The 54,889-nt window shown below is 42.0% G+C and carries 62 protein-coding genes, 3 tRNA genes and 2 pseudogenes (1 of these 67 only partly in view); 34 read left to right on the top strand and 33 right to left on the bottom strand.

The genetic code is table 11. The annotated features are described in order from the left end of the window. The 3 genes in view from V7P40_RS04965 to V7P40_RS04955 are tightly spaced (at most 11 nt apart) and all read right to left on the bottom strand, a layout consistent with a single transcriptional unit that may run on beyond the window. A protein-coding gene (locus V7P40_RS04965; RefSeq protein ID WP_333784867.1) for a DJ-1 family glyoxalase III crosses the window boundary here: on the bottom strand, positions 1–433 show its 5' portion. Its footprint begins 122 nt before the window's first position; only the first 433 of its 555 coding nucleotides appear in the window; it begins with the start codon at positions 431–433; its stop codon lies off the left edge, out of view. Positions 434–444: 11 nt separating this feature from the next. Continuing rightward, entirely contained in the window at positions 445–1,365 is a 921-nt protein-coding gene (locus tag V7P40_RS04960; RefSeq protein WP_333784866.1) for an ABC transporter permease, read from the bottom strand. Further along, positions 1,365–1,727 carry a YkvA family protein gene (locus tag V7P40_RS04955; protein WP_333784865.1) on the bottom strand — a complete coding sequence of 121 codons (363 nt, stop codon included), beginning with the start codon at positions 1,725–1,727 and terminating at the stop codon, positions 1,365–1,367. The genes V7P40_RS04960 and V7P40_RS04955 overlap by 1 nt, the downstream gene beginning before the upstream one ends. Positions 1,728–1,746: 19 nt before the next feature. On the opposite strand from V7P40_RS04955, the gene efp reads away from it, so the two are divergent. The 3 genes from efp to V7P40_RS04940 are packed head-to-tail and all read left to right on the top strand — an operon-like array spanning position 1,747 to position 3,535. Next, positions 1,747–2,316, top strand: coding sequence for an elongation factor P (gene efp, locus V7P40_RS04950; protein ID WP_333784864.1), 570 nt, complete (start codon positions 1,747–1,749; stop codon positions 2,314–2,316). Continuing rightward, entirely contained in the window at positions 2,316–2,753 is a 438-nt protein-coding gene (accB, locus tag V7P40_RS04945; protein WP_333784863.1) for an acetyl-CoA carboxylase biotin carboxyl carrier protein, read from the top strand. Before efp ends, accB begins: the two co-directional genes overlap by 1 nt. A 29-nt stretch (positions 2,754–2,782) precedes the next feature. Beyond that, positions 2,783–3,535 carry a glycosyltransferase family 9 protein gene (locus V7P40_RS04940; RefSeq protein WP_333784862.1) on the top strand — a complete coding sequence of 251 codons (753 nt, stop codon included), beginning with the start codon at positions 2,783–2,785 and terminating at the stop codon, positions 3,533–3,535. Here the strand turns inward: V7P40_RS04940 and truB are convergent. The 7 genes from truB to V7P40_RS04905 form a co-directional block, all read right to left on the bottom strand. Then, a complete protein-coding gene (truB, locus tag V7P40_RS04935; protein ID WP_333784861.1) occupies positions 3,503–4,366 on the bottom strand; it encodes a tRNA pseudouridine(55) synthase TruB in 864 nt (287 codons plus the stop codon). The genes V7P40_RS04940 and truB overlap by 33 nt on opposite strands. After that, complete coding sequence (locus V7P40_RS04930) at positions 4,366–5,298, bottom strand: RNA polymerase sigma factor RpoD/SigA (protein ID WP_333784860.1); 933 nt, start codon at positions 5,296–5,298, stop codon at positions 4,366–4,368. The genes truB and V7P40_RS04930 overlap by 1 nt, the downstream gene beginning before the upstream one ends. 4 nt (positions 5,299–5,302) lie before the next feature. After that, positions 5,303–6,712 carry a Do family serine endopeptidase gene (locus tag V7P40_RS04925; RefSeq protein ID WP_333784859.1) on the bottom strand — a complete coding sequence of 470 codons (1,410 nt, stop codon included), beginning with the start codon at positions 6,710–6,712 and terminating at the stop codon, positions 5,303–5,305. Further along, positions 6,709–7,353, bottom strand: a complete 645-nt coding sequence (locus V7P40_RS04920; RefSeq protein ID WP_333784858.1) for a methyltransferase domain-containing protein — start codon at positions 7,351–7,353, stop codon at positions 6,709–6,711. Before V7P40_RS04920 ends, V7P40_RS04925 begins: the two co-directional genes overlap by 4 nt. Then, positions 7,331–7,939, bottom strand: coding sequence for an alpha/beta fold hydrolase (locus V7P40_RS04915; RefSeq protein ID WP_333784882.1), 609 nt, complete (start codon positions 7,937–7,939; stop codon positions 7,331–7,333). Before V7P40_RS04915 ends, V7P40_RS04920 begins: the two co-directional genes overlap by 23 nt. A gap of 9 nt (positions 7,940–7,948) precedes the next feature. Next, positions 7,949–8,022 (bottom strand) — tRNA-Arg (locus tag V7P40_RS04910). Further along, positions 8,023–8,095, bottom strand: a tRNA-Pro gene (locus V7P40_RS04905). Between the two features lie 19 nt (positions 8,096–8,114). On the opposite strand from V7P40_RS04905, the gene rdgB reads away from it, so the two are divergent. The 6 genes from rdgB to argC all read left to right on the top strand — a co-directional run bounded on the left by rdgB (position 8,115) and on the right by argC (position 13,377). Next, on the top strand, positions 8,115–8,750 hold the full coding sequence (rdgB, locus tag V7P40_RS04900; protein WP_333784857.1) for an RdgB/HAM1 family non-canonical purine NTP pyrophosphatase: 636 nt from the start codon (positions 8,115–8,117) through the stop codon (positions 8,748–8,750). Next, positions 8,708–10,924 (top strand): DEAD/DEAH box helicase, encoded by a 2,217-nt coding sequence (locus V7P40_RS04895; RefSeq protein WP_333784856.1) that lies wholly within the window; start codon positions 8,708–8,710, stop codon positions 10,922–10,924. Before rdgB ends, V7P40_RS04895 begins: the two co-directional genes overlap by 43 nt. Positions 10,925–10,948: 24 nt before the next feature. Then, a complete protein-coding gene (locus V7P40_RS04890; RefSeq protein WP_333784855.1) occupies positions 10,949–11,434 on the top strand; it encodes a thioredoxin fold domain-containing protein in 486 nt (161 codons plus the stop codon). A gap of 67 nt (positions 11,435–11,501) precedes the next feature. Beyond that, positions 11,502–11,936, top strand: coding sequence for a 50S ribosomal protein L13 (gene rplM, locus V7P40_RS04885; RefSeq protein ID WP_333784881.1), 435 nt, complete (start codon positions 11,502–11,504; stop codon positions 11,934–11,936). After that, positions 11,933–12,373, top strand: coding sequence for a 30S ribosomal protein S9 (rpsI, locus tag V7P40_RS04880; RefSeq protein WP_333784854.1), 441 nt, complete (start codon positions 11,933–11,935; stop codon positions 12,371–12,373). Before rplM ends, rpsI begins: the two co-directional genes overlap by 4 nt. Continuing rightward, positions 12,358–13,377: an N-acetyl-gamma-glutamyl-phosphate reductase gene (gene argC, locus V7P40_RS04875; protein ID WP_333784853.1), complete on the top strand. Its 1,020-nt coding sequence runs from the start codon at positions 12,358–12,360 to the stop codon at positions 13,375–13,377. Before rpsI ends, argC begins: the two co-directional genes overlap by 16 nt. On the opposite strand, the gene V7P40_RS04870 is transcribed toward argC, so the two are convergent. Genes V7P40_RS04870 through V7P40_RS04850 form a run of 5 tightly spaced genes read right to left on the bottom strand, consistent with a single transcriptional unit; the run spans position 13,378 to position 17,901 of the window. After that, positions 13,378–13,926 (bottom strand): ATP/GTP-binding protein, encoded by a 549-nt coding sequence (locus V7P40_RS04870; RefSeq protein WP_333784852.1) that lies wholly within the window; start codon positions 13,924–13,926, stop codon positions 13,378–13,380. Beyond that, positions 13,926–14,621 (bottom strand): DUF4388 domain-containing protein, encoded by a 696-nt coding sequence (locus V7P40_RS04865; protein ID WP_333784851.1) that lies wholly within the window; start codon positions 14,619–14,621, stop codon positions 13,926–13,928. Before V7P40_RS04865 ends, V7P40_RS04870 begins: the two co-directional genes overlap by 1 nt. A gap of 12 nt (positions 14,622–14,633) precedes the next feature. Then, a complete protein-coding gene (locus V7P40_RS04860; RefSeq protein ID WP_333784850.1) occupies positions 14,634–14,987 on the bottom strand; it encodes a roadblock/LC7 domain-containing protein in 354 nt (117 codons plus the stop codon). 50 nt (positions 14,988–15,037) lie between these two features. Then, positions 15,038–15,883 carry a permease gene (locus V7P40_RS04855; RefSeq protein ID WP_333784849.1) on the bottom strand — a complete coding sequence of 282 codons (846 nt, stop codon included), beginning with the start codon at positions 15,881–15,883 and terminating at the stop codon, positions 15,038–15,040. Positions 15,884–15,900: 17 nt separating this feature from the next. Then, positions 15,901–17,901, bottom strand: coding sequence for a cation-translocating P-type ATPase (locus tag V7P40_RS04850; protein WP_333784848.1), 2,001 nt, complete (start codon positions 17,899–17,901; stop codon positions 15,901–15,903). 79 nt (positions 17,902–17,980) lie between these two features. Here V7P40_RS04850 and V7P40_RS04845 point away from each other — a divergent pair, with 79 nt between their 5' ends. Continuing rightward, positions 17,981–18,673 carry a FliA/WhiG family RNA polymerase sigma factor gene (locus V7P40_RS04845; protein ID WP_333784847.1) on the top strand — a complete coding sequence of 231 codons (693 nt, stop codon included), beginning with the start codon at positions 17,981–17,983 and terminating at the stop codon, positions 18,671–18,673. Positions 18,674–18,697: 24 nt separating this feature from the next. Further along, entirely contained in the window at positions 18,698–18,901 is a 204-nt protein-coding gene (gene rpmI / locus V7P40_RS04840) for a 50S ribosomal protein L35 (RefSeq protein WP_333784846.1), read from the top strand. On the opposite strand, the gene V7P40_RS04835 is transcribed toward rpmI, so the two are convergent. From V7P40_RS04835 to V7P40_RS04820, 4 genes are all read right to left on the bottom strand, one after another. Further along, positions 18,902–20,164, bottom strand: coding sequence for an FAD/NAD(P)-binding oxidoreductase (locus V7P40_RS04835; RefSeq protein ID WP_333784845.1), 1,263 nt, complete (start codon positions 20,162–20,164; stop codon positions 18,902–18,904). Then, complete coding sequence (locus tag V7P40_RS04830; protein ID WP_333784844.1) at positions 20,139–20,855, bottom strand: (2Fe-2S)-binding protein; 717 nt, start codon at positions 20,853–20,855, stop codon at positions 20,139–20,141. The genes V7P40_RS04835 and V7P40_RS04830 overlap by 26 nt, the downstream gene beginning before the upstream one ends. A 45-nt stretch (positions 20,856–20,900) precedes the next feature. After that, the gene (locus tag V7P40_RS04825) at positions 20,901–22,244 is read right to left on the bottom strand and encodes an FAD/NAD(P)-binding oxidoreductase (protein WP_333784843.1); all 1,344 of its coding nucleotides are present in this window, start codon (positions 22,242–22,244) and stop codon (positions 20,901–20,903) included. Between the two features lie 99 nt (positions 22,245–22,343). Then, complete coding sequence (locus tag V7P40_RS04820; protein WP_333784842.1) at positions 22,344–22,607, bottom strand: cupin domain-containing protein; 264 nt, start codon at positions 22,605–22,607, stop codon at positions 22,344–22,346. A gap of 20 nt (positions 22,608–22,627) precedes the next feature. On the opposite strand from V7P40_RS04820, the gene V7P40_RS04815 reads away from it, so the two are divergent. From V7P40_RS04815 to V7P40_RS04805, 3 genes are read left to right on the top strand one after another with little or no spacing between them, the layout of a single operon-like run. Then, the gene (locus tag V7P40_RS04815) at positions 22,628–22,840 is read left to right on the top strand and encodes an AtpZ/AtpI family protein (protein ID WP_333784841.1); all 213 of its coding nucleotides are present in this window, start codon (positions 22,628–22,630) and stop codon (positions 22,838–22,840) included. Positions 22,841–22,874: 34 nt separating this feature from the next. Beyond that, positions 22,875–23,879 carry a biotin synthase BioB gene (bioB, locus tag V7P40_RS04810; RefSeq protein ID WP_333784840.1) on the top strand — a complete coding sequence of 335 codons (1,005 nt, stop codon included), beginning with the start codon at positions 22,875–22,877 and terminating at the stop codon, positions 23,877–23,879. Further along, positions 23,876–24,514 (top strand): lipoate--protein ligase, encoded by a 639-nt coding sequence (locus V7P40_RS04805; RefSeq protein WP_333784839.1) that lies wholly within the window; start codon positions 23,876–23,878, stop codon positions 24,512–24,514. Before bioB ends, V7P40_RS04805 begins: the two co-directional genes overlap by 4 nt. Here the strand turns inward: V7P40_RS04805 and murG are convergent. The 8 genes from murG to V7P40_RS04765 are packed head-to-tail and all read right to left on the bottom strand — an operon-like array spanning position 24,428 to position 32,587. After that, positions 24,428–25,498 carry an undecaprenyldiphospho-muramoylpentapeptide beta-N-acetylglucosaminyltransferase gene (gene murG, locus V7P40_RS04800; RefSeq protein ID WP_333784838.1) on the bottom strand — a complete coding sequence of 357 codons (1,071 nt, stop codon included), beginning with the start codon at positions 25,496–25,498 and terminating at the stop codon, positions 24,428–24,430. The genes V7P40_RS04805 and murG overlap by 87 nt on opposite strands. Further along, a complete protein-coding gene (locus V7P40_RS04795; RefSeq protein WP_333784837.1) occupies positions 25,491–26,216 on the bottom strand; it encodes a YdcF family protein in 726 nt (241 codons plus the stop codon). The genes murG and V7P40_RS04795 overlap by 8 nt, the downstream gene beginning before the upstream one ends. Further along, on the bottom strand, positions 26,216–26,611 hold the full coding sequence (locus tag V7P40_RS04790; RefSeq protein ID WP_333784836.1) for a biopolymer transporter ExbD: 396 nt from the start codon (positions 26,609–26,611) through the stop codon (positions 26,216–26,218). Before V7P40_RS04790 ends, V7P40_RS04795 begins: the two co-directional genes overlap by 1 nt. Continuing rightward, the gene (locus V7P40_RS04785) at positions 26,608–27,213 is read right to left on the bottom strand and encodes a MotA/TolQ/ExbB proton channel family protein (RefSeq protein ID WP_333784835.1); all 606 of its coding nucleotides are present in this window, start codon (positions 27,211–27,213) and stop codon (positions 26,608–26,610) included. The genes V7P40_RS04790 and V7P40_RS04785 overlap by 4 nt, the downstream gene beginning before the upstream one ends. A gap of 8 nt (positions 27,214–27,221) precedes the next feature. Beyond that, a complete protein-coding gene (locus V7P40_RS04780) occupies positions 27,222–29,759 on the bottom strand; it encodes a tetratricopeptide repeat protein (protein WP_333784834.1) in 2,538 nt (845 codons plus the stop codon). Then, positions 29,734–30,369 (bottom strand): phosphoserine phosphatase PspA, encoded by a 636-nt coding sequence (pspA, locus tag V7P40_RS04775; protein ID WP_333784833.1) that lies wholly within the window; start codon positions 30,367–30,369, stop codon positions 29,734–29,736. Before pspA ends, V7P40_RS04780 begins: the two co-directional genes overlap by 26 nt. Further along, the gene (locus tag V7P40_RS04770; RefSeq protein ID WP_333784832.1) at positions 30,363–31,484 is read right to left on the bottom strand and encodes an alanine--glyoxylate aminotransferase family protein; all 1,122 of its coding nucleotides are present in this window, start codon (positions 31,482–31,484) and stop codon (positions 30,363–30,365) included. The genes pspA and V7P40_RS04770 overlap by 7 nt, the downstream gene beginning before the upstream one ends. Continuing rightward, positions 31,481–32,587: an inositol-3-phosphate synthase gene (locus V7P40_RS04765; RefSeq protein ID WP_333784831.1), complete on the bottom strand. Its 1,107-nt coding sequence runs from the start codon at positions 32,585–32,587 to the stop codon at positions 31,481–31,483. Before V7P40_RS04765 ends, V7P40_RS04770 begins: the two co-directional genes overlap by 4 nt. Positions 32,588–32,664: 77 nt before the next feature. Between V7P40_RS04765 and V7P40_RS04760 the strand changes: the two genes are divergently transcribed. From V7P40_RS04760 to V7P40_RS04735, 6 genes are read left to right on the top strand one after another with little or no spacing between them, the layout of a single operon-like run. After that, the gene (locus V7P40_RS04760; protein WP_333784830.1) at positions 32,665–33,129 is read left to right on the top strand and encodes a hypothetical protein; all 465 of its coding nucleotides are present in this window, start codon (positions 32,665–32,667) and stop codon (positions 33,127–33,129) included. 13 nt (positions 33,130–33,142) lie between these two features. Beyond that, a complete protein-coding gene (gcvH, locus tag V7P40_RS04755) occupies positions 33,143–33,670 on the top strand; it encodes a glycine cleavage system protein GcvH (protein ID WP_333784829.1) in 528 nt (175 codons plus the stop codon). Next, positions 33,671–34,993: an aminomethyl-transferring glycine dehydrogenase subunit GcvPA gene (gene gcvPA, locus V7P40_RS04750; protein WP_333784828.1), complete on the top strand. Its 1,323-nt coding sequence runs from the start codon at positions 33,671–33,673 to the stop codon at positions 34,991–34,993. It abuts the gene before it with no gap. An 8-nt stretch (positions 34,994–35,001) separates the two neighbouring features. Then, a complete protein-coding gene (locus tag V7P40_RS04745; RefSeq protein WP_333784827.1) occupies positions 35,002–35,421 on the top strand; it encodes a CoA-binding protein in 420 nt (139 codons plus the stop codon). Beyond that, a complete protein-coding gene (gene thiE / locus V7P40_RS04740; RefSeq protein WP_333784826.1) occupies positions 35,382–36,068 on the top strand; it encodes a thiamine phosphate synthase in 687 nt (228 codons plus the stop codon). Before V7P40_RS04745 ends, thiE begins: the two co-directional genes overlap by 40 nt. Next, a complete protein-coding gene (locus V7P40_RS04735; RefSeq protein WP_333784825.1) occupies positions 36,065–36,928 on the top strand; it encodes a 5'-3' exonuclease H3TH domain-containing protein in 864 nt (287 codons plus the stop codon). The genes thiE and V7P40_RS04735 overlap by 4 nt, the downstream gene beginning before the upstream one ends. Here V7P40_RS04735 and V7P40_RS04730 read toward each other — a convergent pair. After that, positions 36,925–37,650 (bottom strand): flagellar hook-basal body protein, encoded by a 726-nt coding sequence (locus V7P40_RS04730; RefSeq protein ID WP_333784824.1) that lies wholly within the window; start codon positions 37,648–37,650, stop codon positions 36,925–36,927. The two genes, V7P40_RS04735 and V7P40_RS04730, sit on opposite strands and share 4 nt — an antisense overlap. 123 nt (positions 37,651–37,773) lie before the next feature. Here V7P40_RS04730 and rpsO point away from each other — a divergent pair, with 123 nt between their 5' ends. The 8 genes from rpsO to V7P40_RS04690 all read left to right on the top strand — a co-directional run bounded on the left by rpsO (position 37,774) and on the right by V7P40_RS04690 (position 45,599). After that, positions 37,774–38,046: a 30S ribosomal protein S15 gene (gene rpsO, locus V7P40_RS04725; protein WP_333784823.1), complete on the top strand. Its 273-nt coding sequence runs from the start codon at positions 37,774–37,776 to the stop codon at positions 38,044–38,046. Continuing rightward, on the top strand, positions 38,046–40,124 hold the full coding sequence (locus V7P40_RS04720) for a polyribonucleotide nucleotidyltransferase (protein ID WP_333784822.1): 2,079 nt from the start codon (positions 38,046–38,048) through the stop codon (positions 40,122–40,124). The genes rpsO and V7P40_RS04720 overlap by 1 nt, the downstream gene beginning before the upstream one ends. Beyond that, positions 40,115–40,186 (top strand) — tRNA-Thr (locus V7P40_RS04715). Before V7P40_RS04720 ends, V7P40_RS04715 begins: the two co-directional genes overlap by 10 nt. 13 nt (positions 40,187–40,199) lie before the next feature. After that, on the top strand, positions 40,200–40,643 hold the full coding sequence (dut, locus tag V7P40_RS04710; protein ID WP_345786304.1) for a dUTP diphosphatase: 444 nt from the start codon (positions 40,200–40,202) through the stop codon (positions 40,641–40,643). A gap of 3 nt (positions 40,644–40,646) precedes the next feature. Beyond that, on the top strand, positions 40,647–41,834 hold the full coding sequence (locus V7P40_RS04705) for a cation:proton antiporter (RefSeq protein ID WP_333784821.1): 1,188 nt from the start codon (positions 40,647–40,649) through the stop codon (positions 41,832–41,834). A gap of 3 nt (positions 41,835–41,837) precedes the next feature. Next, entirely contained in the window at positions 41,838–43,235 is a 1,398-nt protein-coding gene (gene gltX / locus V7P40_RS04700; RefSeq protein ID WP_333784820.1) for a glutamate--tRNA ligase, read from the top strand. 49 nt (positions 43,236–43,284) lie between these two features. Beyond that, a complete protein-coding gene (locus tag V7P40_RS04695) occupies positions 43,285–45,174 on the top strand; it encodes a PhoX family phosphatase (RefSeq protein WP_333784819.1) in 1,890 nt (629 codons plus the stop codon). Positions 45,175–45,407: 233 nt separating this feature from the next. Then, positions 45,408–45,599 (top strand): hypothetical protein, encoded by a 192-nt coding sequence (locus V7P40_RS04690; RefSeq protein ID WP_333784818.1) that lies wholly within the window; start codon positions 45,408–45,410, stop codon positions 45,597–45,599. 38 nt (positions 45,600–45,637) lie between these two features. Here V7P40_RS04690 and V7P40_RS04685 read toward each other — a convergent pair whose 3' ends face one another. The 5 genes from V7P40_RS04685 to V7P40_RS04665 form a co-directional block, all read right to left on the bottom strand. Beyond that, positions 45,638–46,657: an OmpA family protein gene (locus V7P40_RS04685; protein ID WP_333784817.1), complete on the bottom strand. Its 1,020-nt coding sequence runs from the start codon at positions 46,655–46,657 to the stop codon at positions 45,638–45,640. A gap of 430 nt (positions 46,658–47,087) precedes the next feature. Beyond that, positions 47,088–48,617, bottom strand: coding sequence for a YifB family Mg chelatase-like AAA ATPase (locus V7P40_RS04680; protein ID WP_333784816.1), 1,530 nt, complete (start codon positions 48,615–48,617; stop codon positions 47,088–47,090). A gap of 4 nt (positions 48,618–48,621) precedes the next feature. Further along, positions 48,622–49,623 (bottom strand): type I glyceraldehyde-3-phosphate dehydrogenase, encoded by a 1,002-nt coding sequence (gap, locus tag V7P40_RS04675; RefSeq protein ID WP_333784815.1) that lies wholly within the window; start codon positions 49,621–49,623, stop codon positions 48,622–48,624. A gap of 18 nt (positions 49,624–49,641) precedes the next feature. Beyond that, entirely contained in the window at positions 49,642–50,304 is a 663-nt protein-coding gene (locus V7P40_RS04670) for a bacterio-opsin activator (RefSeq protein ID WP_333784814.1), read from the bottom strand. Between the two features lie 3 nt (positions 50,305–50,307). Then, entirely contained in the window at positions 50,308–51,204 is an 897-nt protein-coding gene (locus V7P40_RS04665; protein ID WP_333784813.1) for a KaiC domain-containing protein, read from the bottom strand. 259 nt (positions 51,205–51,463) lie between these two features. Between V7P40_RS04665 and V7P40_RS04660 the strand changes: the two genes are divergently transcribed. The 6 genes and pseudogenes from V7P40_RS04660 to V7P40_RS04635 form a co-directional block, all read left to right on the top strand. Continuing rightward, on the top strand, positions 51,464–51,757 hold the full coding sequence (locus V7P40_RS04660; RefSeq protein ID WP_333784812.1) for a hypothetical protein: 294 nt from the start codon (positions 51,464–51,466) through the stop codon (positions 51,755–51,757). A 75-nt stretch (positions 51,758–51,832) separates the two neighbouring features. Next, the gene (locus V7P40_RS04655; RefSeq protein WP_333784811.1) at positions 51,833–53,059 is read left to right on the top strand and encodes a folylpolyglutamate synthase/dihydrofolate synthase family protein; all 1,227 of its coding nucleotides are present in this window, start codon (positions 51,833–51,835) and stop codon (positions 53,057–53,059) included. After that, positions 53,035–53,607, top strand: coding sequence for a ribosome biogenesis GTP-binding protein YihA/YsxC (gene yihA, locus V7P40_RS04650; protein WP_333784810.1), 573 nt, complete (start codon positions 53,035–53,037; stop codon positions 53,605–53,607). The genes V7P40_RS04655 and yihA overlap by 25 nt, the downstream gene beginning before the upstream one ends. Before the next feature lie 2 nt (positions 53,608–53,609). Continuing rightward, a pseudogene (locus V7P40_RS04645) lies at positions 53,610–53,993 on the top strand (phosphoketolase); the annotation flags it as partial. After that, a complete protein-coding gene (locus V7P40_RS04640; RefSeq protein WP_333784809.1) occupies positions 53,941–54,240 on the top strand; it encodes a hypothetical protein in 300 nt (99 codons plus the stop codon). The pseudogene V7P40_RS04645 and the gene V7P40_RS04640, both read left to right, overlap by 53 nt. Next, positions 54,240–54,889 (top strand): annotated as a pseudogene (locus V7P40_RS04635) (phosphoketolase); the annotation flags it as partial. The gene V7P40_RS04640 and the pseudogene V7P40_RS04635, both read left to right, overlap by 1 nt.

Raw genomic sequence — 54,889 nt, 5'->3', positions numbered from 1 at the left:
TTTGGTCTTCTACTACAGCCTTGTCTTCAAAGATGGCAGGTTTAAGCTCTTCCACTAAGCTTGGGTATACGGTGGCTCTTTTGCCCTCCAAAACACCAAACTTTACCAAAGCTGTAGGTGCGGCGCATATGGCAGATATGTACTTACCCTTCTGTTCCATAGCCTTTACCAATTTTTCTACCCTTGGATCCTGCTTTAGCTTTTCCACTCCTCCAGCCCCACCTGGAAGTATGACCATATCAAGTTCGTCAGGGTTTAACTCATCCACACTAACATCGGGGACTATTCTTACATTTCTTGCACTGGCTACAGGTTCTTTGGTCAGTCCTGCAATGAGGACCTCCACTCCGCCCCTTCTTAGGACGTCAATAGGAGCCACCGCTTCTACTTCTTCAAAGCCCTCTGCAAGTATTATTGCCACCTTTTTAGCCATTTTTAAACCTCCTACTTAAGTATTTCTTTTTCCCTTACTCTTGGGTCAATGTATGCCAAAAGTAAATCGGCGACAAGGTTTCCAATGAGTAGCATTATGGTGCCTATGTATAGCCCACCCATAACTAAAAATAAATCTGTTGCCAACACTGCGTCAAGCATTAGAGAGCCCAGCCCCGGCCAACCTACTATTATCTCCACAAGAGCGGCCCCAGATAACAAGCCTGCAATCTCATAACCTATGAGCGTAGTAAATGGATTCATGGCGTTTTTTATGATGTGTCTGGTAAAGGTCCATCCCCTTAAACCTTTAGACTTAAGTAAAAGCACCATGGGAGAGTTCAAAATTTCAATAGTTGCACTCCTCATAAGTCTAACAAGCCCAGCGGTGGATATTAAGGTTATAGTAATTATACCCACAATCAGACTCTGCCAGCCACCAAGCTGGAAAAAACTACTTTTAGAGAAAAACAAAAGCAGGAGAAAGGCCAAGAAGAAAGAAGGGAAGGACATAAAGATGTAGGAGAATGCCCTTATGAATTTATCAACCAAACTCCCATCCTTCATTCCAGCCAGAAGACCCAAGGGAACCGCCATAAACCAAGAAAGAAGCGCGGAAGGAACAGTCAAAAGTAAAGTGTTACCTATTCTCTCCCTTATCAGATCCAAGACAGGGGCGTGATACTGAAAGGAAAGTCCCAGATCAAACATCAACGCAGACTTTAGCCACCTTAGGTACTGGATAAGTATAGGCTGATCCAGTCCGTATTGCCTTCTCAAAGTCTCTATGGTTTCTGGAGATATCTGCGGGTTTAGTTTAAGCTGGGCAAAGTAATCGGCAGGTGCAAGCTTTATAATCAAAAAGGAAATAAAGGTCACACCTATAAGGGTGAAAAAGCTCTGAATAAGCCTAAGCAAGATAAACCTAAGCATCAGAAGTAATTTGCCACAAAGTGGGGTGTGCTTTCAAAGTATCTTTTTATTTCCTCTTTGTGTTTTTCTTTTACGAACCTAACCACCTTATAATCATCCCACAGTCCTATGAGGGGAATCTTGTCTGGTAAGGAATCCTTGGTTTCCACAAAGTAAAGCAGGGCACAGGCAAAGTCCCTCCTTGCCTCCTCTTTAAGATCAAACTCCTCGTCTAAAAGGAGCCTTAGCAAAAGCCTTACGTCAAGGATAAGGTTTCTCACGTATTCCATAGTAGGAGAAATCTTAGATAGCTTTTCCACCACCAGATTTTTTAACTGTATAGTATCAATCTCTTTGCAGTATTTGCTGAGCTTTGCTTCCATGTGATAAAATTATAAAGCCATGGGAGTAAAAATAGACATAAACAGCATACAGAGGGATATGTTTATTGAATACAACGGACAACCTCATAGGGTTCTTGATTACGACCATGTAAAGCCCGGAAAGGGTCAGGCTTTTGTTAGGGTAAAGGCAAAGAATATGCAAACTCAGAACGTGATTGAGATAACTTACAAATCCTCAGACAGCATTGAGCTGGCAGATTTTGAACAAGTTTTTTCAGAGTACTCGTACAACGACGGAGATTACTACTACTTTGTTAGCAAATCTACCTATGAGATGCTTCCAGTCCCAGCCAAAAGTTTGGAAAACGAGGCAAAGTTTTTGAAGGAGGGAATGGAAGTTGTGGTATTCATCTACAAAGGACAGCCTATAGGAATAGAGCTTCCAAGACACGTGGAACTGAAGGTCGTGGAAACGGAACCTGCCTTTAAAGGAGACACAGCTGCCGGAGGATCCAAGCCAGCAAAGCTAGAAACTGGAGCGGTAATACAGGTGCCCTTTTTTGTGGGAGAAGGGGATATAGTAAAGGTGGATACGCGCACGGGAGCGTATATAGAAAGGGTAAAGTAATGGACAAGGATTTTTTGAAAGAACTAATAAACCTCATAAAGGGAAGCGATATAAAAGTCTTTGAGCTGGAGCAGGGGGATTTAAAGATCAAGATAGAAACTCACCAAAAAGAAGTTTTGCAAAAGATAGAGGTTTCAAGAGAAACAAAACACATAGAAGCCATACCAATATCTCAAGAAATAGAAGAAAGTAAGCTTCACGTTATAAAAAGTCCTCTGGTGGGAACCTTTTACAGAGCTCCATCGCCGGGAGCTCCGCCCTTTGTGGAAGTGGGAGATATGGTCTCTCCAGGACAAGTGATTTGCATCATAGAAGCTTTAAAGGTTATGAATGAAATAGAGAGCGATGTTAGGGGTAAGGTGGTTAAAATACTCGTGGAAAATGGAGAAACAGTAGAATACGGCCAACCGCTGTTTTTGATAGACACAAACGTTTGAAAAAATTTCTCCTTTACAGAAGAGGAGGTTTGGGTGATACACTACTCACCTTTCCTATTCTGGAGATTTTCAAAAGAAAGGGTTTTTATACTGTCGCCGTGGGCAACACGGATTACTTCAAAATAGCCAAGGCAGTGGGATGGGTGGATGAGGTTTTTTACGAAAGACCTACAGGGCGCTTTGATATTGAAGTTTTAATAGGATTGGATGGTATAAGTCCCTTTCCGAAGGAGCGGATCTGGATAGTTGAGTATTACTTAAAAAATTTGGGACTTTCAGAACCCTTCTCTACCTGCCTTCCACTGGAAGGTTACCAAGATTCTCCTCTCAAAAACAAAGTAATTTTGCATCCATCCAGTGGGTCTAAGAAGAAAAATCCCCCGTTGGAGCTTTTTATAAGAATAGAGGAGTTTTTTAGATATCTTGGTTATGAATGTGCTTACCTGATAGGTGAATCAGATCAGTGGTTAAAAAGGTATGTTAATAATTTTGTGGAGTTTTTAGACCCTCTTGAGATGGGAAGGCATTTAAAGAGTGCAAGGCTTTTTGTAGGCAACGACAGCGGAGTGTCTCATCTCTCCGCTTACTTGGGAATAACTACTTTTATCTTTTACGGACCAACCGATTGGAAAGTCTGGAAGCCCATAGGAGAAAGGGTTTTTCCCGTAAGCTTGGAGCTTGAATGTAGCCCATGCTTTCCAAACACTTGCGCAGAGAAGTTATGTTTTGATGTAGATGGGCTTTTTGAACTATTCAAAAGGCATGAGTCTGTGTGGTTTTAAAAATCCTCCTTCACACAAACCTACTCCTAAAAAACCCTCCTGGGAAAAAACTCTAACGTACCCAAAGCACTGAACCGGCGCTTTTATCCTTGCCCCATTCCTGAACAGTTTATACTCTCTCCAGCTAAGTTTTACCGCAGGTAGAAAGTTCAAAGCCTGATCAATAGGTATGGCAACCCCCCACAGGTCTTGGATAGTTTCTAACCTCTCGTAAGACAAGGCCATACCTACAGACCAATTTCCTATCCTTGTTCTCCTGAGTTCTTTAATATGAGCTCCACATCCCAACTTTAAGCCTATGTCATTTACCAAACTTCTTATGTACGTGCCCGCAGACACTTCAAACTCAAAAACAACACTTGGAATTTTACACTCCAGCACTTTTGCTCTATAAACTTCCACTTCTACGGGTTTTAGCTCCACCTCCAAGCCCTTTCTTGCCAACTCGTATGCCTTTAGCCCTCCTATCTTTTTTGCAGAAAAGGGTGGAGGTTTTTGACTTATCCTGCCTACGAATTGCGCAAGAACCCTTTCCACATCCTCGCAGGAAACACTTACATCTCTTACCTCTAATACTTCCCCTTCTGCATCGTAAGTGTTTGTTATCACGCCAAGCAAAGCTGTAGCAATGTAAGCTTTGGCAAGTCTCAGAAAAAATTCAGAAAATCTCGTAGCTTCTTCCACGAGAAGTATTAATAACCCTGTAGCAATAGGATCTAATGTGCCAGCGTGTCCCACTTTCCTAAGACCAAACTTTTTCCTGACCTTTTTCACTACCTGAAAAGAGGTTATACCTTTTGGTTTGTCAATAAGGAGTATGGATGGAAACATTAACTGAGAAAGTCTTTAAGGTGCTTTTTTATAGCCATGTTTCTGAGTTTTCTAAGAGCCCTCGTTTCCAACTGTCTGACCCTTTCTCTGGAAATGTTTAAGATATCTCCTATTTCTCTTAGCGTTCTTGGTTCTTCTCCACCCAAACCAAACCTTAATTCAACCACACGCCTTTCCTTTTCTGGAAGTTTTTCAAGCATATCTTCTATCTCCCTACCGAGGATCTCACTGAGCACCCTTTCCTCCACATCTGCAGTTCCGTGTTTGCTCAGAAAATCTACAAAAGAAGTGTCCTCTTCCTCACCAACTGGCACGTCAAGGGATAGCGGTACTTTAGATATTTGCAAAGCCTTTTCTACCTCTTGTGGAGATATCTTGTAGCCTTCCTTTTTTATTCTCTTTTGTATTTCCTCTTCAGTAGGCCTTCTTCCCAATTCTCTTTCCATCTCCTTCTGTAGGATTTCTTTCGTGTATTCGTAGGCTATTTCCTCCGGAGTTGGCTCCCTCTCGTATTCCTTATAAAGCCTGCTGTATATACTGCTAATGCGATTTATTAGATGGGCTTGTTTAAGAGGGATCCTTATTGCGCCCGTCTGTTGGGACAGAGCCTGCATGATAGCCTGTCTTATCCACCAAACTGCGTAAGAGATGAACTTTACTCCTTTATCTGGATCAAACCTCTTTGCAGCTTCCATTAGACCGTGATTACCAGCAGCTATAAGCTCAGAAAGGCTCAATCCATAACCCAAATACTGCTTGGCTATGCTTATAACAAACCTAAGGTTTGATTCTACCAGTTTTTTGTAAGCTTCGTGATCACCCTCCTTTGCCCTCTTTGCTAGCTCTTTCTCTTCCTCCGGCTTTAAAAGAGGAATCTTAGATACCTTTTTGAGGTACTGATTTATTATCTCTTGTTCGCTATCTGGTATCATGCCTTCACCTCAGATAAAGCACCACATAAAAGTTATTTCCCCCCCTTCTTACAAGTAGTAAGACTCTGTCCCTTTTTTCAGATTTAGCTTTTTCTATTTTCTCTTCAAAGTCCGATACGCTTTCCACAGGTTGATTGTTCACCATAAGAATTATATCGCCCCTTCTCAAACCACTCTTTTGTGCTAAACTACCTTGAACCACATCCACCACCAATACTCCTTTTACATCAAACCTTCTAACTTCTTGCGGAGTTAGGTCCCTTAGTGCAAGACCTATGGCGCTTGCCTGATCCCTTGGTTGGGTAAAGCTAACTTCCTCTGGCATTTCACCAACTTTGACCTTAATCAGCTGGGTTTTACCTTCTCTGATAACGCTCAGCTTCACTTCCGTGCCTGGTGGGGTTTTCATTATTCTAAACTGAAGGTCTCTAACGTCTCTAACTTTCTCGCCGTCTATTTCTACGATTATGTCTCCAGCTTTTAGTCCAGCGGTAGAGGCTGGGCTATTGGGTGCTACTTGAGATACTAAAATTCCCTCCTTCACCCCAATGGCTTCCGCAATCTCTGGAGTTATTTCTTGAATGACCACGCCCAACCAACCTCTAGTTACCTTACCCTTGGCTATTATCTGATCTGCTACCCATTTGGCTAAGTTTATGGGTATGGCAAAACCCAAACCTTGTCCCTCAGCCACTATGGCAGTATTTATACCTATGACCTCTCCGTAGACGTTTATAAGAGGACCGCCTGAATTGCCAGGATTAATAGCTGCATCTGTCTGGATAAAACTTTCATACTGTGTTATACCAATAGACCTTTTCAAAGCAGAAATTACTCCCATGGTCACGGTTCTTTCCAAACCGTAAGGATTCCCTATGGCTATTACCAGCTGACCAACCTTTAGTTTATCCGAATCTCCAAGCTTTGCCACCCTGTTTGCGGGGTTTTCTACACCCCTTGCGTCTACCTCAACCACTGCTACGTCGGTTTTTGGATCTCCTCCCACCAGCTTCCCTTCTTTTTCTGTATGAGGATCAAATTTAACCCTTATCCTCTTTGCACCTTGAACCACATGGTTGTTGGTGAGTATGTAAAACTTGTCACCTTTTAGGGCTATGATAACTCCTGAACCCAAAGACCTTCTTTCCTGAGGTATGGGAAAGAAAAAAGGAAATCCTTCTTCAAAGGTTGAAACTTCCTGAGTGGAGTATATAGCCACCACAGAGGGGGAAACCTTTTCCACAAGTTCTGTAAGCTCCTTTTCAAACTGAACAAGCATGCCCGGCGTATAAGTAGCGGTTTTGGTATCAGTTTGAAATTGAGAACCTTGAACCTTCTGCGCTTTACAGCCCTCTATGCCAATCAGGTATATTAAAATCAGCAAGGAAATAAAAACCATGTAGATCCTCCTCATTTACAGACCTCGCAAGAAAAGAATAACACCAAAAAGCTTGGTTTGTCAATGGAAGAAAGGATTCTTTCAATGGATTTTTTTGACTTAAGAAGGTCACCGTTAGACGGATTGTAAGAGGTCCCAGTGTAATGGAAAAATCTAACAAGATCCCATCCTTCAAAGGGTATTTCTATATTCCTTCTTTCAACCCTTCTTAGCTTTCCTCCTAGCCTTTGAATAGTTTCAAGCACCTCTTCTGCTGGATAGAATGGAAAGTTTAGTTCCTTTAAGCTACCTTTAACGGGCATTGCACACAAAAACCTTTTTCTGCAAACCCTGAATATCTCCTTAAAAACCACGTTTATATCTGTCCAATGTATAGCAAAATTGCTAATCACTGTGTCAAAGCTTTTATACTTAAAGGGAATAAAATTGGCATCGGCGCATATCCCCACAAATCCTCTACTTTTATACACCCTCAGCATATTCAACGATAGGTCAATGCCCACCACCTTTTTTAACCCTACACTACTAAAGCCAGTGCCACAACCCACATCCAACACGGAGCCTTCAATGGTGTCCAGCTGTTTCAGAATCTCTGCGCTTATTCTTTGGGGTATAGCCCAATCTTCGTATGTATTAGATGCTCTTGAGAACTTCAAGGATAATACTTTCATCCTTTGGGAAGTGTCCTCCGTGGAACGTTATTAATTTAGCCTTTTTTGACAAGTTGTAAAGTTCCAGACTGGCCCTAAAGGGAACTACGCTATCAGCCATGCCGTGTAAAAGGGTTATGGGGGTTTTTATGTGTGGAATGTAGCTTCTTATGTCTGTAAGGAAGTAATCCTCAAGAAGCTTGGCGGATTTGTCTATGTCCAAGAAATCATAGAAGGGCTTTGGATAAGCCCTTGACCTGAATTCTTTTAAAAAATCCTCCCTTTCCTTTCTTAACCTTAAAAGAAAACCTCTTAGTTCTCTCTTCTCCCAGAGACAACCAAAGCAGGCAGTTGAACCTATAAGCACCAGATGACTTACTTTTGAGGGATAGAAAAAGGCTATCAAGAGGGCTAAGGTTCCTCCCAGAGACCAACCGATCAAGATAGAACCTTTTGGGATCTTCAGAGCCATTTCCTTTGCAAGCGCTTTAAGTTTTAAGCTGGTTAGATTGGACCTTCCGTGATGGGGAAGTTCCAAATTTATGCCAGGAAGGCCTTTGAAAACCTTAGAGGAAAAGCCCCAGCCGTGGATAAAAACAAGCGGGTCCGGAGGGACTCGAACCCCCGACCTAGGGATTAGAAATCCCTTGCTCTGTCCAGCTGAGCTACGGACCCTCGGGGCGACAGGACTTGAACCTGCGACCTCTGGCTCCCAAAGCCAGCGCTCTCCCACCTGAGCTACACCCCGTGCTAATATATTTTAATTGATGAAATTACTCCTTGCAACCCAAAACAGAGGAAAGATAGAAGAAATAAGCAGAATGCTCAGACACTTGAATATAGAGTTAATAAAGCCAGAGGAGGAAATAGAGGTGGAAGAAAGTGGTAAATCCTTTATGGAAAATGCTTATCTGAAGGCTCTTGCTTACTTTAAAAGATATGGCATACCAACACTTGCAGACGATTCTGGACTGGTTGTGCCTTCTTTGGAAGGCTACCCTGGTATATACTCCAGCAGGTTTTATTCCTTAGACTGGGGCGGTAAAGAAGAAGTGCAAAACTCCAAGGACCAGGCAAACATAAAAAAGCTGCTAAGACTTCTGGAAGGTAGCAAAGACAGAAGGGCTTACTTTAAAGCAGTAATCTGTTTAATGTTAAGTGAAGAGTTTTATATCTTCGCGGAGGGGGTTTGCCACGGAGAGATCGCAGAGAGTCCAAGAGGCTCAGCAGGTTTTGGATATGATCCCATATTTAAGCCTCTTGGTTACGAAAAGACCATTGCAGAGCTTCCCCCTGAGGAGAAGGACGACCTATCCCACAGAGGAAAGGCTATAAGAAAACTCTCCCACTTCATAGAAAAATGCAAACATTCTATCTTTTACCAGAGAGCACATTCAAACTAAATCCGCCCAGCGGTGAGGCGGTTTATAGAAAGGAGGGTGAAACCAAAATTAGTTCCCTTAACTTGATACCAGCTTATCAAGTAGATGAGAGAATACCTTACACTCTACTTAACCCTCTGCAGACGCTTTTCTATCACACCTACAACTTTGGCAATGCGATAGTATCCGCTCCCACTTCTGCTGGAAAGAGCTTGACCACCTATCTATTTTTTAGAAAGTTTGAAGGACGAAAGGTGTATACAGCTCCCACAAAAGCACTGGTTTATGAGAAAGCCGTAGAACTTCGTAGGTTCTACCAAAAGGTAGATGTTAGAACTGGAGATAAAATAGTTGAGAGCTTTAAGGATGTCTCTGCACAAGTGGTGGTATGCACATACGAAAGTTTAGTTCAGGCCTTTAGAAACTCCACAAAATGGACAAAAGATATTCAAGCAGTAGTGGTAGATGAAATCCACCAGATTAAAAAAAGGTGGGTTTTGGAGGAGCTTTTGGTCTATGCCATAAACAAAAACATAGCGCTTTTGGGTCTTTCCGCAACCATGCCTGGGGTTGAAGAGCTGTCTAGATGGATAAAGGCCAGCTTGCTTATAAAAAGCCAATGGCGACCTGTTCCTTTGGAAAGGCAATATCATGCTTTAAGTGAATTCGTAGGTATAAAAGGAGATAAGGATAAAGCTTTAGGGAAGCTATGGGATGCCCTCTGGCATCTTAGCAAACCAGACGAGAAGGTTATTCTCTTCGTGCCCCAAAAGCAGATAGGGTGGAACCTTTTAGAACTTGCAAACAACGAGAAAATTGGCATAATGAACCAAACTTTACCCTTTGAAAAGACAGAAGAGAGGGAACCTGAGATTGCCTTTCATAACGCGGATGTGCCAAAAGAAGAGAGGGAGGCTATTGAAAAAGAGTTTAGAGACGGTGATCTGAGATTTTTAATAGCTACGCAGACCTTAGCTTACGGGGTCAACCTTCCCGCAGACCGAGTGCTAATATTGGTGAAAATTTTCAAAAACAAAAAATGGATGTGCATACCAGATGAGCTTGATATACTCCAGATGGAAGGAAGAGTGGGAAGACTTGGACTGAAAGAAAAAGGTTACTCCCACATCATCATTCAGGGAGGAAGTAGGGAGATGCTGGAAGACTTTATACAAAAGGCATTCTCAAAGGGTTTCACAACGACCATACAAGAGGAGAAAGAGAAAAGTATAGACGCACTGAGTTTCTTTATTTTACTTGGCTATCTATACGAAGGTGCTAACTACAAAAGATTTTTGGAGAAATTTTACTCCTTTAAAAAGGTAAGCCATCATATGTATCAACAGGTAGAAAGATTCTTAAAACATAAGCTTTACGTTGAGAAAGACTCCATCACTCCAAAAGGCGCCTTTTGTATAAAAAACGGTGTGCCACCTACAAGGTTAGAGGAGTTTATCCGTCGGCAAGAACTTCAGCTTCCCAAAGAAGCTACTATCAGACCACTTCTTTACACAAAACGTTTTGATACCCTCTATGACTTCGTTAAAAAGGGAGAAAGCTTCAAAGAAGACGATTATTTTGTTAGAGGCAAAGTGGCGTTATGTGGTGAGAATTGTTTTGAGGATAACACCCATCAGTTTATTTTCTACACAGAAGGGCTAACCTTTAAGTATCCAAACTTAAAAAATCCACCGGGAGAGTTTTCTTACCTTGGAACAGAAGCACTGCATCTTTTAAGAACACTGTGGGAGCTCCGAAAAAGCGGTTTTATTTCAATGAATGATTTGGATCTTCTCTCCATAGCTCACTCGGTAAAGTTTGGAGTAAGTGTAGATTATGCTTCCTTAGCTGGAGTTAAGGGCATAGGCCACATTAGGGCTAATCTCATAAAGAGAACCCTTCACAGGGAGGGACTACATCCACCCCCTATACTGGAGCAAACGTCTAAACTTTTGGACATGGTTTTACCGCTTGAAAAACTTATGTTAGAAGTATTGATAGAAGACAGAAAACTGCAAAAGAACAAAGCAAAAGAAGATCTCAAAAAGCTTATAAAAATCTTAGAGAATAACAGAAGAGGCAGGCTGATAGATGATAAAATCCTTTTAATGTTTGGCTTCTTGAACTTTGGAGAAGCTGTGCTAAGTATGAGAAAAGAGGAGATAATAAGTAGGCTAATTTATAAACTTTTTTAGGACATAGGGTTTATATTTTTAATTATGAAAGTTGCACTAACTGTTTTAACATTATGGGCGATCTTTATCCTATCATGCCAAAGCAAGGGCAATAATACCTCTTCAGAAGTTAAAGACCTTATCCCAAAGTCCAACTATGCTATGCTCGTAGTGGAGAGTGAAAACTGTATATACTGCAAGCAGTTGGATAAAGACCTAAAAAACAATCCAACACTTAAAAGTGCAGTGGAAGGAATAGACGTTTTAAGATTGCTGGCGGAGAGCAATGCTAAAGTAAGGTATAGGATAGACGGCAAAGAGGGTGAAACAACAGAAGAGGAATTGGCCAGAATGTTAAACGTAAGGGCTTACCCTCATATAATCTTCTACGATTCTAAAGGAGAAATCGTTCTGAGGATACCAGGGTACGCACCACCAAAGACCCTTGCCTGTGTTGTAGAATACGTGAAAAATGAACTTTACAACAAAGAAGAGTTAAACCAGTATCTGAAGAGAGAAAACTGTATCTGAACTTTGTTTAGGTACGCCCTTTGTGATAAAATATTAGCCTTTGAAAATTTTTCTGAGAGGTGGAAAGATGAAGACATACAGAGTAAGACCCGAAGATGTGGTGCGTAACTGGTGGGTTATAGATGCGGAAGGAAAGGTTTTGGGTAGGCTTGCAAGTCAGATTGCAAAAATACTTATCGGAAAACACAAACCCTACTATCAGCCAGATGTAGATTGTGGAGATTTTGTGGTAGTTGTGAATGCGGAAAAGGTTAGGGTGACTGGCAATAAGCTGGAAAAGAAGGTGTATAACTTTCATACCAACTACCCCGGAGGACATAAAGCGAGGACCTTAGGGTGGATGTTGGAGAACAAACCGGAAGAAGTTGTTAGACTGGCGGTCAAAAGAATGCTACCTAAAAATAAGCTAGGACACAGAATGCTAAAGAGATTAAAGATAGTCGTAGGTCAAGAACATCCATACATAGCTCAAAAACCCCAAAAACTGGAGGTTGAAGGATGATAAAACAGTTAAAAGACTTTACAATAAGTCCTGACAACTCTTTTTACGGTACAGGAAGAAGGAAAGAAAGCATTGCAAGGGTTTGGCTTGTGAAAAACACTAACAAACAAATAGTAAAGGCAAAGGATAGCCAGAAGGAATTCAATTTAAAAGATTACGTCCAAAGGGAGACCTTATACTACAAAGTGCTATACCCCCTAAAGATCACAGGTCTTGAAGGAAAGTTTGGTATATATGCTACGGTGGAAGGTGGTGGTATCTCTTCTCAGGCTGAAGCTATAATGTATGGAATCGCTAAAGCCATTTTGAAATACAATCCAGATTATAGGCAGACGCTCAAAAAAGTTGGACTCTTGACAAGAGACGCAAGAGAGAAAGAGCGCAAAAAGTATGGCTTGATGAAGGCAAGAAAAGCCTACAGATGGAGCAAGAGATAAAAGTTGCCATCTATGGAGCTACTGGATACACCGGTGTAGAACTTCTAAACATCCTTCTTAAACATCCAAGGGTAAAAATAGTTGGTCTTACGTCCCAATCTCATGTAGGGAAAAGGCTAAAAGAGGTTTTCCCTTTCCTCGAAGGGCCGGTAGGCAATCTGAAGATTACTTCAGACGCTGAAGAGGAGTACGATTTAGCCTTTTTGTGCCTTCCCCATGAGGAATCCCTTGAGCTTGTCCCAAAGCTTTTAAATCAGGGTAAAAAGGTTATAGACCTCTCCGGTGCTTATAGAATAAAAAACCCACAGATATACCCAGAATACTATGGCTTTCAGCATAAATACCCAAAGATCTTGGAGAGGGCTGTTTATGGTCTGCCCGAGATATACAGAGAACGTATAAGAAACGCTCAGCTTGTGGCAAATCCTGGCTGTTATCCCACATCCGTACTTCTGGCGCTGTACCCTCTCATTATAGAAAGAGTAAAGATAGAAAAGGTAGTTATCACATCCCTTTCAGGCGTTTCTGGTGCAGGGAGAAAACCAGTCCAGCATTTTCATTTTCCAGAGATGTATGGAGACTTTTTTGCCTACTCCTTAGATAAACACCGGCATGTGCCGGAAATGGAGAGTGTGATAAAAGAAATTGGGGAAGTTAATATCCTCTTGAGGTTCTCCCCCGTGGTAGTGCCCACTTCAAGGGGAATGCTGTCAAGCCTTTCTATCTTCTGCGACAAGGTTGAAGCTAAGGAGCTTTACAATGAAACGTATAAAAACGAGAAGTTTGTAAGGATAGTCTTAGAACCTCCTCACGTAAAACACGTCCTGGGTACAAATCTGTGCCTTTTGTATTCTTTTTGGGACGAGAGAGTTAAATGTTTGCAAGTTATATCCGTTATAGACAACTTAGGTAAAGGCGCTTCTTCTCAAGCTGTGCAGAATTTTAACATCATGTTTGGTTTTGAAGAAGATTTAGCTTTAAACACAGTTCCAAGCTTTCCTTGATTAGCTCGTTAAGTTAGATTTAACTATTTCAAGCAAGATCAGAAGAACGTTTTTTACACTATCCTTATTTATAGCTGATAGGGGAACTACGGGTATGCCTTCTTCCTCGTCTATATCAAGTGCAATCCTTATATCCTCTGGGCTCCAGGCATTGGGCAAATCCTGCTTGTTAGCTCCCACAACTATGGGTACGAGGAACCTTGATTGAAAGAAGTTTATTATTTTTCTAGCTTCGTGGAAGGTAGTTGGATTTGTACTGTCCACAAGAATAATTATTCCAAGCGCCCCCTCTCCTAAAATCTCCCACATGAAGTCAAATCGGAACTGTCCCGGTGTTCCAAAAAGATATAGCTCATGCTCGTCATCTATGCGTATTTTACCAAAGTCCATCGCAACCGTAGTATACTCCTTAACAGACTTTTCACTTAATTGTCGGACTCTTCTTTCAGTACTTACGGTTTTTATCTCACTTACTGTGTTTATAAACTGTGTCTTTCCTACAGCAAAAGGCCCAGCTATTACTATTTTTATTTTCTTTATTGTCCTCATCACAAGCCTCTTATTTGCTCTATTATTTTGGTAAGAAGCTCAAGTGTTATAGATCCCGGTTTTTGCTTAACCTCTTTTTTCTTACGCCTTATCAATCCAAGAGCCAAAAAAGCATACAGAGCCCTATCTACTACTAGACTATTCTTTTTTGCCAACTGTCTTATCTGCAGAACAGTCTTATCGCCGTTTATAAGTGAGAGTATTTCTTCCTCTTCCTTGTTTAATTTGGCTTTATGTAAAACATCTTCTTTGTCTGGAACCCTTTCAAAAAGCATCATCTCGTCCGATATTTTGCGCTCAACCTCTTCCGGAGTTAAATTTCTAGAAGCAAGAACGATAAGGTGTTCAATAGGATACTCTATGGGATATTCTGAACCGTACTTTATAAACCCCGGGGTAAAAGAAAATATGCCTTCCTTCATACTAAGCCTGGAGATTAAAAACCGCTCCACAGTTCTGGGTAGTTTGTCTGGGCTCATACGCAATTTGTTCAGCAATAAATCAAAATCCTTATCGGCGTATACCCTGTAGACCTTATCCACAGGTCTGGAGAAAATTATTTCCCCTTCTTTCACATAGTATGCGCAGGTTAAGTCCTTCCATTCTATAAAAAGAATACCACTCTTTTTATCTCTTCTAATGACTTGGAATATATCCACAAAGTTAAAAGTGCTTAGATCTCCGATTAGAGCCATTACCCATCAACCTTATAGTAAGGCTTTTATTTTTTCTTGAGCTTTTTTTATCTCCATTAGCAAAAGTCCCAGTTTAGCATCATTGTCCGCTAACACCACCATAACCGCATCTGAACCAACTCCTGTCATTATTACATACCCATTCTGCCCTTTTATGGTTATCTGCTCAAGATTTCCCTTAGCTAGCTCCTCAGCCACCCTTTCGCCTAAGGATAGAATGGCAGCGCTCATGGCAGCTATTCTGTCTTCTTCCATACCCGGCTTTAGAACTGAAGATATAGGCAGACCATCTGCAGAAACCAACGAGACTCCTTCAAGCCCCGTTTTTTTAATAAACTCCTGAAGAATCTGAAGATACCTATCCATTTTTCCCTCCTTTCAAGTATTTTAATCCATTTTTCTATTAAAAATAAATTTTATAAAAATTTATAAAAAAGTGTATCGTAAGCAAAGCCAGTTATTATAGAAAATAAAAACCAAGCTGTGGCATAGAGTATGACTGTGCTTTTAGGAAGGAAAGACATAACCGCAAAGATAGTTGGCAGGCATATTCCACTGCTGGATAGCATAAAGGTCATAGCTTGACCCGTTGTAAATCCTACATCCTGCATAGCTTTTCCTAAAATTACATCCTCACCCGAGCACACATATATTGGTATAGACACCAAAGATATGAGAGGGTATATCAAAACACTTTGAGAGATGTTTGCAACAAGCTGGGTAGGTATGTAAGTTTTGATAAGGGAAGCTATGAATACGCCAATTAAAAGATATTTAACCACCGACATTTGATCTTTTAGACCTTCAAGGAATAAAGATCCTTTTGGGGGTCTTTCATCGTAGGATAGCTTTAAGGTTAAGGGTTTTTTGTAAAGTTTATCTGCGATCAGGGCTATCGATAAGGCAAAAATCAGAGAAACAAACAGTCTAAAAAGAGATACCTTCCATCCAAACAGAGCGTAAGTCAAAAACAGAATAACAGGAGAAAGGGTTGGAGCGCTTATCAGAAAAGCAAAAACTGGTCCATAGCTTTTAGAGTAACTGTTTATAAAGTTTGCCAGGGGCAACATAGAACAGGAACATAAAGGCATAATGCCACCTAACAAAGCGGTAAATAAAGAAGAAAATGATCCATAGGAAAGGACCTTCAAAAACAACGAAGGCTTTACCGTGGCCTTTAGTAAGGCGCTTATGAAAACAGCCAGAATAAAAAAAGGGACTATGTCGGCTAAGTAAAGGTAAAAGTTTTTGAAAAATTCCATAGAATTAGAAAATAACTCTACGTTCGCAGAGAGTTTATGACAACGCTTAAGGAAGAGAGGGCCATAAGCAAGCCGGCAAACTCAGGTTTTATAAAGAAGTAAGGATAAAAAATTCCACTTGCAATGGGTATAGCTAGTAGGTTATAACCAAAAGCCCAAAGTAAATTTTCTTTTATTCTTTTCCTAATTGCTCTAGCCAACTCAAAGAACTCTTTTAGACCTACCAAGCCCGAGTTGAGTATTACATCCGTAGAAAACTTCGCCACATCAGTTCCAGAACCTACTGCAAAGGAAAGATCAGCCTTTGCAAGCACCGGGGCATCGTTTATACCATCCCCCACCATACCTACTTTGTATCCCTTACTCTGTAGCTCGGAAAGGATGCTAAGCTTTTGTTCTGGCTTCATACCAGCATACCACTTTTCTACGCCCAAAAGCTCTGCTACCTTCCTCACCCTTTCCCTTTCATCCCCGCTTACTATGATTGGGTAAATATTGTTCTTCTTCAGAAACTCTAAGACTTCCTTAGACTCCTCTCTTGCAGTTTCTTCAAACTCGAACTCGGCCAGAATTTCACCATTCTTGATCAATACAGTATGCCCATTAACACCCCTTCCCAGTCTGTATTCATCACAGAATACTCCAATACCAACCTCCTCCTTGCAGTTTTTCAGAGGGATCTCTTTGGCCCCTAAACTTTCACAGTATTCTCTAACCGCTACAGAGTAGGGGTGGTTAGACTTTAAAGACAGGGTATAGGCAATGTCCAAATACCCCTGTTTGATATTTGCTTTGCTTACCTTAGGCTTTCCTTTTGTGAGAGTACCAGTCTTATCTATGAGTATCACATCAATACTTTTTTCAAAAGCTTCCGGTTTTTTAACTACAATTCCCTTTTTGTAAGCCCTGTTTAGCCCAACTGTAATTGCCAAGGGTATAGCTATACCAAAAGCGCAGGGACAGGATATTACCATAACGGCTAAAGAGAAGGTTATAGCCTTTTGAAAATCGCCCGTTTTCAAGAACCAAAGCAGAAATACAAGAATAGATAAAGCAATAACTCCTTGAACAAAGTAGTGTGATATTCTGTCAGCCACCCTATGTATCTTTGGTTTTTCCGATAGCGCCCTTTCGACCAGTTTTATTAAAATTGAAACATAGCTCTTTGAAAAAGACCGTTCAACTTTTGCAACGGCGTATCCATTTATAACAAGGCTTCCCGAAAGCAAGCTATCACCCACTTCTTTTAATACTGGCAGACTTTCCCCAGTTATCATAGACTCATCAACATAAAGCTTTCCTTCCACAAGCTTGCTGTCTAAGGGGACCATATCCCCACTTCTGAGCACGATGTTATCGCCTATAAACACCTCGTAAACGCCTTTTTCCTCTTCCCTTTCCTTAAGCACTCTTACTTTAAGGCTTTGCAAGCCAAACAACCTTCTTAAACCTTCCGTAGCCTTTTTTTTCGCCTTCTCTTCCAAGAATTTTCCAGTTCTGACAAAGGTAATAAGAAAAAGAGAAGTTTCAAAAAGGGGTTCTTCTGGGATCACTTTAAACAGAGCTAGATAACTGTAGATGAGCGCCGAAGTGCTTCCTAAGGAAACGAGCAGGTCCATGTTGCCCGTTTTAGCCTTTATAGAGTAATAGGCAGAACGGTAAAGTTTGTAACCTCCGATTATCTGCACAAGGGTTGAAAGAAGGGCCTGAGTAACCAAACTCCATTCTGTATGCGAGAGCATCAAAAACATTGACAAAGCTCCAGCTATCCAACAGAAAACAAGTACGGGCAGGTTATATTCTCTTAGTTTCTCCTTCTCTACTTGGTAACCAAGAGATTCTATTGTTTCTTTTATACTGCTTAAACTTAAAATATCCTCGTCAAACTCTATCCAAACCCTACCAAGCTCAAAGGACACCTTAACATCAGAAACACCGTGCATTTTTTTGAGAGCCAGTTCTATAGATTTTGCACAGTTAGCACATGTCATCCCGGAAACTGTCAAATTAGCCTTCATAAAAGTGAATTCTAAACTCAGGGCTTTGTTAATTCAAGCGTTTAAATTTAAGATATTTATAGTGGTAAAATAAAAAAACGTGCAGATACATAAAGAAGATAAGGAACTCGTATTAAAGTATTTGCCTCTGATAAAATCATTGGCGCACAGGATACACAGGCACTTACCAGACGCTGTTGACGTAAACGACCTTATAGGACAGGGCATTGTAGCAGTTTTAGAATCTGTTAAAAAGTTGGACAATACTAGAAATCCAGAGGCCTATCTAAGGCTTAGGATTAAGGGAGCCATCTACGATTATTTGCGAAGCCTTGACTTCGCGAGTAAAAAACTAAGGAAAAAAGAGAGGGAGATAAGACAAACCTTAGATAGACTTACGCAGGAATTAGGCAGGGAGCCCACAGATGATGAGCTTATAAGTGCCTTAGGGGAAAAGCCAGAAGTATTTTACTCTGACCTTCAGAAAATATTCGCATCGCACATTCTTTCTTTGGATGATATGTTCAGAGAGGGAAGAAACTACGAAGAGATATTTTCTGCAAGATTAGAATCCCCGGAGGAAAACGTAATAAAAGAGGATCTAAGGGAAAAGATAATTTCCGCAATAAAAAGTCTGGAGCAAAGGGAACAGCTTGTTTTACAGCTTTTATTTTACGAAGAGATACCAGCCAAAGAGGTGGCAAAGCTTTTAAAAGTATCAACAGCCAGAGTATCTCAGATAAAAGAAAGCGCGCTAAGCAAACTAAAAGAGAAACTAAAAGGTATGATATAATCTTAAGCTTGGAGGTAGATAAGAATGGCAAAAGTGAAGATGAAAACAAACAGGTCTGCGAAGAAGAGGTTTAAGATAACTGCGACGGGTAAGGTAAAAAGATGGAAATCTGGAGGAGCTCACTACAATACAAAGAAGTCCAAGAAGAGGAAAAGGAACCTAAGAAGGGCGGACATGGTCCACCCAAGTTGGGAAGATAAAGTTAAAGGTATGCTAAAAGAGTTTTAATCAGCCAAACAATTCCCTCCACAGTCCTTTTGCCCACTCCTCGTACCTTTTGGCGGTGGTTTCCTTCCTTTTGTTGTCCTCTCTATGTAACGGGACAAACCTCCTGTTTACGCTATCGTATCTAAAGCTTGTTTCTACCATTATTGCTTCTTTGTCGCTCACCATGGCATAACATACCATTTGCATATACTCTTCTTCAACCCTTTTCCCTTTGATTCTTGCATTTATTATCTTTGCTACTAATTTACCCTCTGAATAAGCCGCATACCCGCTCTTTGGTAGATAGCTCTGCGCCGCATCACCTATGACGAACACGTTTGGTATTTTTGTTTCAAAGGTTAGAGGATTTACCTCAACCCACTTTTCACCCTTCTTCAAAAGACCTATCTTTTCTAACAAAGAGTTTGCCTTCATAGGTGGGATTATGCAAGCCAAATCGTATTTGAAATCTCCGTGAGTTGTTCTTACAACCTTTTTCCCTACATCCACGTCCTTGACCTGTGAAGAGGTGATGTAGGTAGCTATATCCACGTAGAGTTCATAGTATGCCGATAAGAACCCCTCGGAGTTTATGATTGGCCTTTCGTTAGCGTCTATGAAAAATAGCTGAGCTTTTATATTATTCTTCTTTATCATACTGGCTATTAAAGCAGCCCTTTCGTAAGGTGCTGGGGGACATCTGTAAGGTGGGGGTGGCACTGTGATAACTATGTTTCCGCCCTCAAACTCATCAATAAGTTTCTTTAAAAACAACTGCTCTGAGCCAGGCCTAAACGCTGGAGGATTGTAAATTAAGGAATCACGATAAAAAGGCTTGTCTTCTATGTCATACTCTATTCCTGGGGAGAGCACCAGAAAATCATAATCTATGTACCCTTCTGAAATTCTCACTACTTTTTTAGAAAAATCCACATCCAAAACTTTGTCCTGTATAACTTTTATTCCTCTCGCTTCCAGAGAGTTGTAAGAAAAGCAAAGGGAACCAAAATCAATCAATCCTACTAAAAAATGGTTTGACATAGGACAGGATACAAAAAAGGGTCTTTCTTCAATAAGTATTACCGAAATCTCTGGGTTTTCCTTTTTTAGCTGGTTAGCAACAGACACTCCACCATAGCCCCCACCCACTATAACAACCTTAGCTTTCTCCCTTCTTGTAACGCTTTCTTTTCTTGCATAAACTGCGGAAGGAAGGCTTATGGCACCAGCTAACGTTCCTTTTATAAGGTCTCTTCTGTTAACAGTAAATGACTTGTCCAACATACTTGCTAACCTCCATCACTTTACATGATTCCACTAATTCTTTGGCCTTTGCAGTTGTTCCGTAAGCTTCTCTGAGTTCTTTTCTGTAGTTGTCAAAAAACTTATCAAATTGGTCTACTCCAAGGATGCCTATAGCATAAAACTTTCCACCTTCTTCTTGTATGACCACAGATGCTAATGGAAAGTCCGCTGGTCCGTCAATTACCCTTGCGCCTTCTCTTGGGTCATACAAAGCCAGGTGGGCGCAGCACTGGATTATTCCAGCTTTCTTCGTAACTTCGGAGGGCTTGTCTGGTGGGTAGTAGTTTATAAAAGAGTATTTTTTAGTTGGATAACTCCATTGATGGGCGCAGATGGCAGAGTAAGCCACTATACTTTTTTTGCTTCCCACCCCACCTTGCCAGTTGTATTTCTTACCGTTCTTTAGTGTAACCTCCACAGGTTTTACCTCTTCTCCTAGATTAATGATATAACAAGGTGTGCTTGCGTAGGGATAGAAAAATATGTAGTTTGTGTGCGGTTTTAGGTCTTCTTCTGTGAGGGGAGACCCATCCTCCTTTAGCAAAATAGCTTTTTTGTAAGCTCTAAACATTCCCTCTTGGGCGGAGATAAGGTTAGAAAACACGGATGGATCTATCATAGAAGCTACAGCTATAGTGCTACATGCTTTTATAAAACTTCGCCTATTCATAGATCCTCCTTTAATTTTAATGCCCCCGGTGGGGGTTTGTGAGCATTAGGAGAACATATCTTTGTACATAGCCCTTGCCCACTCGTATGTAGCATCTGCCAACGCTTTGGAGCGATCATTTATGGTTCTCGGTTTTGGATTTATCTTCTTCTCTTTTTCATCGTATTCGTAGGTCACATTAATAACTATGGCCTCTTGAGGACTGCCGTTTACCATGGAATAGCATGTATTGTCCGGTAAAGTAGGCTTGACCTCTTTACCTGCTATCCTTCCCGCTATTATCTTTGCCACTATCTTTCCTTGAGAATTTGCGATGTGTCCGCTCTTTGGATAGGGAACACCACTTATAACGTCTCCCAATAGGAAAACGTTGGGATCTGCCTTGGCTTGGAAGGTTAAAGGATCCTGGTCAGCCCATCCTGTAGGTTTGCCTTCTTTGTCCTTTGCTATCAGGTCCGCCATCCAAACCAAACTACCTGCTTGATGAGGTGGAACCAAATTGGCATCCGTAAACTTGAAGTCTCCAGCGGTGGTCTTAATTACCTTGTTAACTGGGTCCACTTCCTTTATGGTCGCATTGGGCACATACTCTACTAGACCAAGATAGACTTGCTCGTATGCAGCTCTGAAGCCAGGACCCTTTGGCGCTATGTCTGGCTTTGGATCAAGGATTATAACTCTACCATCCACTTTATTTCTTTTGAACACTTCCGCTATCATACAAGCCCTTTCGTAAGGTGCGGGCGGACATCTGTAAGCTCCTGGTGGAACTGTGATTATAAAGTCTCCTTTCTCAAACTCCTCAATTTTCCTCTTCAGTGCCAAATGCTCAGAACCGGGTATGAACGCTGCTGGATAGTTGATTTTAGTATAGTTGGTCATCTCCTTATCATCCTTGAACCAAGCAGAGTAGTTATATCTTATCCCCGGTGCCAAAACCAAGTAGTTGTATTCTATATAACCGTAGTTAGTATAGACCCTCTTCCTGTCCCTTTCTATTCCTACAACCAAACCATTGATGAACCTATAGCCATACTTTGCCGCAGGCTGGTTGTAGTCGTGGGATATAAAGTCAAGGCTTACCAGACCAGCTAACCAAGGGTTGGATATGGGACAGGAGAAGAAGTTTGGCCTCTTTTCAATAAGGACCACATCAATGTTTGGATTTTCTTTCTTGAGATACTTTGCTACAGTAAGCCCAGCCCATCCTCCACCACATATCACTACCCTATTACCTTTTGGTGGTGGAAGCATAGCTTCCATTTTTCCCACTTTTTCTGCAGCTGCAAAGGTGGGCTTAGAAGATAGCCCGGCTGCTATGGCACCCACACCTGCCAACTTAAAAAGATCCCTTCTGCTTACGCTCATACTTTCACCTCCCAATTTCATTAGCAATCATAATAACGCTCGAACTTTGGATAGACAATAAAAAGTTTTTAGAACAATATAAGCTTGCTTTATATAAATCTTTTAGAATATTTATATAACTTATCTGCTACCACAAACGTAGCACACACCCTTTTCCGTCTTTGCCCAATGGAGGGTACCTGCCTTTATTTCCAAACTATCTCCTTCTTTTAATTCGTAAATCCCTTCCTTTGTGCCTATTACTATAGACCCTTTATAGACCACTCTTATTTCATCCTCGCTGTGCATGTGCCAATCGTAGAACGTTCCTGGTGGGTCACACCAAGTGTATATGTTTTTGTATCCCTTTCTTTTCAGTTCTTCAATTATTGGCTTTGGGTCCATAAGGTTAAAATTTTAATTGAGTGAAGGGTAAAGATCTTTTAGCTTTAACCGTAGGCTTTAACATAGTTGGCGGTGTTATTGCTGGACTCCTTGTGGGTTATGCCTTTGATGTTTGGTTGATGGAAAGAGTATTCAAGATAAAGACTTTCCCCTTTGGTTTGCTCTTCTTTTTCTTCATAGGTATTATCTCTGGCTTTAGAAATGCGATAAAAGACTTGAAGAAACTGGGTTAAAGATTAAAATCTATAGGTTTAACGGAGGTAAGTTATGGATAGATGGGAAGAGTTTTTGATAGATCTCTCTAACAGAGTTATTGAAGGTTATCCTTTGAGTAAGGAAGAGGCCCTCAATATCCTTCGTACCCCAGACGAGTACATTGCTTTGTTGGTATACTGTGCTCAAAAGGTAAATCACCGCTTTCATCAGAAGGATAAGATAGAATTTTGTTCTATCATAAACGCAAAAAGCGGGGCTTGTTCTGAGGATTGTAGGTTCTGTGCTCAATCAAAGTTTTACAAAACACCCATTAACGTCTATCCACTGGTGCCAAAGGAAGAGATAGTGGAAGGTGCTTACAGGGCTGTGGAGTTTGGAGCCAACAGATACTGTGTAGTTTTGAGTGGAAAATCTGCAACGTCGGAAGAGATAGAAAAAATAAAACAAAGCGTAGAAGAGGTAAAGCGTGTGGAAAAGCTTCCAATTAATGTGTGCGTGTCTGCAGGAACACTGGATGAAGAATCCCTTAAAAAACTAAAGGAAGCTGGAGTAAAGAGAGTAAACCACAATTTAGAAGCCTCTAAAAACTTTTTCCCAAAGATAGTTAGCACTCACAGCTGGGAAGACAGATATGAAACTATAAAGAGGATAAAAAAGGTTGGGCTATCTACGTGCTGTGGGGGTATATTTGGGATGGGAGAGTCAGAGGAAGATAGAGTGGATTTGGCTTTAACATACAGAGAGCTGGAGGTAGATTCTATTCCGCTTAACTTTCTCATGCCCATTGAAGGCACGCCACTGGAAAAGGCTCCGGGCGTATCACCCTTAGAAGCACTGAAGATCATTGCCATGTTTAGGCTTACCAATCCAAGAGCTGAGCTAAGACTTTGCGGTGGAAGGGAACAAACTTTGAGGGACTTTTACGGTATGGCTGTTCTTATGACAAATGCTATGATGGTGGGAGGCTATTTAACCAGGGCGGGAAGGGATATAAAGAAGGACTATCAGCTTTTGAAAGACCTAAAGCTTGAAAGGCTTCAGGCAGTTCTTGAATGATTGAGATTTTAAGCGGCGCTGAAAATATGCTTAAGGACTACCAAAACCTTCTGAAAGCGGAAGAGGGTATGGGTCCCTTTTTCAGACTTTACGCTTGGGAAGAGCCCACAGTAAGCATAGGTTTTTTTCAGAAAGAAAGATCCTTTCCTGTTGCACTGGTTAGAAGGCCTACCGGAGGAGGAGCGCTACTACACGGATGGGACCTGTCCTTCTCTGTGGCAGACCTGAAGGAAAGATGGGGCAAAAGATACAAGGATGTTTATCTAAGCTTTATGAGCTGTTTGAAAGAGCACTTTGAAGATCTGGGGATAACTTTGGAAATTTCCAGATACATCGGTTCTTATGATGATTACTTTTGCTTTTATTATCCTACCTTTGGCGAGCTGACTTACAGAGGGAAGAAGATAGTAGCCTGCGCCATGAGGGTGTTAAGAAATAGCTTTTTGCTACACGGAAGCCTTTTTCTAAGATTTGACTATGAACTTGCTCAGAGGATAACGGGTATTCCACGGGAGATTCTCAGGGATAGGCTGATAAGCTTTGAAGAGTTAGGAATAGGTCATAAGGAAGTTTTGGATGTGATCGATGATTTTTTGGCAAGCATTGGGCTCTGCAAAGCTTCTGATGTTGCGTGAAAATTCTTCTCTGTTTGAAAGTAGCTTATCCAAAATTTTTAGGACCTTTGATAGCTCTACTTCTTCCTGTCTGAGCACAAAAGCTCCCCCCAGCTCTTCTATCTCCTTTGCGTTGTAATACTGATGGTCTCTTACAGAGTATGGATAGGGGATGAAAAGGGATGGGATACCGTATAGGGAAAGCTCTGTTATAGAGCTTGCACCTGCCCTGCTTATGACGACGCTGGAGGCCCTGTATATTAGGTCCATCCTTTCAGTAAATGGAAGAACAAGCACGGGCATACCTTTGTAGGCTTGCTTTAAATTTTCGTATTCTTTCTCTCCGGTTATGTGTATGCCCTGAAGCCCCTTTTTTTTGAAAACATCCACCGCCAAGCTGTTTATAAAAGACGATCCCTGACTTCCACCCATCACAAGAAGGGTTTCTCTGTCTTCTAAGTTAAGTCTCTCTCTTGCTTCCTTTTCTGAAAGTCTTAGCCCTTCCAGTAGGGATCTTCTAACAGGCAAGCCTGTTTTTACTGTTTTTTGTGAGGGAAAGAATCTTTTAGAGTGTTCAAAAGAGACGAAAATTAACCTTGCAAACTTGCTTAAAACTTGATTGGTAGTGCTTGGTATGGAATTTTGTTCGTGTAAAAAAAGATGAACCCCCTTTAAAAGGGAGCTGATTCCCAGAGGAAGGCTAGCATAACCGCCAAAAACTACGCTAACACTATCACGCTTGAGCTTAGGGTATAGCTTTAAGGAAGAAAAAGACACGCTATAAAGAGATTTTATCTTATCTTTCAAAGATCTCCCTATAAAGGGATAAACTTTAAGGAAATGTTTTTCTGAAGCTATAAGATGGCTCAATCTTTTTTCAATACCCCTCTCTGCACCTACGAATTCACAGGGTATGTTTTTCTCCATAAGGCACTCTATAAGGGCAAGGGCTGGAAAAAAATGTCCGCCTGTTCCCCCACCAGCTATGTAAAACTTTCTAATCATCCAAGCTAAAAGAATACCACAATAAACCCAAATACTCTCTCAGTGCTTTGTAGCTGTCTGCCATAACGCTCATCTTTGGTAAAAAGCTGTAGAGGTTGTATCTTAAGTCCCTTTTAAAGTCAGTTGGGTAAGGAACTACTTCTAAACCTACCTTTTCAAAGGACATCACAGCTCTTTTCATATGGTAAGCAGAGGTAATCAATATTACCCTTTTGCACTTTAGTTTTTGACATATAGCCTTTACTTCCTTTGCGTTTTCTTCAGTGTCTCTGCTTTTGACTTCAGCATACAGGCTACCTTTTTCCACACCTAAGCTCTCAAGCATGGACCTCATTATCTCAGCCTCTGGAAGGGCGCTCACTGACGCACCGCCGGAGAGAATTAGAGGCAGTCCAGTCTGCTTGTGAAGTATAAAGCCTGTGAGGAGTCTTTTTGTGGAGTCTTCCTTTAGTATGCCAGTGCTGTAGGCTCCACCCCCCAAGATCACTATAGCATCTCCCTTTGGCTCCGAGGGAGTGGGGTAGGAAGACTCTAAAGGTTTATACAGCAGGTCTTTTGTTGGTTCTATGGAAAGGGCGTAAATAAACAGAGCGGAGCCCAAAGACAGGATCCTTACAAACCTGCTCTTTTTACTTAGTATGGCTATTATCAGAAAGACTATCAAAAAAATACCGGGCGGGAGTATCAAGTGAGATATTAGCTTTTTAAAGAAAAACATCAGAGCTTCTTTCTTGTAGCTATAAGCACTTCCTGAACGTCCTGGGCCTTGGCTATATCCATAAGCCGGACTACAAACTTGTGGGGTGTTTCCTCATCCGCTTGTATGACCAACCTTTCTGGCTTTCTTTCCCCTAAAACTTGCTTTATTTCCTCTGGATTTCTTCTCTGACCTTCCAATATGTATTCTCCGCTTTTTAGGACCTGAACGGTTAAAACCTGAGAAACTTCCCTTTTTTCTCCTTCCTGTGCAAAGGGTAATTTAACAGCCAGCAGAGTTATGGGAGATTGGAATGCAAGCACTGCAAGGAAAAGAAAAACTGCCAAAAGTGTGTCCACAAGCGGCACCACATCTATGTATGCCCTTTCATCAAAGCTGAGCCTTCTTCTCCTCATGAAATAGCCCTAACAACCTCAATTGCTTCCTCTTCTAACTTATTCAGTATGCTATTACCCCATATCCTAAAGATCCAGTAAAAAAATAAAGCTGGAATAGCAACTGCCAGACCTGTGGCCGCTGCCACCAACGCTTCCCCTATACCAGCAGAAAGAAGGTTCAGTGCGGTTTCTGACTGATTTAAGGAAAAAGATCTAAACACTTTTATAAGACCAGTAATTGTGCCAAATAACCCTATGAGGGGTGATAAGCTGGCAATAGTAGATAGTATGGCTAAGTTCTTCTCTACCTTGGGCACTAAAAGATCTATCTCTGACCTGACTATATCCATAAGCTCTCTCTTTGATAATCCATGCTTTATGTGGTTTTCCAATAGCAAATAAAGGGTTTTACCAAAGGGTGTAGGGTCCAAGGAAAGAACCTTAAAGGCACCATCTAAGTCTTTGGCAAGCAACAAAGCTTTGGCATCTTTTAAGTTCTTTGGTATGAAATTAGAGCTTCGGAGGTTTATAAACCTTTCTACCACAACTGCCCAAGAAACTATGGACAGAAGCAAAAGAGGATACATAGCAAGACCGCCTGCTTTCAAAAGAAGAAGCATCTGCTCCATCATCTTGCCTCGCACTTTGGAAGGTTTTTTCTCAAGTTTTCAAACTTGATTTTTTCCTCCTTAGAAGCACTTTTTAGATCAAACCTCTCTAAAAAACAGCTTGCATCCCTCCTCAAACCGAGACTTAAAAATATTCGTACTCCTTCCATTATAGCAGTATTATAAACAGATGTGCCTTTGTGGTTAATGGATATATCCACCAGATACTCAAGAGCTTCCTTTGGTTTCTTCTGGGCGTTCAAAATCAGAGCTTTTTCAAACTTAGCCTTAGCGGAAATATTTACGTCTGGGCTTTTTATTAAGTAGTCAAGCAAGCTTTCGTCTTTAACTGCTTGATAAATTTCCATCAGGTTATTCTCAAAAAATTGAGTTCTTAGTCCCATTTGCATGAGTTCCTTTGCCAAACTTAACGCCTTCTGCCACTGACTTAGCTTTACATATAGCCCAATTGCTTTTTCTTTTTCCTGGAAGTCTCCAACTTCCAAAAGTTCTGCAGCACTTAGCATGTCTCCCAGTTCAGTGTATAGAGCTATCAGTTCTTTTCTAGCCTGGGCAGATTCCTCTTTTGGTCCTTCTTTATAAACCTTGTATAAAAGTACCGCTTTGTTGTTTTTGTCTTCTTCAATGCTTGCAAGTTTAAGTAGCGCTTTGTATTTTAAATCTCCCCTCTCTTCGTAAAGCTCTACCAAAAGTTTTTGCGCCTCCTTTTTTTCTCCTTTGTTTATCAAGATGTCTGCTAATTGGTACTTCAGCTCCCCTGCGTACGGCGAGTTTGGGTTTTTCTTTAAATACTCTCTTATAAGCTCTTCCCTTTTGGCATCTGTGAGGTTAATGTCTCCCTCCAAAAGGGCCAAGGCAGCCTGACTAGCCACAGGATCGTCGGGGAAATTCTTTAAGATTTCCCAATAGGTAGCTTTCGCTTCTTCTACCTTTCCCAAGTTGTAAAGAGTATCTGCTGTTTTCATCAGTGCCCTTGGACCAAAGGGACTTTTCCTTGAAACTTTTCTAAAGTACTCAATAGCTCTGTCGTAGTTTTCCTCCATAAAGAAGCTTATACCCAAAAGGTATAGTTCTTCATCTGAGTTCTGCGAGAGGAACTTCCTTGCCAAAGAAGGATTGTTCAAAAATAGCGCGGACTTGGCTTTTAGTAAATTGGCCCTTTGGGATGAGATCCCTTGTAAAGTATTCAAAACTTCCTGATATTTTTTGAGGTTGTAGTAGCATAGGGCTTTATACTCTGGATCGTCAAAGTATTTTAGGGCAGAGGCCCAATCGCCTTTTCTAAAGAAAGCCCAACCTAAGTACTCTCTATATAGATCCGGATGGTTTTCTTTAACAAGCTCTAAAGCATTTTCCATAGGCATACCTGCCCAGTAGGCAGATTCTAAAAGCCAAACATAATCTTCTCTATCTTTGTCCTCCTTCTTCTCCAAAAGTCTGTATGCAGTGCGATAGTCCCCAATTTTGATTAAAGAATAGACCGCATACTTAACCTTTTTAGCCTCTAAAAAGTTTGAAAAAGCAATTTGATAATCTCCATTGTTGTATGCTATTGTTCCAGCTACGTTTAAAAACCTTGGGTCCTTTGTTATACTGTAGGTTAATCTTGCTAAAAGTACGCTCTTTGAAGCTATGTGGGAGTAAAGGGAGTAGGCATATTCGCTGTTTATTGTTTCTAAAAGGCTTGCGTACCTGTAAGCCAAGTCTGGCTTGTTCTTTTGCAAGGCAATGAGCCCTAAATAGTAAAGGGCAATATCTCGGTATGGTTTTATTGGTTTTGAATATTCAGTAAATATTTTCTCCGCCTCCTCCAACTGACCATTTTCAAAAAGCAAAATAGCCCTCCTTACACTTGTGCTATCTTTGTAGTTTTTGTCTATCTCCCCCTTTACAAAATTGCTCACGTATGCACAGTATCTTTTAAAAACAGCACCTTCACAATTTGGAACTGTGTATTTTCCTTCGTGCTTTATTTTATAAACTACTCCCCAAAATTGGTCCCTATTCTCTGGAACACTTCCCTTTAACTCAAAACTTAGTGCGTAAAACAGCTCGCAGGATGCTTGTCTGTATTGGTGTGGATATTTGCATGAGTTTTCAAAAAAGTTCAGAGCTTGGGTTTTTTGCCCCTGACTTAGCTTTATCAAACCTAAAACATACTCAGCCATAGGTCTGTAAACGGATGGCATGGTAAGAACGGAGCTTAGCTCCTGCTCCGACTGGGTGAGTTTCCCCGCAAGATAGTAATCCACTCCTTTTTTGTATGCTATTGCATCTTTCGGCTTTCCACAACTGGGGCCCTCTTCCCTAACGGGAGAAACTGGCAAAGACTCCACCTCTTTTGGTGGTTGCAAAAGCCTTGCAGAGAGGTCTAAAGGTTTAGCTTCTTCCACAGGTAGTCTCTCGGGGGGATAGATCTTGGGCTTTTCTTCAACTTCCTTTGCCACTATCTCTACCTGAAGGTCAAACTCCTTTTTTATTTGCGAAAAGCCAAAGAGAAAGATTAAAAGACTAAAGAGCACTATGGGCTTGAACATACCATTCTCCCAAGTGGCAGGTTATGTTAAGTTTAACTATAACGTTCCTTCTTTCTTCCATATGCACCAATGTATAGCTTGCGTTATCACAACCAAAAGCCCAAAACTTGGATAGGTCTATGTTCAAAAGGGTACAAAGCATTGCTCTTATTGGAACAGTGTGAGAAGTCACCACCACTGTTTGATTTTGGTGACTTTGCTTTACAAACTCCAAAAACTCCCTTACCCTTGCATAAACCTCTTCTAAGGACTCTCCTCCTTCAAACTTAATCTTGTGTGGCTCCTCTAACCACCTTCTAAAGTCCTCCGAATACTTCTGCTTTACCTCATCCACAAGCATACCAGACCAAACGCCATGATCTATCTCTATTATCCTTCTTTCTTGTATTACCTCCAAGTTATGCTTACTTGCTATGGCCAAAGCGGTTTGGTAAGTTCTTTTTAGCGGAGAGGAATAGATTACATCTATCTTTTCTTTTTCTAAAGCCTTTGCCAAAAGCTGGGCTTGAATTTTCCCTCTTTCCGAAAGATCAGGATCCAAAAGCCCCTGATACCTGCCTATCGGATTCCATTCGCTTTCCGCATGCCTGACCAAAAATAGCTTTACCATAATCCACTTTCTATAAATACTTCAGAGTATGCTTTTACACCCTCTCCCAATCTTTGGCAAAGGCCCAGCTTTTTAAGCACCACCTCCAGCATACCTATAAGCATCAATCCATCCTTTGGATCCACTCCCATATGGGATATTCTGAATATCTTTCCCTTTAACTCATCCTGACCGCCGGCAGTTCTTATGCCATGTCTTAAAAGCTCCCTTCTTATATTTTCTGCTTGCTCGGAGGCTATGGCGGATACGGAAATAGATGGATTTTGGGCAAACCGTTTTAAACCTAAAACCTCTATTGCTCTTAGGGTTGCCTTAGAAAGAGTTCTATGTCTTTTTTCTACCTTTTCCATCCCCTCTTCCAAAAGCATACTTAAGCTTTCCTTCATAGCCAGTATTAAGCTTATGGCTGGCGTCCACGCAGTTTGACCTTCCAACTGCTTTTTAATCTCCTTTTTTATACTAAAGTAAAAGGCCCTCTCTTTTAATCTCTTTTCAGCATTTCTGGAAAACCAAACCACCGAAAGTCCAGGGGGCAAAAGAAATCCCTTCTGAGAGCCACCAATAAGAACATCTATTCCCCATTCAGAAGGCACGATTTTATAAACCCCAAGGGCTGTTATTGCGTCTGCCACCAGCAAAACCTCTCTTTCTCTACATAGAGAACCTATCTCCTTTGTGGGATGGTAAACACCTGTGGATGTTTCGGATATCTGCATAAGCACTCCCTTACAGTCTGAATTTCTATCCATTAGCTCTTTAACTTTATTTGGGTCCGCAGAATTACCCCACTCTACTTTATACTCTACTGGATTTAGTCCCCAGTGCTTTGCCAGATTAAGCCAGCGTTCCCCAAACTTTCCGCCATTTACCACTATTACCTTATCCCCCTCTTCAAAGAAGTTGAGAATGCTCGCTTCCATAGCACCCGTGCCAGAGCTTGCGAAAAATACAAAGTTCTCTGAGCTATCTTCTACCAGCCTTTTAAAGAGTTCTCTGACCTCTAAGAAAGCTCTTTTGAATTCATCCGTTCTGTGGTGGATGATTTGTTCTCCTAAGACCTTTCTGACCCTTTCTGGAATTTCCACAGGACCTGGTGTAAAAAGCCTTTCCTTCATCTTTCCCTTTCACCTCTGATAAACTCCTCTACCATTTTCCTTGCCTGCCAGTCGGGGTACTGTATGGGTGGATGTTTCATGGTGTATGCGCTTATAGAATACAGAGGACCACCAATACCCCTGTCTCTTGCTAGCTTACAACACCTTATGGCATCTATCATTGAACCTCCACTGTTTGGTGAGTCTTCCACATCAAGCTTTAGCTCCAAATACATGGGTACATCACCAAAAAGTCTTCCCTCTAACCTTATGTATGCGATCTTTCTATCCTTTAGCCAGGGAACCCAATCGGAAGGTCCTATGTGAATGTTTTCGTATCCTATATCGTAAGGAAGCAGGGATTCGACGGCGGAGGTCTTTGATATTTTCTTAGTTTTTAACCTTTCCCTTTCTAGCATGTTTAAAAAGTCCGTGTTACCCCCAAAGTTGAGCTGATAAGTTCTGTCTATTTTTACCCCCCTGTCCGTGAAAAGCTGAACCAAGGTTCTGTGAACTATAGTCGCACCCACCTGGGACTTTATGTCATCCCCAACCACTGGTATTCCCTCTTGTTCAAAACGCTTTGCCCACTCTGGGTCCGAGACTATAAAGGTAGGCATACCATTTATGAAGGAAACTCCCGCTCTAAGGCAAGCTTCTGCGTAAAACCTTGCCGCCTGTTCCGAGCCGACGGGTACATAGTTTATGAGTATCTCAGTCTCGGTTTCTTTTAGCACTCTGACAACATCCTCCAGTTCATCCTCTTTTTCATCGGAAAGTACAAAGGTACGGTCTGGTGGATAATTAGCCATGTGGGGTGCAAATCCGTCCAACACCTTCCCTTTACGCACCTTTACACCTTTCTTTGGAATATCAGGTTCAAATACAGTGGTGCAGTTAGGCGCAGCAAAGATAGCTTCGGATACATCCTTTCCAACCTTCCTTGCGTCAATGTCCCATGCGGCAACAACTTCTATGTCCCATGGTTTGTATCCTCCCACATCTTCAAACATCAAACCACTTACATCATTCGCTTGATTTTTTTCGTAGTAATGAATTCCTTGAATCAAAGCGCTTGCGCAATTGCCCACACCAGCAATAGCAATCCTTATTTTTTTCTTCATTAATAGCCTCCGAAAAGCTTATAACTATTATAGCCCAATATTCGTTGAAAAGCTCTAAAGCATTATAATTAATAGGAATGAAGGTCTTACTTATCTTGTACAGATCCCTTTTAGAGAAAGAGGACCTAACAGAAGATCTGAAGGATCAGGTAAATCTATTAAGTAGAATAATAGGACCTGACAGCATATACGCGGTTATAACCTCTGAGATGAAAGATCTCTTTGACAAATTTCCTGAGGTGGTGTTTATAAACAACGAAAAAGGTAGTTTTCTTTATGGGCTATACAAAGGGCTAAGGAAACTAAGAGGTAACCACGTGCTCGTTTTGGACCCTATAGAAAAGCTAACAAAAGAAAAGCTTGCTAAACTGTTAAGCGCAGGCAAAAAGAACATAGTGTCAAAAGGTGTTGCTCTGCTCAGGCTTATGGATCTTGATTACGTAATAAGAACTGTGGAAAGGTACAGAAATGCAGAGGGTAATATAGAAGATATACTTAACGAAGTTTATCAGGAATACGGGATAAAATACGAAATACTCTAAAGGAGGTCTCAAAATGGAAGACTTTTTTGTAGGAAAGTATTTAGTAAAGGCGGACAGGTATTATACGAAGGATCATGAATGGGCTTTAGTGAAGGGCAACAGAGCTTGGGTGGGTATAACAGACTATGCACAGAAGGAGCTGGGGGATATAGTTTATGTAGACCTGCCCTCTGTAGGAGAGGAGTTTGAAAGCGGGGACACGTTGGCCAACGTTGAATCTGTAAAAAGTGTCTCTCCGATTTATTCTCCAGTGTCTGGTAGGGTGATAGAGGTTAATGAAGCTCTAAACGACGAGCCTGCTATCATCAATGAATCTCCTTACGAGGACGGGTGGATTGCAGTTTTAGAACTGGCGGACGTATCCGAGGTGGAAGATCTTCTCTCCCCTAAGGAGTATGCTGAAATACTTGTGGAGTTGATATTGGAAGAGAAGGGCGAAAAAGTTACTCTACAGCTCCCAGAAGAAGAAAGCCCCATCATTGAGGAATCCTTAGAAACACTGCCAGAAGAAGATTTGAGGTATGAAGAAAAGGAACGGTAAATGTATATCCCCCACTCGGAAGAAAAAACAAAAGAGATTCTAAACACCTTAGGACTGTCCTCTTTAGAGGAGCTTTTCTCACACATAGATCCCTCCCTTTTGGAGAAAACGGAAAACCTTCCTGAACCTAAGTCTGAGGAAGAGCTAAGAAGATACTTCAAAGAACTGGCAAAACTAAACAAGCCATTGGTCTATTTTGTGGGTGGGGGAGCATATGATCGCATCATCCCATCCGCTATATGGCAGATACTAAGCAGAGGAGAGTATCTGACCGCATACACTCCATACCAAGCGGAAGCCTCTCAGGGCACCCTTCAGGCTCTGTTTGAATATCAGACGCTTGTGTGCGAGCTAACGGGTATGGAAGTAGCAAACGCCAGTATGTATGACGGCGCTTCTGCGCTGGCAGAGGCGGTGCTTATGGCAAGGGCTATTAAAGGCAGAGGCAATAAGGTTATTCTTACAGAAGGGATAAATCCTTTTTACAGAGATGTGGTAAAGACGTATCTTTTTGGATATCAAGACCTTTTGGAGGCTATTCCCCTCACCTATGAAGGAACTGTGGATTTGGAACTTTTGGAAAAGCATCTAAAAGATGGAACATGTCATGCGTTAGCGGTTCAGTATCCTAACTTCTTTGGCTTTGTGGAACCCTTAAAGGAAATTTCTTGGCTTGCCCAACATTACGAGGTGCCGTTGATAGTGGTGGCAGACCCCATAGCCTTGGCTATTTTGGAACCTCCTGGCAAGTTTGGAGCTCACATAGTGGTGGGGGAAGGACAGCAGATGGGTGTTCCATTAAACTTTGGGGGTCCCTATGTGGGCTTTTTTGCAAGCAGGGAGGAACTCGTCAGAAAAATGCCGGGAAGAATAGTGGGCTTGGCAGAAGACGTAAAGGGCCAACGCGCTTTTACTCTAATACTTCAAACAAGGGAACAGCACATAAGAAGGGAAAGGGCTACTTCTAATATATGCACAAACCAAAATCTTATGGCTTTAGCAAATCTGCTTTATATGGTCCTTTTTGGGAAAAAGGGTCTTAGGGAAGTGGCGATCCAGAGCTTGTCAAAGGCTTTATATCTGAAGGAAAAACTCTTAGAGCTGGGCTTTGAGGTGCCATACACCGGAAAACATCTTTGGGAGTTTCCAGTAAAACACCCGAGGGCAGAGGAGATCTACCAAAAACTCTTGGAAAAAGGCTTTGTGTTTGGCTTACCTTTAAAAAGGTTTGGCTACGGCGACCGCTTGCTCGTTGCAGTTACAGAAAAGAGAACAAAAGAAGATATGGACCAGCTTTTAGAGACTGTAAAGAATATGATATAATTTTTCCCATGAGAGAACTCCATCATCCACACCAAGATGACGCTCTGGAAGTTTTAAAAAGTGCAAAGGTCGTTGCGGTTGTGGGCATATCTCCAGATCCAGAAAGACCTTCTTACTACGTTTCAGAGAGGGTTATAAACAAAGGAAAGCACAGGGTTTATTTTGTCAATCCAAAGTATGCGGGTCAGGAAATACTCGGTATAAAAGTTTTGTCCTCTTTGCAGGAAGTGCCAGAGCCTGTAGATATAGTAAATGTTTTTAGAAACCCAGCACACATAGAGCCCATTTTTGAAGAAGCCCTAAAGGTAGGTGCCAAGTGTGTATGGTTACAACCCGGCTGTGAAAACCCAGAGGTTATAGAAAAGTACAAAGATAGAATAAAAGTTGTTTGGAACGCTTGCATAGGCGTGGAAGCAGGCTATCTTTAAAAGATATGAACCTAAGCGTATATTTGGTTACCGACGATGCCTTCTTCAAAGATAGGGACCTTATAAGCACCGTAGAACAGGCAATACAGGGAGGAATTACTGCCCTTCAGTATAGGTTCAAGCAAAAAAGCTCAAGGCAGATGTACGAAGAGCTTTTGGTTCTGAGGGAGCTAACCAAAAGATACGGTGTGGAGCTTGTGGTTAATGACAGAGTAGATTTGGCTCTTGCAGTGGAAGCAGATGGGGTGCATGTGGGAGAAAAGGACCTTCCGCCGGACGTGGTAAGAAAACTCGTAGGAAACAAAATGTACATAGGATACTCCGTAAATAGCTTGGAAAAGCTAAGAGAAGTAGAGCATCTGCCTATAGACTACATAGGCTTTGGCTCTATATACGAAACTTCAACGAAAAAAGACTACAAGCTTGTGGGTATAGAAGCCCTTAGGCAGGCAGTAAAGATGACTTCAAAACCAATAGTAGCAATTGGGGGTATCACTCACTACAGAGTGGCCGAGGTTTTGGAAAGCGGGGCAAAGGGTATTGCAGTCGTTTCCGCCATACTCGGGTTTGAAGACGTGAAGAGTGCTACCCAAAGCTTGGTAGAGGCTTGTAAAAGTTATTACAGAAAAAAGATGCATTCCTTATGAAAGTCCTCTACCTTTTTGACGGTTCTGCCTTCCTTTACAGAAATTTCTTTGCCCTACCGCCACTTTCCACAAGCTCGGGCTTTCCCACAGGTGCCATATACGGCTTTCTTAGGTCCATACTTTCTATCTTGAAAACAGAAAAACCATCTTACATGGCTATAGCCTTTGACCTACCCGCACCCACTCAGAGAAAGCTTACCTATTCAGAATACAAAAGCAAAAGACCACCTACGCCAGATCCTTTGAAGGTTCAAATACCGGTGATAAAAGAACTTTCTTCTTTGTTGGGTATAAAGCTCGTAGAAATGCCAGGTTATGAAGCGGACGATCTGATAGCTTATCTGACTAAGTTAGCCCTTGAAAGGGGGTTTAACGTAAAGATTTATTCTCCAGACAAAGACGTGCTTCAGCTTGTTGAGGATAAAAAAGTTATCGTGATCAATCCTGTGCTTAACGAAGTGTTTGACGAGGAAAAGGTGAAAGAAAAGTTTGGTGTGGGACCAAAACAGCTGGCAGATTACCTTGCCTTGGTAGGAGACAAGACGGACAACATAGAGGGTATAAAGGGGGTAGGTCCAAAAACCGCTATAAATATTCTTAAAAAGTATGTTTCTGTAGAGAATATACTTTCCAGATGGGACGAATTTGAGAAGGCTTTTCCGCAGGCGGATAGAGAAAAACTGAAATTAGCTTACTCTTTGGTAGAGCTAAAACCACCGGAGCATTTAGAAGTGGAGCTGGAAGATTTAAAGCTAAAAAGTCCTACAATAGACGCTCTTAAGAAAAAGCTTGAAGAGCTTGAAATGAAAAGTATATTAAAAGAGTTGGACAAAGTCTTTGGTCAGAAAAGCCTCTTTTAAACTAAGTTGTTGCTGACCTTTTCTTGAATTTGGTCCAGAGCCCTGATAAGGTTGGCATATGTTTCGTGAGCCCTGTGAGCTTCTATAAGCTTTGCCATCTCCAAAATGGCGTTTACGTTAGAATCTTCAAGAAAACCTTGCAAAACCTTAAAGTTTTGGGCTTGCTGAGGTATGCCTGTAAACAGATCCCTTCCCACCTTTTGGGGGTTAGTTAAGTTGTATATGCCCAACCTTCCAATAAGGTTCCCATTGCTAAAAATAGAGCCATCTGGTGCAAAGCTAACATCCCCCATTATCCTTATTTCTTGATTGTTCTCGTTTAAAACTCTCATACCAATTTCATTGACTAAGTAACCTTCTGCATCAATACGAAAGTTTCCCTTGCGAGTGTAAAACACCTCCTGTCCCGACCTGACAGCAAAAAAGCCCTCACCCTCAAGAGCCAGGTCCAAAGGATTGTCCGTTTGTCTGATTGGCCCCTGCGTTAGAAGAGTGTGCATTCTCTCCACTATAGGATAAACAAAATTGTTTGCAGGATTTCCTGAATCATTGTTCTCTACTCTCTGGCCGTCAGGCGTGTCCCAAACTCCAGCAAGCATCAACTCACTCTTGAAAGCAGGAGTATTTACATTGGCTAAGTTTTGGGTTATTGTTTCCAACTTTCTTTGCTGCAGAAGCATACCACTGGAAAGTATGTATATACCCTGATAATCTAGTGGCATAAACCACCCCCTTGTTGATAATATACACAGGTTTTTCGGTAAAATCAAGTGTAGTTGAAACTCCCTTAGAGTTTTGGTTTATAATTCTATAAAAATTACCAAACATTTAAGGAGGTAAACCCTATGGCCCTTCCAAAGGAGATAAAGCAGAAAATTATTGAGGATTACAGAAGGCACGATACGGATACGGGATCTCCAGAAGTGCAGATAGCCATACTTACGGAGAAAATAAACAGGCTCACAGAACATCTAAAAAAGCACAAAAAGGACATTCACTCGAGAAGGGGACTGATCGCTATGATACATGCAAGAAGGAGACACTTAGAGTATCTTAAGCAAAAAGATTATGATAAATATCTGGAGATCGTCAAAAAACTTGGGTTAAAGGTTAAATAATGGAGAGGGTAGAAGTTAAATTTGAAGATAAAGATCCAATAATCATAGAGACGGGGCACTATGCAAAGCTTGCAGACAGTGCGGTTGTGGTCAAACAGGGAGGAACTGCGGTTCTAGTAACAGCTGTTATGTCCGAAAACCCAGTACCTAACATTGACTTTGTTCCCCTGACTGTTGACTACAGGGAGCAGTCCTCCGCTTGGGGTAAAATACCCGGTGGTTTTGTAAAGAGGGAAGGAAAGCCAACAGACAGAGAAATATTGGTCTCCCGTGTAATAGACAGACCTGTAAGACCTCTTTTGCCTGAGGGCTTTCCGTATGAGGTAGTAATTACTGCCCTTACCCTTTCTGCAGATGACAAGTATGATCCCGATGTGTTAGCCATAACCGGTGCCAGTGCAGCATTGCACTTATCTCGTGTGCCCTTTGACGGACCTATAGCAGGGGTTAGAGTCTGCAGAGTGGAAGGAAAATTGGTGGCAAACCCCACTTACGAAGAGAGACAGAAGGCAGATTTAGAGATAGTCATGGCTTGCTCTGAGTTTGCCATTGTGATGGTGGAGGGTGGTGCCAAGGAGGTAGATGAGGAAACCTTTATGGAGGCGCTGTTCTTTGGCCAGTCCGCCGTAAGGGACTTACTGCAGGCACAGGATGAGCTAAGAAAAAGAATGGGCTCTCCCAAAGTTGAATTTGAAGGACTTGAGCTTCCCGAAGATCTGCAAAGACTTTTGGAAAGCTACTGCACAGATAGAATAAAAGAGTCCTTAAAAGTTCAAGACAAAAGGGAAAGGAAAAAGCTTCAGGCTAAGATCTTTGAAGATTTCATAGCAAACCATCAGGTCCCAGAGGACCAACTTTTCAAACTCAGTTATCAATACAAAAAACTCATCAGCAAGCTAATGAGAAAAATGGTCTTGGATGAGGGTTTGAGGATTGACGGTAGGGGTCCAAAGGACATTAGACCTATTAGTATAGAGGTTCATCCCTTTGAAAGACCCCACGGCAGTGCCATCTTTACGAGAGGTCAAACCCAAGCCTTTGCCACAGTTACTTTGGGAGCTCCAGAACAAGCCCAGTTGGTGGAGACCATCTACGAAGGGGAGACCTTTAAAAGGTTCATGCTTCACTATAACTTTCCACCTTTTTCCACGGGAGAGGCAAAACCTTGGGGGCCACCAAGGAGAAGGGAGATAGGGCATGGTGCCTTGGCGGAGAGAGCTCTGGAACCCCTTATTCCTCCCCAAGAACAGTTTCCTTATATCATAAGGGTGGTTTCCAATATCTTGGAGTCCAACGGTTCTACTTCTATGGCTACTGTATGCGCAGGTTCTTTGGCGCTCTTTGACGCAGGTGTTCCTATGAAAAAGCACGTGGCAGGTATAGCTATGGGGCTCATAATGGAAGGAGATCGTTATGCGATCCTTTCGGACATTCTCGGAGACGAAGATCAGCTTGGAGACATGGACTTTAAGGTGGCAGGCACAAAGGATGGTATTACCAGCGTGCAGATGGACATAAAAATAAAGGGTTTAAGCAGGGAGATTATGAAAGAAGCTCTTATGCAGGCAAAGGAAGGAAGGCTTTATATCCTGGAAAAGATGTATCAAGCTATGCCAGAACCAAGGAAGGAAGTTTCTCCATATGCTCCGAAGATAGAGATCATACAGATTCCAGAAGATAAAGCACTTGTGGTTATAGGTCCCGGTGGCAAAAATGTTAGAGAGTGGAGGGACAAGCTGGGTGTCTCCGTTTGGGTTCATGAGGGTGGCAAAACGTCTTTGACCAGTATGAGTAAAGAGGCAATCCAGCAAGTGAAAGAGGCTATAATGAAGCTTTTGGAAGAGGTGGAAGTTGGTAAAGTCTATGAAGGAAAGATAACAAGGGTAGAACCATACGGAGTGTTTGTTGAGGTCCTTGAAGGAAAGGTGGGAATGCTTCACGTGTCAAAGATGGGAGAAAGGGTCAGGGATGTTAGAGCAAGGTTTAAGGTGGGGGATCAGATAAGGGTAAAGGTCATAGGCATAGACGAGAAAGGAAGGCCAGACTTGAGTACGGTTGGTGTAGACCAGCCGGCGTAGCTCAGCGGTAGAGCGAGGCACTCGTAATGCCTAGGTCGTGGGTTCAAATCCCACCGCCGGCTAAGGAGGAATAAAATGCTGAAGGTTAAAATCAAGAGATTTCCACACTCCAAAGACTTAGCCTTACCTTCTTACGCTACGATAGGCTCTGCGGGTATGGACCTTTTGTACGCTGGTGATGAGCCAGTGGTCCTCAAACCTTTGGAAAGAGTTTTGCTTCCTACTGGCATAGCCATAGAACTGCCCGATGGGTTTGAGGCTCAGGTAAGACCAAGAAGTGGTTTGGCTATAAAGCACGGCATAACTATCTTGAACGCTCCCGGCACCATCGATCCAGACTATAGAGGAGAAATTAAAGTAGCACTTATAAACTTGGGGCAAGAAGATTTTCTCATAAAAAGAGGGGATAGGATAGCCCAGCTTGTTATAGCTCCTTTTGTTAAGGTCCTCTGGGAAGAGGTTCTGGAACTAAGTCCCACTTTAAGGGGAGAAAACGGTTTTGGGTCCACTGGGTGGTAAACCATGGAAATACACTACGTTTTGCTTTACCTTGCCATAATCCTCTTCAGTGCAAGGATCATAGGGGACACCTTCGCCAAGTTTGGTATTCCCGCAGTTTTGGGGGAGATATTGGTAGGTATCCTTCTTGGCAAAAGCGCCTTAGGTCTTATTGAACCAAATCAAATAATAAAGGTCCTTGCGGAGCTTGGAGTGATACTTTTGCTCTTTCAGGTAGGATTAGAGGCGGACATTCACCAACTTAGAAAGGTGGGCATACACGCCATTGTAGTTGCCACAGTAGGTGCTTCAGCTCCCATGGTCTTAGGTTTTCTTTTTAGCTTTTATGTTCTTGATTTGCCTTTCCTGACATCCCTTTTCATAGGTGGCACCTTAACCGCCACGAGCATAGGAATAACAGTCAGAGTTTTGGAAGATTTGGGTAAGATGAAAGAGAGGTTTGCCCAGATAGTGCTTGGCGCCGCAGTCTTGGATGATATATTCGGCGTTATCGTTCTTGCAGGATTGTATGAGCTTTCTAAGGAAGGTATGGTTCATGTGGATGCACTGTTTCTTCTAATACTATACATAGCCTCCTTTTTCATACTATCTCCTATACTGGCTCAGATTTTGGCAAGGATCATTCAGATACTTTCCAGAAAGCTTGGGACTATGGATTTTGTTCCACCTGCGGTCTTGTCTATGGTATTTTTCTTTGCCTTTTTGGCGCATGAGGTGGGTTCTCCGGAGATCTTAGGTGCCTTTACTGCGGGACTTGCTCTTTCCAGAAGGTTTGCCCTTCCCTTTGCACTGTTTTTGAAAACCGACGAGAGAATGGCAGAAAAGATAGAGCATTCTATATTACCTTTGGTTTGGGTTTTAACGCCCATTTTCTTTGTCTACGTTGGGCTTCAGTTAAATCTAAAGGCCATAGATTTTAGCTCTCCTAAATTTTGGACCTTTGCTATTGTGCTTGGCTTAATTGCCATTTTTGGTAAAGTTATCTCTGGGTTTTTTATACCTGGAACTACGAAAGAGAGGCTTCTTATTGGTTTTTCTATGTTGCCCCGAGGAGAGGTGGGTCTGATCTTTACAGAGTTTGGAAGACAAGCTAAGCTCTTTGATGATACGCTGTATGCGGTGGTTATATTCGTGGTGGCAATAACTACCTTAGTATCCCCCATAGCCCTTAAAATACTTGCCAAGGATTAAAGCATGATAGTTAGCAGGTTTGCACCAAGCCCTACGGGCTATCTGCACCTTGGCAACGCAAGAACTGCCATATTTAGCTACCTTTTTGCCAGACATCACGGTGGTAAGTTTATCCTTCGCATAGAAGACACAGACAGAGAAAGATCTTCCAAAGAGTTTGAGGAGATGCTCCTTAAAGACTTGGAGTGGCTTGGCATAGAGTGGGATGAACTTTACAGACAATCGGAAAGGTTTGATATATACAGAGAATACGCCCTCAAGCTAGTAGAAAGTGGCTGGGCTTATCCCTGTATATGCACACCGGAGGAGTTGGAAGAAGAAAGAAAACTGGCTGAGGAAAAGGGCATTCCCTACAGGTATTCGGGCAAGTGCAGACACTTAACCCTGGAGGAGGCCAAAAGGAAGGGACTGCCCTATACCATAAGGTTCAGAGTACCAGAGGGAGAGGTAATCACCTTTGAGGATTTAGTAAAGGGACCCATATCCATAAGTGCAGATGATTTTGGAGACTTTGTGATCGTTCGGAGCGATGGCACGCCTGTTTATAACTTCGTGGTGGTTGTGGATGACGCTCTGATGGGAGTTAGTCACGTAATAAGGGGAGAGGACCACATTCCAAACACTCCCAAACAGATACTTATATACAGAGCTTTGGGCTTTGAGATTCCAAAGTTTGCTCATCTGCCAGTGATCCTTGGACCAGACAGAAGTAAGCTTTCCAAAAGACACGGTGCAGTTTCTGTAAAGAACTACCGAGAGGAGGGCTTTCTGCCAGAGGCAATGTTTAACTACCTTTGCCTTTTGGGATGGTCTCCGCCAGAGGAGGGAAGGGAGATATACTCAAAGGAAGAGTTAATAAAACTCTTTGACCTAAAGGACATAAACAGCTCCCCTGCGGTCTTTGATGCCCAAAAACTAAGATGGATGAACGGAGTTTATATAAGGGAGGTTCTCTCGGTTGATAAGCTTGCAAACTACCTGACACCTTTTTTGAGGGAGGCAGGATACGAGTTTGAAGATGAATACCTTAAGAAGGTTCTGGAAAAAGCCAGGGATGCCTTTGAGACACTATTGGAAGCAGTGGAAAAGCTAAGACCTTTCTTTGTGGATGATGTGGTTTATTCAGAGGAAGCAAAGGCAGTGCTTGAAAACCAAAGTGCGGTGCAGGTTTTAAACTACGTGCTTTTGAAGTTAGAAGAAGGAGAGCTAAACGCACAGAGGATAAAGGAAGTAGCGAAATTGGCCCAAAAGGAGCTTGGTATAAAGGCAAAGGACTTTTGGCACACTCTCAGAGCTGCCTTAACTGGGGAGCTGGAAGGTGTGGGTGTGGATATTCTCTGCGACGTGGTGCCAAAGGAGAGGATAATCTACAGAATAAGAAGAGTCTTAACGATTTTTTAACAAAAGTTAGTTAAAAACACTTACATGAAAAAAAGTTGGAGGTGCTCCCATGAGAAAGTTGGAGTATTTTGGAGACATTTTTCTCTATGCACTTAACAGAAGGGACCTATTAAAGTTTGCCGCAGCTTCCATAGTTCTTTACTCCTGCGGTGCAACAGACGGTGCAACAGAAGAAACCAGGCCTTCTACCCTAACCTACAACACCCTCTATCCCAACACCGAAGACAGAATAATGATTCCAGAGGGCTACGATCACAGCGTCCTTATCAAGTGGGGAGATCCGTTGGACAACGGACCAGCTCTTGACTGGAACAGAGTTTACGGCGCACCCACCGAGGAGGACATAGAGAGACAGAAGCACTGCTTTGGATACAACTGTGATTATGTGGGCTTTTTCAAGTTAGACCAAGATAGGGCCCTTTTGGTGGTAAATCACGAATACACAAACCCTGAACTTATGTTTTCTAATTTCAACACACCTACCGAAAATCAGTCCCGACTTATGCTATACGCCCACGGTGTATCTGTTGTGGAGATAAAAAGGAGTGGGGAAAAATGGGTTTATGTTAAAGGCTCCGCTTATAATAGAAGGATCACGGGAGAAACCGTCTGCTATATATCCGGTCCAGCAGCAGGACACAGACTTATGAAAACCTCCTATGACCCAACGGGAACCTTTGTTAAGGGTACTTTAAACAACTGCGCTGCGGGGAAAACGCCATGGGGAACAGTTTTAACCTGTGAAGAGAACTTCCATTCATACTTTGCTGGCAACAGAGACCAACTCACCGATGATCTGGTTAAGAATATACACCAAAGATATGGAGTTCCAAGCAGTTTCTCCGCGATTTACGGTTTTCACAACATAGACAATAGGTTTAACATAAATCAAGAGCCCAACGAAGCCTTTAGGTTTGGGTGGGTGGTAGAGATTGACCCTTACGATCCGAGCAGACCGCCAGTAAAGAGAACAGCCCTTGGAAGGTTCAAGCACGAAGCAGCAACCACGGTTGTAGCTCCAGACGGTAGAGTGGTGGTATATATGGGAGATGACGAAAGGTTTGAGTATGTTTATAAGTTCGTCACCAAAGGTAAGTATAATCCAAACAACAGAGAAGCAAACTTTGGGCTGTTGGACGAAGGGACCCTATACGTGGCAAGGTTTAAAGATAACTTCACCGGGGAGTGGGTCCCAATAGCCACGGTGGAGGGAGGCAGAATAACACCCAATCCGAACCTACCACAAGTATTCAAGAATGATCCAGTGCTCTGCTTTATAAACACCAGAGGTGCAGCGGATGCCCTTGGAGCTACCAAGATGGACAGGCCAGAGGACTTTGAGTGGAACCCAGTCACAAAGAGTGTATTCGTTGCTCTAACTTACAATGAGAGGAGAGGGGCAAGCGGTCAGCCCTCCACCGACAGAGCAAATCCAAGAGGTCCAAACTACATGGGACACATCGTAGAGATCATAGAAGAGGGCAGAAATCCCACTGCAGAAAGGTTTACATGGACTATACCCCTGCTGTGCGGAGACCCCAACTCAACAGATACCAACAAAAAACTTGTAATATACGGCCAAACTGCAACTTCAAATGTGCCAGCAATATCTGCACCTGACAATTTTGCTTTTGACAAAGCAGGAAACCTTTGGATAGCCACAGACGGAAACCCAAGCAGAGACAGACTCCAGAAAAATGACGGAGTATACACCCTAAACATGCAAACTAAAGAGCTAAAGATGTTCCTATCTGGAGTTCCAGGCTGTGAAATATGCGGTCCCGAGTTTTCCGATGATTACAAAACCTTTTTCTGTGCCATACAGCACCCTGGAGAAGGTGCTCAAACAAAATGGCCCTATTTGGGTGATGGTGTGGTGGTCCCAAGACCTTCTGTAGTGCAGGTATGGAGAAAGGATGGCAAAGAAGTTTATCTGTAATTTAGATCCAGGGGAGAGGATGGTGGAATGGGTTAAATAAGTAGGTGCGCAATGGAGAAACAAAAGGATGCGAGATGCTTAACAGATTTTAATGCTCCACATAGCCAGAAATCTAATTAGTATATAAGCCTGACTGGACGAATGCAGACCTTGTTTTTGCGATAGTGGATGAAATTCAGAACATTGCGGGCAACAGCGGAGGTTTTGCATTAATAATACAAATAGGCAGAGAGATGGCAAAGGTTCTAATGTCCTCTTCCAGCAGGGAAGAATGGGAAAAGTTGTTTAAAGAGTCCCTAAGAAACTTTGGCTTTGCGGACGATGAAAACTCCGCACAGATATGCAATTGCATTTTTTACGAAGGACATCTAAAAGAGAAAGGCCCGTTGAACACTCAATTTGTTGGGCTGGCTGGGGTTTTATAGAGGCTTTTATTAAAGAACTTGATAATGAAGTTTATTTATTAGTCCCCACCTACCTGTATGACTATAAACTCAGTCCTCCTATTGGTGAGCCTACCGATAGGGGTAGTATTTTCTGCTATATACTTCTCTTTTCCAAAGCCTGCAACCTCTATCCTCTTTGAGTCTATACCGTGCTTTACGAGGTAGTCTTTAACTGCCATAGCCCTTCTTAGCGCAAGTTTCTCGTTGTACGTTTTACCACCTATGTTATCGGTATATCCTTCAATTCTTATGCTGATTTTTGGATTTTCCTTTAAAGTTCTAACCACTTCGTTTAACAATGGGATATACTCTCTCTTTATGTTAGCTTTATCAAAATCAAAATGAACCCTTGCACGAACCAATAGGGGCTCCTCTACTTTCTCAACCTTTTCCGCGACACCTTCCGGAATATTTGCTAAGGGTTCTTCCTTTGCTTCTGGCACACTGGGGAGTTGTATTTTACCTACGTAACACTCAAGTGATTCTTTCTTTGATATATCTACCTTTTCTTTAGCCATTAAATAGCTGGAAAGATAGCTATTATATAGAGTTTGCAAAAGAGAATCTTTTGGTTTATCTTTTGAAAGTTCATAAACTATAGCCTCGTAATAAGCTTCTGCATAAGCCAGTTCCTTAGGAGCGCAGTTAAACGCTTTATCATCCCTGATTTTCTCAAGCGCCAACAAAAGGCTATTTGGATCTATAACTTGCCTTCCTTGTCCTAGTTTTGCGCTTTCCAATTTATCAAGCACCTGACTTCCCTCTATGGCCTTGGATGCAGAGTTCATACTCTTTATAGCAAATATCTTAGAACCCAACTCTTCCATTTCTGAAGCAAGCAATACAGATATATCTCTATAAGCTCTTGCCTTCTCAAAGTGATAGATAGATTTATCCTTACCCCCAGCCTTATATGCCGTTTCTATGAGCCTTTGGGATTCATTAATACCTTCAGAAACTCTAAAATCTAAGCTATTAGCAACTACCCCAGAACACAAGAGTAAAGTCAGAGCGTTTATTAATATTGTTTTTTTCATAATCCTCCTCCTTATAGTATAATAACTATTATAAACCTGGGTAAAAAAATCTACCTTATATTTTTTCAGCAAGAGCGGCTTTGTCCAATAATTCTCGGAGGCTGGTTTCCCCAGAGCAGGCCAAGGTTCTGTGAAGGGAGCCAATGGAAGGAATCCTAAACAGGGGCTGGGTAAAACCAGTCAAAGTCCTTGGCAAGTTCTGGGGAGTGTGGCTAAGGTTTTGCCGAGAAACCTTTCCCCTCTGAAACCGTTATTGAAGAGCAGGTTAGTTCCCGCTCTGTTTGCTGGGGCGACACTCGGGAATGCCGGGTGAATTGTTAAGCAAAGCCGTAAGAGCTGCGTATTGATGGAAAATAGCTGATGCTTTCCCTATTAAGTCCTTGCCAATGGAAAGGACGGAGGATAGGGTAAGAACTAGGAAGGAGATGGCTCATAGCAAATTAGAAGTTAGTAACTTTTCTTCAATTTTATAGTGTATAGCCTCTAAAATGTGATCCTCTTTTATTTTTTCTTCTCCATCCAGGTCTGCTATTGTCCTTGATACTTTTAAAAGCTTGCTGTAAGACCTCCCACTTAGATGAGTTTTACTCATAACTCTTTCAAGAACTTCTTTTGCGCTCTTGGTTAGCGTGCAGTATTTTTCTATTTCCTTTTCTGTCATGTGGGAATTGAATTTGGTCTTTGAATTTTTAAACCTTTCCTTCTGGATCTGGTAAGCTTTTATAACTCTCTCCCTAACTTCCTTTGAGCTTTCACCAACTTTTGGGTTTATAAGGTCCTGAACTTCAACGGGTTCTACCCATACCTTTAGGTCTATTCTGTCTAAGATGGGTCCGGAGAGTTTGGATTGGTAAGTCCTTATCTGGGAAGGGGAACACGTGCAGGCTTTGTATGGATTGCCGTAGTTGCCGCAGGGACATGGGTTTGTAGCACCTACAAGGATAAAACTAGCTGGAAAGGTTATCCTTCCGCCTACCCTTGACACGGTCACGTACCCATCCTCCATAGGTTGCCTTAGAGATTCTAAAGCTTTTCTGCTGAACTCTACCATTTCGTCCAGAAATAGCACACCTCTGTGAGCTAAGGAAATTTCTCCAGGCATGGGGTTGCTACCACCTCCTATCAGCGCTATTTCTGATGCGGTGTAGTGGGGAGATCTAAATGGTCTTTGAACCATAAGTCCTTCTTTTAATATCCCAGCCACGCTGTATATCTTGCTTACTTCCAATGCCTCTTCCAACGTCAAAGGTGGGAGTATAGTAACTATGCGCTTTGCTAACATGCTTTTGCCCGCTCCAGGTGGTCCTATCAGAAGCAAGTTGTGCATACCTGCGGCGGAAATTTCCAAAGCTCTTTTTGCTTGATACTGTCCTTTTACGTCTGCAAGATCTATGCTGTAGTCAAAAATCTTAGACAGAAGCGTGTTTAAATCAACCTTTTCTGGTTGTATATTCTCTTCCCCTCTCAAAAACCTAATTAACTGCTCCAAAGAGCCCACGCCAAATACATCAACCTCTTGAACTACAGCACCCTCTTTTGCGTTCTCCTTTGGTACGATAAACCTTTTGAAACCCTTCTGCTTTAAAGACAAGACTATGGGAAGTATTCCATTAACAGGATTTACCTTTCCATCAAGGGAAAGCTCTCCAACTATAACGGTGTCTTCGTCATTGTCTATAATACCTGCAAGCTTTAGTATACCAACCGCTATGGGAAGGTCGTAAAGTGTACCTTGCTTTTTTAGGTTAGATGGAGCCAAATTTACCGTAATCCTCTTGGCTGGAAGTTGAAAGCCAATGTTTTTAAGAGCGGACCTAACCCTGTCCTTTGCTTCGTTTATGGCTTTGTCCGGAAGCCCAACTATGTTAAACTGGGGAATGCCAGACGCTAAATCAACTTCCACATCAACAGGAAAGCCATCAATTCCAAGAACTCCCCCACTTTTTATCCTACAAAACATATATCTAAGATTTGCTGGCTATGTATAGCACTAAGTCCCTGAGCCTACAGGAATAACCCCATTCGTTGTCATACCAAGCACCAACATGAACCATGTCTTCTATAACTTGAGTTAGCCCAGCATCGAATATAGAAGAGTGCTCGTTCCCCACTATGTCTTGGGAAACTATGGGATCTTCTGTGTATTGAAGAATACCTTTTAGTTCTTTTTCTGAAGCTTTCTTGAAAGCTTCGTTTACTTCTTGCACGCTGGCGGGCGGTCTTTCTACTATTACGGTTAAATCTACAAGGGAGCCATCGGCTACTGGGACCCTTCTTGCGGTGCCATCAATTTTCCCTTTAAGCTCCGGTATAACTTCCCCTATAGCCTTTGCAGCTCCTGTGCTGGTGGGTATTATGTTTATTGCAGCAGCCCTTGCCCTCCTTAGGTCCTTGTGCGGTAAATCCAAAACCCTTTGGTCGTTCGTATAGGCATGAACAGTTACCATATAACCCTTCTTTATTCCAAAGTTTTCGTGAAGGACCTTTACTAAGGGAGCAAGACAGTTGGTGGTGCAGCTGGCGTTAGAGATAATAAAGTGTTTTTGTGGATCGTAATTTTCATGATTGACACCAAGCACTATGGTTACGTCTGGATTCTTGGCTGGCGCGGATATGATAACTCTTTTTACAGTATCCCTTAGGTGAAGCTCTGCCTTTTCCCTTGATGTAAATGCACCGGTTGATTCTATTACAATTTCCGCACCTACCTCTCCCCAAGGTATAAGGCTAGGATCCTTTTCAGAAAAAACTTTTATGCTCTTTCCGTTCACTATAAGCTCTCCATCTTCTGCTTCAACTGTGCCATCAAATACGCCATGGACCGAATCGTATTTAAGAAGGTAAGCAAGAGTTTTCGTGTCAGTCAAATCGTTGATGGCTACTACTTCAATATTGTCCTTTTGTAAGCAAGCCCTTAAAAAGGACCTTCCTATCCTACCAAACCCGTTTATAGCAACTTTTACCATAAGGTAATATTATAAACTTTATTGGTTAGCTTCCGAAATAACAAGCTTTATCTCGTGTAAAAGCGAGGCAGGCGTCTTTATTGGATAGTGAAGTCTTTCTACTATTTCCTCCGCTGCATGATCTTTTATTTTTAGACCTTTCAACCTTTCCTTGAGTACAGAGCTTTCTTGGATTGGATACTTCACACCTTTTAGATGTTTTAGCACCGCGTAAGCCCATGGCACTTCAAGGGCTTTACATACCTCCTCCGCAACTATATTGCAAAAGCTTATAAAGACCTCTGATTCTTGTCCCTCTGTGATTAACTTGTAGGCAAGTTTTGCCACTCCACCTGCGGTATGCACTCTTAATTCCTTTGCCTCCTCTTTTGTTAGCTCCTCCAACTTCTTTATTTTTTCCAAAGCAACCGTTGGATCCGCCCTTAGTATACCTCTTACAGTGTTCTTCGTAAGGCCAACCATTTGAGCTATCTCTTCATCTGTTTTCAAATACTCGTTTTTTAGCACTACTACAAAAGCTGCCCTTGCCATACTTGGAAGCCAAGTTAGCGTTTTATACTCCGCCAGCCTTGATAGCCCACCTAGTAGATCGATGGCTTTGAAAAACACCCTGGCGGTCAAGTTTTCCAGGTTCCTCACGTCTACTTGTTGCTCTGGGACACCAGTAATTTCAATGACCATAGTTTAACCTCCTATGGGTTCTTTTATTTTTATCAATCCGGTTTCGGTAATCTCTAAGAAGTGGGTTTTTGTGTCATGTCCAGACATTCTACAACCATCTATCCTAAAAAGTCTAACTATGTCTCCCAAAGGTTTTTTGTAAAGCTTTGCCTTAAAGGAAGAGTCTATAAGTTCTTTAGCCACCACCATAGTGCCATCTACTATATGACTTACTGCATATCCTCCCGCCGCCTCTGCGGTAAGCTCCTCATGCCCACTCCTCTTCTGAGATACAAATATAGCTGTCTGATACCATTTTTTCATAAAGTTGTATAATCTTCTTACCACAGCCCTAGCCATCATTTCCTTATTTTCAAAGAGACCTGTCACCGAGTCTATTATGGTAAATTTGACCTTGTAATTTTTTATCACGTAAGCTAAAGTGTCCAGAAGATCAGGTATGTTTTCTCTTAATTTTGTAGAAGACGCAGCATCTATTAGAATTATGTTGTCTTGGAACTGGTCAAAATTTAAGCCCATAGCAATAGCTCTTAATTTCAAAGAAGCTACTACGAAATTGGCAGGAGATTCAACGGTTATAAAGGCAACTTTATCCCCTTTACTAGCTCTGTACACCGTAAATTGCTCCGCCATTAGTGATTTTCCAGTGTCTGCAACTCCAGTCAAGTTTAAAACTGAGTATGCAGGAATGCCTTTTAGTGATTCTTTTACCAACTTTCCATTTCTGTCCCTTACTATAAAAAATAGATTGTCTAAACCCTCAATGCCTGTTTCCACACCGTATATTTCTGGAGCCTCTTTTAAGGCTCGGGAACCTGTGTAGATCACCGATAGGTCAGGACCCTGTTCTACCTCCGATTTTTCGGATTCCCCAACTCTCTCCTGGAACTCTCCGTACATTTTATACCCCTTTTGTAATAATATAAACCACAAGGGAGATTTAGAGTACTTTGCAGTGTTGGTAAAACATGAAATAGGAGAGCTGAAAAGGATCAAAAGAGAGCTTAAGTTGGTAGATTTCGTTCCAGCGGTAGAGAACTTTTCAATAGCCGTTCAATCTTAATCATCTTCTGGGACAAATTTATTTTAGCTTTTCTACTGTTCTTTGATTTTCTACTCAAACCGTGTTATGTTTATCTATGTGGATAGGAGTTAAAGAATGAAAGAACAAATTCTTAGCTATGAACTAACTCTTCCACAGAGAATTTATCCCCACCTTGACGGGCTTTCTTCTGTCTTTAAAAATATAGCATTCCGCCTGACAAAACCCAAAGCCCAGAGGGCAGAGGGTATTCCAGGCAGGCTTCCGTCCCGTCTGGTGCAGGTGGAATGGAAAGCTCTTTTAAGTTTTATTTCTTTCTCAAAACTTCTTGCTTGGCTCCGAATAGTTGAAACTTCTCAACTCAAACTCAAGAAACTACTCAAATGGGTAGGTTCGGATAAGATAGACTGAGGAAAAATGGGACGGATATTACAAATTCCTCATTTCTCACCCAACGTGTAACGTGTATAATAATATATCCTTTCTATGATTCTTTACGAGCTTTACAAAGGCAAAGATTACAAGATAGTTCCCACATTGGACAGAATTCAAAAGGCGGTAGATTATCTTGGACTGAAAAACCTCTGCTATACACCCATCCTTGTAGGTGGTACAAACGGCAAAGGTTCTACTTGCGCCTTTTCAGAAAGCATTCTGAGACGTCACGGTTACAAAACAGGCTGGTTTGTATCGCCACACCTGTTTGACGAAAAGGAAAGGTGGAGAATAAATGGACAGAAGATTTCTGAAGAAAAACTAAGGTATTATGTAGGTGATTTAAAAGCTGTTTTTGAAAGGTTTGAACTAACTTACTTTGAAGCATGCACGCTCATAGCCCTTAAGTTTTTTCAAGACGAAGAGGTAGATTTTGCGGTTTTTGAAGTTGGTATGGGAGGCAGATGGGACGCAACCAAAGTTTGTAATCCTTCTGCCTGCGCAATAACCAACATCCAAAGAGACCACACCAAATGGCTTGGGAAAACTCCTGAAGAAAGAGCAAGGGAAAAGTTAGGCATATACACCCAAGGCAAACCAATAGTTTTAGGAAGTCCAAGGTATCCCCTTTATCCCTTGGCTTTAGAACTTTGCAGAAAAGAGGACCTTCTGGTAGCTGGGATGGACTTTTTCGCTGAGGGAAAGGTGGAGGGTATGCAAACATGGCTTAAGAAATTTACATCGGACTTTTTTCAAATAAAAGAGACAAAACTTAGCCTTTGGGGAAAGTGGCAGATAGACAACGCAAGCATAGCCATAGCCCTTACAGCTCAGGTTATAAAGTTGAAGGAAGATGCGGTAAGGTTAGCCCTTGAAAGCACCAGATGGGAAGGGAGAATGGAAGTAATCAAAAAAAACCCGCTTTTGGTCTTAGACGGCGCACACAATACAGATGGTGTAAAATTTGTGATAAATCAGCTAAAAGCAAGTGGGATAAAACTTGTGCCCGTCTTTACGGGCTTGAAAGAAAAAGAATGGAGAGATTCTATGAAAATTCTCAGAACCTTTTCAGACAAGATATACCTATTGGAACTAAGCCATTACAGGGGTGAGAGTCTATCTGAGCTGGTAAAGGAAGCAGAAAAGCTGAGGTTCCAAGAAATAATCACCTTAAACTCCCCTGCAGAAGTGCTAAACTTAGAGGAGGATGCTTTAGTCTTAGGTTCTCTTTATCTGTTGGGCGAAGTAAAAGGATGCATAGAAACCAGCAAGAAGTGAAATTTTTTGGATCCTTCAGAGGGAATTTTCCAAAAGATCAGAGAAAGCACGTGGTTTTTGTGGGAAGATCCAACGTAGGAAAGTCTTCTCTAATAAACATGCTGGTTGGTAAAAAAGTAGCTTATGTCAGTAAAGAGCCTGGTAGGACTAGAAGCATAAACTTCTTCCTTTTTGACAAAAATCTTTACTTGGTAGATGTGCCGGGCTATGGATACGCAAAGGTATCTGGAGAAGAAAGAGAAAGATGGAAAGAGATGATTGAAATGTACTTTTCAGAGTGCAAAGATAGAATAGCGCTCGTGTTCTCACTTATTGACAGCAGGCACGGACCCACACCTTTGGATGAGCAGATGCTACGCTTTCTTGAAGGGTATCAATATGTGGTGGTTCTTACAAAATGTGATGACGCTAGCCAAAAGGAGCAGTCTGAAACTATAAAAAAGGTCAGATCTTTAACAAACGCTCCCATAATCCTTACTTCCGCAAAAGAGGGAAAAGGCAGAGAAGAACTTTTAAAAACCATTAAAATGATCAATGGGGAGGTGTAAGTATGGATCTTGAAACTGTAAACTTATACTGGAGGGCATGTTGCTATCTTTCGGCTGGGATGATATACCTTTGGGACAACGTACTTTTAAGGGAACAATTAAAGCCGGAGCACATAAAGAGGAGACTCTTGGGACACTGGGGTGCAAGCCCAGGCATAAGCTTTATTTATGCGCATACCAACAGGGTGATAAAGAAATACAACCTTGACTGCCTGTTTGTGGTGGGACCTGGACATGGCGCACCAGGATACATAGCACCCATCTACCTTCAGTTTAGCTTGGATGAGGAGGGAATAAAAAATCTTTTTAGGGCCTTTTCCTTTCCCGGAGGACTTGGTAGTCACTGCACGCCCGAACTTCCCGGATCTATCCAAGAGGGTGGAGAGCTTGGGTTATGTGCTTTCTCACTCTTACGGTGCTGTCCTGGACAATCCAAACCTACTGGCGGTTGCGGTGGTGGGAGATGAGGAAGCAGAAACGGGACCCCTGGCAACCTCCTGGCACGCCAACAAGTTTATCAATCCACAGAGGGATGGCATAGTCCTTCCGGTGCTTTTGCTCAACGGCTACAAGATAAACAATCCAACTTTGCTATCAAGGATAGAAGAGGAAGAACTTCTGAGCCTAAGGTAGTGGTTGCAGAGGAAGTTATGCAAGCCCATCAGAACATGGCGGAAATCATGGATTGGGCTGTAGAGAGGATTTTGGAGATTAAAAATACTAAGCCTTTAACCAGACCCTACTATCCCATGATAGTACTAAAAACCCCTAAGGGCTGGACGGCGCCCAAAAAGGTTGGGAAGCATTATATAGAGGGATACTGGAGAGCTCATCAGGTCCCACTCTCAGACGCCCGAACTAACCCAGACCATCTGAGGGTGCTGGAAGAGTGGCTAAAAAGCTACAAACCGGAGGAACTCTTTGACGAGAAGGGAAAACCGATAGATAAGATCTTAGAGAACGTGCCAGAGAAAAGGATGGGGGAAAGTCCCTACGCCAACGGAGGACTGCTCAGAGTTCCTCTAAAGCTTCCACCCATTGAATGCTTTGGAGTGGATCCAACGCAGAAGGTTGAAAATACGAAACCCTTGGGGGCTTTTCTGAAAGAGGTAATAAGGTTAAATCCAAACAACTTTAGGGTCTTTGGACCAGACGAAACTCATTCCAACAGACTTTACGACGTCTTTGAGTTTGGAAAGGCTTGGATGGCAAAAACCTTGCCGGAGGACGAAGACGAAGGATACCTCAGCCCCTTTGGAAGGACCATAGAAATGCTATCCGA

This window comes from Thermocrinis sp. (genome assembly GCF_036781485.1).
Taxonomy (GTDB): Bacteria; Aquificota; Aquificia; order Aquificales; family Aquificaceae; genus Thermocrinis.
Note: the sequence above shows the minus strand (reverse complement) of the source record. Positions and strands in the feature narration are given on the sequence as shown.

What these genes read in the sequence shown, in the direction of transcription:
- V7P40_RS04960 (WP_333784866.1), bottom strand. Translation starts at nt 1,365, where the DNA reads ATGCTTAGGTTTATCTTGCTTAGGCTTATTCAGAGCTTTTTCACCCTT.
- V7P40_RS04955 (WP_333784865.1), bottom strand. Translation starts at nt 1,727, where the DNA reads ATGGAAGCAAAGCTCAGCAAATACTGCAAAGAGATTGATACTATACAG.
- efp (WP_333784864.1), top strand. Translation starts at nt 1,747, where the DNA reads ATGGGAGTAAAAATAGACATAAACAGCATACAGAGGGATATGTTTATT.
- accB (WP_333784863.1), top strand. Translation starts at nt 2,316, where the DNA reads ATGGACAAGGATTTTTTGAAAGAACTAATAAACCTCATAAAGGGAAGC.
- truB (WP_333784861.1), bottom strand. Translation starts at nt 4,366, where the DNA reads ATGTTTCCATCCATACTCCTTATTGACAAACCAAAAGGTATAACCTCT.
- V7P40_RS04930 (WP_333784860.1), bottom strand. Translation starts at nt 5,298, where the DNA reads ATGATACCAGATAGCGAACAAGAGATAATAAATCAGTACCTCAAAAAG.
- V7P40_RS04925 (WP_333784859.1), bottom strand. Translation starts at nt 6,712, where the DNA reads ATGAGGAGGATCTACATGGTTTTTATTTCCTTGCTGATTTTAATATAC.
- rdgB (WP_333784857.1), top strand. Translation starts at nt 8,115, where the DNA reads ATGAAATTACTCCTTGCAACCCAAAACAGAGGAAAGATAGAAGAAATA.
- V7P40_RS04895 (WP_333784856.1), top strand. Translation starts at nt 8,708, where the DNA reads ATGCAAACATTCTATCTTTTACCAGAGAGCACATTCAAACTAAATCCG.
- V7P40_RS04890 (WP_333784855.1), top strand. Translation starts at nt 10,949, where the DNA reads ATGAAAGTTGCACTAACTGTTTTAACATTATGGGCGATCTTTATCCTA.
- rplM (WP_333784881.1), top strand. Translation starts at nt 11,502, where the DNA reads ATGAAGACATACAGAGTAAGACCCGAAGATGTGGTGCGTAACTGGTGG.
- rpsI (WP_333784854.1), top strand. Translation starts at nt 11,933, where the DNA reads ATGATAAAACAGTTAAAAGACTTTACAATAAGTCCTGACAACTCTTTT.
- argC (WP_333784853.1), top strand. Translation starts at nt 12,358, where the DNA reads ATGGAGCAAGAGATAAAAGTTGCCATCTATGGAGCTACTGGATACACC.
- V7P40_RS04870 (WP_333784852.1), bottom strand. Translation starts at nt 13,926, where the DNA reads ATGAGGACAATAAAGAAAATAAAAATAGTAATAGCTGGGCCTTTTGCT.
- V7P40_RS04865 (WP_333784851.1), bottom strand. Translation starts at nt 14,621, where the DNA reads ATGGCTCTAATCGGAGATCTAAGCACTTTTAACTTTGTGGATATATTC.
- V7P40_RS04860 (WP_333784850.1), bottom strand. Translation starts at nt 14,987, where the DNA reads ATGGATAGGTATCTTCAGATTCTTCAGGAGTTTATTAAAAAAACGGGG.
- V7P40_RS04855 (WP_333784849.1), bottom strand. Translation starts at nt 15,883, where the DNA reads ATGGAATTTTTCAAAAACTTTTACCTTTACTTAGCCGACATAGTCCCT.
- V7P40_RS04850 (WP_333784848.1), bottom strand. Translation starts at nt 17,901, where the DNA reads ATGAAGGCTAATTTGACAGTTTCCGGGATGACATGTGCTAACTGTGCA.
- rpmI (WP_333784846.1), top strand. Translation starts at nt 18,698, where the DNA reads ATGGCAAAAGTGAAGATGAAAACAAACAGGTCTGCGAAGAAGAGGTTT.
- V7P40_RS04835 (WP_333784845.1), bottom strand. Translation starts at nt 20,164, where the DNA reads ATGTTGGACAAGTCATTTACTGTTAACAGAAGAGACCTTATAAAAGGA.
- V7P40_RS04830 (WP_333784844.1), bottom strand. Translation starts at nt 20,855, where the DNA reads ATGAATAGGCGAAGTTTTATAAAAGCATGTAGCACTATAGCTGTAGCT.
- V7P40_RS04825 (WP_333784843.1), bottom strand. Translation starts at nt 22,244, where the DNA reads ATGAAATTGGGAGGTGAAAGTATGAGCGTAAGCAGAAGGGATCTTTTT.
- V7P40_RS04820 (WP_333784842.1), bottom strand. Translation starts at nt 22,607, where the DNA reads ATGGACCCAAAGCCAATAATTGAAGAACTGAAAAGAAAGGGATACAAA.
- bioB (WP_333784840.1), top strand. Translation starts at nt 22,875, where the DNA reads ATGGATAGATGGGAAGAGTTTTTGATAGATCTCTCTAACAGAGTTATT.
- V7P40_RS04805 (WP_333784839.1), top strand. Translation starts at nt 23,876, where the DNA reads ATGATTGAGATTTTAAGCGGCGCTGAAAATATGCTTAAGGACTACCAA.
- murG (WP_333784838.1), bottom strand. Translation starts at nt 25,498, where the DNA reads ATGATTAGAAAGTTTTACATAGCTGGTGGGGGAACAGGCGGACATTTT.
- V7P40_RS04795 (WP_333784837.1), bottom strand. Translation starts at nt 26,216, where the DNA reads ATGTTTTTCTTTAAAAAGCTAATATCTCACTTGATACTCCCGCCCGGT.
- V7P40_RS04790 (WP_333784836.1), bottom strand. Translation starts at nt 26,611, where the DNA reads ATGAGGAGAAGAAGGCTCAGCTTTGATGAAAGGGCATACATAGATGTG.
- V7P40_RS04785 (WP_333784835.1), bottom strand. Translation starts at nt 27,213, where the DNA reads ATGCTTCTTCTTTTGAAAGCAGGCGGTCTTGCTATGTATCCTCTTTTG.
- V7P40_RS04780 (WP_333784834.1), bottom strand. Translation starts at nt 29,759, where the DNA reads ATGTTCAAGCCCATAGTGCTCTTTAGTCTTTTAATCTTTCTCTTTGGC.
- pspA (WP_333784833.1), bottom strand. Translation starts at nt 30,369, where the DNA reads ATGGTAAAGCTATTTTTGGTCAGGCATGCGGAAAGCGAATGGAATCCG.
- V7P40_RS04770 (WP_333784832.1), bottom strand. Translation starts at nt 31,484, where the DNA reads ATGAAGGAAAGGCTTTTTACACCAGGTCCTGTGGAAATTCCAGAAAGG.
- V7P40_RS04765 (WP_333784831.1), bottom strand. Translation starts at nt 32,587, where the DNA reads ATGAAGAAAAAAATAAGGATTGCTATTGCTGGTGTGGGCAATTGCGCA.
- V7P40_RS04760 (WP_333784830.1), top strand. Translation starts at nt 32,665, where the DNA reads ATGAAGGTCTTACTTATCTTGTACAGATCCCTTTTAGAGAAAGAGGAC.
- gcvH (WP_333784829.1), top strand. Translation starts at nt 33,143, where the DNA reads ATGGAAGACTTTTTTGTAGGAAAGTATTTAGTAAAGGCGGACAGGTAT.
- gcvPA (WP_333784828.1), top strand. Translation starts at nt 33,671, where the DNA reads ATGTATATCCCCCACTCGGAAGAAAAAACAAAAGAGATTCTAAACACC.
- V7P40_RS04745 (WP_333784827.1), top strand. Translation starts at nt 35,002, where the DNA reads ATGAGAGAACTCCATCATCCACACCAAGATGACGCTCTGGAAGTTTTA.
- V7P40_RS04735 (WP_333784825.1), top strand. Translation starts at nt 36,065, where the DNA reads ATGAAAGTCCTCTACCTTTTTGACGGTTCTGCCTTCCTTTACAGAAAT.
- V7P40_RS04730 (WP_333784824.1), bottom strand. Translation starts at nt 37,650, where the DNA reads ATGCCACTAGATTATCAGGGTATATACATACTTTCCAGTGGTATGCTT.
- rpsO (WP_333784823.1), top strand. Translation starts at nt 37,774, where the DNA reads ATGGCCCTTCCAAAGGAGATAAAGCAGAAAATTATTGAGGATTACAGA.
- V7P40_RS04720 (WP_333784822.1), top strand. Translation starts at nt 38,046, where the DNA reads ATGGAGAGGGTAGAAGTTAAATTTGAAGATAAAGATCCAATAATCATA.
- dut (WP_345786304.1), top strand. Translation starts at nt 40,200, where the DNA reads ATGCTGAAGGTTAAAATCAAGAGATTTCCACACTCCAAAGACTTAGCC.
- V7P40_RS04705 (WP_333784821.1), top strand. Translation starts at nt 40,647, where the DNA reads ATGGAAATACACTACGTTTTGCTTTACCTTGCCATAATCCTCTTCAGT.
- gltX (WP_333784820.1), top strand. Translation starts at nt 41,838, where the DNA reads ATGATAGTTAGCAGGTTTGCACCAAGCCCTACGGGCTATCTGCACCTT.
- V7P40_RS04695 (WP_333784819.1), top strand. Translation starts at nt 43,285, where the DNA reads ATGAGAAAGTTGGAGTATTTTGGAGACATTTTTCTCTATGCACTTAAC.
- V7P40_RS04690 (WP_333784818.1), top strand. Translation starts at nt 45,408, where the DNA reads ATGGCAAAGGTTCTAATGTCCTCTTCCAGCAGGGAAGAATGGGAAAAG.
- V7P40_RS04685 (WP_333784817.1), bottom strand. Translation starts at nt 46,657, where the DNA reads ATGAAAAAAACAATATTAATAAACGCTCTGACTTTACTCTTGTGTTCT.
- V7P40_RS04680 (WP_333784816.1), bottom strand. Translation starts at nt 48,617, where the DNA reads ATGTTTTGTAGGATAAAAAGTGGGGGAGTTCTTGGAATTGATGGCTTT.
- gap (WP_333784815.1), bottom strand. Translation starts at nt 49,623, where the DNA reads ATGGTAAAAGTTGCTATAAACGGGTTTGGTAGGATAGGAAGGTCCTTT.
- V7P40_RS04670 (WP_333784814.1), bottom strand. Translation starts at nt 50,304, where the DNA reads ATGGTCATTGAAATTACTGGTGTCCCAGAGCAACAAGTAGACGTGAGG.
- V7P40_RS04665 (WP_333784813.1), bottom strand. Translation starts at nt 51,204, where the DNA reads ATGTACGGAGAGTTCCAGGAGAGAGTTGGGGAATCCGAAAAATCGGAG.
- V7P40_RS04660 (WP_333784812.1), top strand. Translation starts at nt 51,464, where the DNA reads ATGAAAGAACAAATTCTTAGCTATGAACTAACTCTTCCACAGAGAATT.
- V7P40_RS04655 (WP_333784811.1), top strand. Translation starts at nt 51,833, where the DNA reads ATGATTCTTTACGAGCTTTACAAAGGCAAAGATTACAAGATAGTTCCC.
- yihA (WP_333784810.1), top strand. Translation starts at nt 53,035, where the DNA reads ATGCATAGAAACCAGCAAGAAGTGAAATTTTTTGGATCCTTCAGAGGG.